This is a genomic window from Nonomuraea sp. 3-1Str, from assembly GCF_031570565.1.
GTDB lineage: Bacteria > Actinomycetota > Actinomycetes > Streptosporangiales > Streptosporangiaceae > Nonomuraea.
Window position 1 is genome coordinate 57318 of record NZ_JALHBK010000016.1, and the last position, 56618, is coordinate 113935.

Consider the following 56618-nt stretch of genomic DNA (forward strand, 5'->3'; position numbering starts at 1 on the left):
TCGGTGTTCATCTTCGCGCTCGTGGCGGTCATCTCGGCGGTGGCCTTCCGCCGGACCCGCAAGCAGGAGGAGGTCTACGCGTGAAGCTCGCGCTCAGGCACGGCTTCGTGCTGCTCGTGTGCGTGTTCGCCCTGGTGCCGATCATGTTCGTGGTGTCGGCGGCGATCAACCCGCTCGGCACGCTCGCCTCCACCGACCTGCTGCCGAACGGGGCGAGTCTCGGCAACTTCGCCGCCCTGTTCACCAACGACCGGTACCCGTTCGCCCGGTGGTTCCTCAACTCGGTGTTCATCGCGCTGGCCGCCTCGTTCGCCAGCCTGCTGCTGTCGATGATGGCCGCCTACGCCTTCAGCCGGATGCGCTTCAGCGGGCGCCGGGTCGGGCTGCTGTCGCTGCTGCTCATCCAGATGTTCCCGCAGTTCCTGGCCATCGTGACGATCTTCATGATCTTCACGCGGGTCACCGAGCTGTACCCGGCGTTCGGCTTCGACACGGTGTGGGGCCTCATGCTGCTCTACCTGGGCGGCGCGCTGGGCGCGAACACGTGGCTGATGAAGGGCTTCCTCGACACCGTGCCGAAGGAGCTCGACGAGGCGGCCACGGTCGACGGGGCCACGCACGCGCAGATCTTCTGGCGGGTCATCCTGCCGCTGGTCACCCCCATCCTCGCGGTGACGGGGCTGCTCGCGTTCATCGGGATCATGAGCGAGTTCATCATGGCCAGCGTGTTCCTGCGCGACCCGGCGAGCAAGACGCTCGCCGTCGGCATGTACGGCATGATCGCCGGCGACCAGCGCAACGCCAACTTCGGCATGTTCGCCGCCGGCACGCTGATCACCGCGATCCCGACCGTCGGCGTGTTCCTCTGGCTGCAGAAGTTCATCGTCTCGGGCCTCACCGCCGGAGCCGTGAAGGGGTAGGCGCATGCTGTGTCTCGCCGGGGAGCCGCACCACGACGGCTCCGCGCTCTACGTGTCGGACCTCACGCCGTCGCCGGGCTCCCCGGTGACGGTCTGGGTCCGTGCCCCCCGCTCCGCCGCCGTCACCGGCGTGCACGTCCGCACGGTGTACGACGGCGAGCCCCGCTACACCGAGGCGGCCGTCGACGAGCTGAGGACGTCCTCGGACGTCACCGGGTACGGGCGCCAGGACGTGTGGTGGCGCGCCGAGATCGCCGCCGTCAACCCGGTCACCCGCTACCGCTTCCTGCTGCACACCCCGGGCGGCCAGGCGTGGCTCACCGCCGGCGGGCTCGCCGCGCACGACGTGACCGACGCCGGCGACTTCCGGCTCGTCTCCCACGAGCCGCCGCCGCCCTGGATGGCCGACGCGATCGTCTACCAGATCTTCCCCGACCGCTTCGGCCGCTCCGGCGCGTCCCGGCCGCTGCCCGGGTGGGCGCTGCCACGCGACTGGGACCGCGACCCGGTCATCCCGGAGGGCCCCGGCACCTCCCAGCAGTTCTACGGCGGCGACCTCGACGGCGTCGTCCGGCACCTGGACCACGTCCGGGCCCTGGGCGCCGACACGGTCTACCTCACACCGATCTTCCCGGCCCGCTCCAACCACCGCTACGACGCCGCCGCCTTCGACCGGGTCGACCCGCTGCTCGGCGGCGACGAGGCGCTGGGCAGGCTCGCGGACGCGCTGCACGGGCACGGCATGCGGCTGCTCGGCGACATCACCACCAACCACTGCGGAGACGCGCACCCGTGGTTCACCGCCGCGGTGTCCGACGTGAACGCGCCCGAGCGCGAGATGTTCTACTTCGACCCCGACACCGGCGACTACGAGGCGTGGTTCGGGGTCAAGACGCTGCCCAAGCTCAACTGGGGCAGCGAGCTCGTCCGCTCCCGGGTGCCGGCCACGCTGAGGAGATGGCTGGGCCCGCTCGACGGATGGCGGGTGGACGTCGCCAACATGACCGGGCGCTTCGGGGCCGACGACCACACGCACGAGGTCGCGGCGCTGCTGCGCCGCGAGGCGGGGCCCGGGGCGGCGCTCATCGCCGAGCACTCCCACGACGCCTCCGCCGACCTCGACCGCGACGGCTGGCACGGCACCATGAACTACGGCGGCTTCACCCGCCCCGTCTGGACCTGGCTGCGCGACCCCGGCCTCGACCTCGCCCACTTCCTCGGCGTGCCCGGCGGCGTCCCCTCGCGCGCCGGCACGGCGGCCCTCGCCACGGTCCGGACGTTCGCCGCGCACATGTCGTGGCGCTCCCTCGTCCACTCCTGGCAGATCCTCGACTCGCACGACACGCCGCGGATCCGCACCGTCACCGGCTCCCGCGAGCGTCACCTGGTGGCCCTCGGCCTGCAGGCCACGCTGCCGGGCACGCCGATGGTGTTCGCGGGCAGCGAGTTCGGGCTGACCGGCGTCAACGGCGAGCACGCGCGCACCCCCATGCCGTGGAACCGGCCGGCCGACCAGGATCTCGCCACGCTCGCGGCGTACCGGGAGCTGCTCGGGCTGCGCCGCGCCGAGCCGGCGCTGCGGCGCGGCGGCCTTCGCTGGCTGCACGCCGACGCGGACCATCTGGTGTTCGCCCGCGAGACCGAGGCCGAGACCCTCCTGGTGAGCGCCCGCCGGGCGCCGGGCGAGCCGCTGCCCCTGCCGGGGCCGGCGACCCCCGTCTACAACACTTCGGACACGAACGCGATCCCGGGCGGCGGGCCGGCCCTGAGGATCTGGCGTCTGGCGCGGCGAGCAGATACGTTGGGCGCTCTCCCTGTGTGAGCGTTCAACTTCTAGGCGTGGTGAGCGTGAACCTGTCCTCGGTGACCGTCCTGGCGTCCCTGCTGCCCGGCCTGCCGGCCGCACCCGCCGTGCCGGTGCTCCCGCCCGCGGCCGCCGCCGTCGCGGCGGGGACGACGTACTACGTCGACTCCGGCAAGGGCGACGACTCCGCCGCCGGCACCAGCGCCACCGCCCCGTGGAAGTCCCTCGACAAGGTCAACGCGGCCGACCTGAAGCCCGGAGACGCGATCAGCGTCAAGCGGGGCAGCCGGTGGACCGGCACCCTCACCCTGTCCGCCGAGGGCACGGCCGCCCGGCCCATCGTCGTCCAGCCGTACGGCCAGGGCCCCCTCGCCACGATCAGCGGCCAGGAGGGCAACTGCGTGGTCGTCAGCGGCGACCACTGGCGCGTCAGCGGCCTGCGCGCCTCCCGGTGCCAGTGGGCCGGCTTCGAGGTCGGCGGCGACGGCAACCACCTGGTGGGGGTGCAGGCGGACCGCAACATCGCCGGCATCTGGATCACCCCGACCGGCTCCCGCAACGTCGTGCGCGACAGCACGCTCAAGGACAACGACAGGATGAGCGTCAACGACGACGCCCCCGACAACGACTCCGGGGCGTTCGGGATCCTCGTCAACGGCGACGACAACCTCGTCACCGGCAACACGATCACCGGCAGCAACGCGCCGAGCCACGACTACCGGATGGACGGCGCGGCCGTCGAGATCTTCGACGGCGACCGCAACCGCGTCACCTACAACCGCGCCCACGACAACGAGACGTTCACCGAGCTGGGCGCGACGAAGGGCAAGACCGCCACGGGCAACGTGTACGCCTTCAACGTCGTCACCTCCTCCCTGCCGCAGAGCTCCTTCCTCGTCACCCGCGGCCCCCGGCACGTGGTGGGGCCGGTGCTCGGCACGGTCGCGGTGCACAACTCGGTGTACCTGCCGGGCCCGCGCACCCTCGGCTGGTCCTGCCACGGCGGCTGCTCCCCGTCGATCCTGCGGCTGCGCAACAACGCGGTCCGGGTGGGCGGCCAGGCCGGCTTCGAGGACGGCAAGGGCGCCGACGAGGCGGGCAGCGTCTACGAGGGCCGCACGGCCCGCTTCCGGCGCGGCCCGGGGACCGTCATGGCCGACCCGCGCTTCGTCTCGCGCACCGACCTGCGGCTGCGCCCGGGCTCCCCGGCGCTCGGCCGCGGCCTGCCGCTGTCGGCCGCCTGGTTCGGCGGCACGGCCCTGACCACGGACATCACCGGCAAGCCCCTGTCCTCCCCACCGGCGGCAGGCGCCTACCAGCCCTGACCACCGGCCGCGGCGAGCGGGGAGCCTGAAGACCTCAGCGGTGGGGGAGGCCGCGGATGATCATGTCGATGGCCGTCTCGAAGGTCCGGGCCACCTCCTCCGGGTCGTCCCGGCCGATGTGCCCCTGCTGCTCCGTCAGGATGAGGCCCGTCACGAAGCCGTGGAGCACATCGGCCGTGCGCGTGCGCTCCTCCTCCGGCACCCCGGCCTCGGCCATGATCGGGAAGAGGACGTCCCACAACCCGCCCTCGTGCGTGGCGACCACCTCCGGGTGGGTGTGGATGTACGTCCACAGCGACGGGTACGTGGAGACCAGCCGCCGGTAGGCGTGGGCCAGCCGGCGCAGCCGCTCCTGCCAGGACTCCCCGGTCTGGACGGGCAGCTCCAGCCGCCCCGCCATGGTGCGGCAGATCTGGGCGATCAGCGCCGTCTTGTTCTCGACGTGGTGGTACAGCGACATGGGATTCACGTCGAGGGCGGCGGCGAGCTTGCGCATCGACAGCGCGTCCACGCCGCCCTCCTCCACCAGGCGCAGCGCCGTCGAGTAGATCTCCTCGGGACTCAGGGGGGCGCCCCTGCGCGCACTGACAGCCATACGGCGTATGCTAGCGATAGCCATACGGTGTATGGCTGCTTTGTGAGGCGACGACACAGGGAGAGTTTGATGAAGGAGATCCCCTCACCGTCCGGTCTGCCGTTCCTGGGCAACACGCTGCAGATCCCCGCGCACTCGCCGATGGCGCACTTCACCGAGCTGGCGGGCAGGTACGACGAGGGTCTCTTCCAGCTCGACATCGTCGGCCGGAGGGTGCTCTTCGTCTACGACCCCGACATGGCGGCCGAGCTGTGCGACGAGACCCGGTTCCGCAAGCGGATCGAGCCGCCCCTGTCGATCGTCCGCGACTTCTCCGGCGACGGCCTGTTCACCGCCGAGCTGGACGAGCCCGTGTGGGGGCAGGCCCACCGCATCCTCATGCCGGCCTTCAGCCAGCGCTCCATGAAGGCGTACTACCCGCAGATGCTGGAGATCGCCGAGCGGCTGGTCGGCTCGTGGGCCTCCCGCCAGGGCGAGGACCTGCCGGTGTCGGACGACATGACCCGGCTCACCCTCGACGTCATCTCCCTGACCGGCTTCGGCTACCGCTTCGAGTCGTTCCGCTCGCCCGAGCTGCACCCGTTCCTGAAGGCCATGGGCGGCGCGCTGACCGAGGCCATGATCCGCAACCGGCAGCTCCCCGTGGTCACCAAGCTCAAGCGCCGGAGCGAGGAGTCCTACCGCCAGGACATCGCCACCATGCGCGAGCTGGTCGAGGACGTCATCCGGCAGCGCAGGGCCCGACCGGCCGGCGGGGCCAAGGACCTGCTCGGGCTGATGCTGGAGGCGGCCGACCCGCTCACCGGCGAGCGCCTGTCCGACGCGAACATCCGCGACCAGGTGCTCACCTTCCTCATCGCCGGGCACGAGACGACGAGCGGCCTGCTGTCCTTCGCCCTGTACAACCTGCTGCGCCACCCCCACACCCTGGCCCAGGCGTACGACGAGGTGGACCGGCTGCTGCCCGGCGACGAGCCGCCCACGTACGAGACGATCATGAAGCTGGACGTGATCCCGCGCGTCCTCGACGAGACGCTGCGCACCTGGTCGCCGATCCCCGCCTTCGCCGTCACCGCGCTGGAGGACACCACCCTCGGCGGCTACCCCGTGCCCGCCGGCACCCCGGCCGCCCTCGTCCTGCCGGCCCTGCACCGCCACCCGAAGGCGTGGGAGCGGCCCGAGGAGTTCGACATCGACCGCTGGCTGCCCGAGCGCAGGAAGGACCACCACCCGGCCGCCTACAAGCCGTTCGGCAACGGCGAGCGCGCCTGCATCGGCCGCCAGTTCGCCCTCACCGAGGCACGGCTGACGCTGGCCATGCTGCTGCGCCGGTTCGCGCTCTCCGACCCCGCGGCGTACAAGATGAAGATCAAGCAGACGCTCACCCTCAAGCCGGAGGGGTTCACGCTCCAGGTGCGCGAGCGGCGCCCGCACGAGCGCTTCAGCGGCGCGGCTCCCGTGGCGCAGGCGGAGGAGCGGGACGAGGGGCAGGAGATCGCCGTGACCGGCGTGCCGCTCACCGTCGCCTACGGCTCCAACCTCGGCACCTGCTCCGACATCGCCGAGCGCCTGGCCGAGCGGGCCGGCCGGTCCGGCTTCGCCACCACGCTCACCGCCCTCGACGACCTCGAACCGCCCCGCGAGGGCCTGCTCGTCGTCGTCGCCTCCTCCTACAACGGCAAGGCCCCGGACAACGCCCAGCGCTTCGACGCCCGCACGACGCTGCCCGACCTGTCGGGGGTGCGGCTCGCGGTGCTCGGCTGCGGCAACACCCAGTGGCCCACGTACCAGGACTTCCCGCGCCGCGCCTACGACAAGCTCACCGCCGCCGGCGCCGTGCCGCTGGTCGAGCGGGGCGAGGCCGACGCCGACGGTGACTTCGACGGCGACGTGTCCGCCTGGACCGCGACGCTGTGGGCGGCCCTGGCCGAGGAGTACAGCGCGTCGGCCGCGGACGCCGGCCCCCGCTACGAGCTGGACGTGCTGACGGAGGCCGAGGTGCGGCCCGCCGTGGTGTCCGAGCGGGCCTTCCCGCTCACGGTCGTGTCCAACGAGGAGCTGACCCGCGACCCGGCCGGGCTCTGGGACTTCTCGGTGGAGGCGCCCCGGCCCGGCGTCCGCTCCCTCGTCGCGCAGTTGCCCGAGGGCGTCACCTACTCCGCCGGCGACCACCTGGCCGTCTTCGCCAAGAACGACCCCGAGCTGGTCGAATGGGCGCTGCGCTGCCTGCGCGTGCCGCGTGAGCAGGTCGTACGGCTGCGCGCCAGGGGCGGCACGCACCTGCCGGTGGACCGGCCGGTCACGGCGGGGCTGCTGCTGACCGAGTTCGCCGAGCTCCAGGAGGTCGCCACCCGCGCCGACCTGGAGGCGCTGGCGGCGCACACCTCCTGCCCATGGACGCGCGGGCAGCTCACCGCGCTGACCGCCGACTACGCCGACGAGATCCTCGCCAAGCGGCTGTCGCCGCTGGCGCTGCTGGAGCGGTTCCCGGCGATCGAGCTGCCGCTGGCGGCGTTCCTGGAGATGGCGGGGCCGATCAAGCCGCGGTACTACTCGGTGTCGTCCTCGCCGCTGGCCGAGCCGGGCCGGGTGCGGATCACCGTCGGGCTCGTCGAGGGGCCCGCCTGGTCCGGCAGCGGCCGCTATCAGGGCATGTGCTCGGCCTACCTGGCCGGGCTCGCCCCCGGTGAGACGTTCTACGGCTACGTCCGGGTGCCCGCGCCGCCGTTCCGGCTGCCGGACGACCCGGAGACGCCGGTGATCCTGGTCGGGCCGGGCACCGGGTTCGCGCCGCTGCGCGGCTTCCTGGAGGAGCGGGCGTTGAGCGGGGCGAGCGGGGCGGTCGAGGTGTTCACCGGGTGCCGCCACCCCGAGCACGACTGGCTGTACCGGGAGGAGCTGGCGGGCTGGGCCGCCGCGCCGCACGTCCGGGTGCACGAGGCGTTCTCGGCCGTGCCGGGGCATCCGCACAAATTCGTCCAGGACGCCGTGGCCGCCGAGGCCGACCGCGTGTGGGAGCTGCTGGAGGCCGGGGCGCACGTGTACGTCTGCGGCGACGGGCTGCGCATGGCGCCCGCCGTCCGGCGGGTCCTGGCCGGCATCCACCGGGAGCGGACGGGCGGTGACGGCGAGGCGTGGCTGGCGTCCCTGGAGGAGCAGGGCCGCTACCAGCAGGACGTCTTCGCCTGACGGCCTCGCCGGCTTGCCGGGCGGAGCCATCTCCGCCCGGCCGGTCGGCGGAAAGGTGCAGGCGGCTGGGGGCAAAGGCTGCCTGACCAACCTGCTCCGGACCAGGTGATTGGGATATAACCGCAGCATGCGTGACATATCCCTAAAACATCCGCGAAACCTTGGCGCGGCACTGTGGGAGCCCTGGAAAGGAGGGCACCGATGCTGCTGCGACTGAGGGTGTCGCTGCCGGACCGGCCGGGGGCGCTCGGCCAGGTGGCGCGGGCGCTCGGCGCCCTGGGCGCCGACATCCTGCAGGTGACCGTGCTCGAACGCGAGTCCGGGCGGGCCGTAGACGACTTCACCGTGTCCTGGCCGGGGGCCGCCACGACGGACGAGGTCCGCGACCGGCTGTCCGCTGTGCCGGGGATCCGGATCGAGGGCGTCTGGACGACCAGGGAGGTGCCGGGCTCCGCGCCCGACTACGACCTGCTCATGCACGTCGCGGCAGAGCCGGGGCGCGCCTTCGCGACGCTGGTGGACGCGCTGCCGGGGCTGTGCGGGGCCGAGTGGTCGCTGGCGATGTCCGGCGGCGAGGTGCGGCACGCCAGTTTGTCCGCCCCCGCCGCGTTCGACCTGGACGAGCCGCCCCTGCGCGCCGCCACGCGCGTCTCCGAGAAGCTGCGGCTCATGCTGCTGCCGGTCTCCGCCCACGACATGCACGTGGTGGTCGCCCGCTCCGAAGGCCCCGGCTTCCACCGCGCCGAGGTGGAGCGCGCCGCCCGCATCGTGGACGTGGTGTCCGCCCTGTCCCTGCGCTGAGGACGTCCCTGCGCCGAAGAAGCCCGTCCCCGGGGCGGCGTACCGTACGGTCCGGGGCGTTGACCCGGAAAACGGCGGATCATTAGCGTGAGCGGCGCAGCCGTGCGCGGATCGGCCGTCCGGCCGGGCCGCGCGGCTCTCACGGAGGAGCGGCAGATGGACTTCGAGCTGACCGACGAGCAGCGGGCCTTCCGGGAGACGCTCCGGGCGTTCGTCGACAAGGAGATCGTGCCGGTCGCGACCGAGTGGGAGCACTCCGGCCGCTATCCCACCGAGATCGTGGACACGATGCGCCGGATGGGGCTGTTCGGCCTGTCCGTGCCCGAGGAGTACGGCGGGCTGGGGGCCGACATGGTGTCGTTCGCGCTCGTCTTCGAGGAGATCGCGCGCGGCTGGATGGGCGTCGCCGGCATCCTCGGCTCGCACACGATCGCCTGCTGGATGATCGCCCGCCACGGCACCGACGAGCAGAAACGCCTCCACCTGCCCGACCTGGCCACCGGCGCCCGCCGCACCGGCATCGCGCTCACCGAGCCCGCCGCGGGCACCGACCTGCAGGGCATCCGGACGCGGGCCGTACGCGACGGCGACCACTACGTCGTCACCGGCACCAAGACGTGGATCACCAACGCCCGCCACGCCGACCCGCTGCCCGTGCTGGTCAAGACGTCCGTCACCGAGCCGGCGCACAAGGGCATGTCCGTGCTGCTCGTCGATCCGTCGGCCGACGGTTTCACGATCAGCCGCGACCTGCCCAAGCTGGGCTACAAGGGCACCGAGACGTGCGAGGTCGTGCTCGACGGCGTGCGCGTGCCGGCGTCGGCGCTGCTCGGCGGCGTCGAGGGGCGCGGCATGCAGCAGGTGCTCGGCGGGCTGGAGACGGGCCGGGTCAACATCGCCGCCCGCGCGGTCGGGGTCGCCCAGGCCGCCTACGACGCCGCGCTGTCCTACGCCCGCGAGCGCACCGCGTTCGGGCAGCCGATCGCCGACTTCCAGGCCATCCAGCTCAAGCTCGCCGACCTGGCCACCGAGATCCAGGCGGCCCGCCTGCTCACCTACTGGGCCGCCTCCCGGGCGGACGACGGCGGGCGCGTCGACATGGAGGCGGGCATGGCCAAGTACTTCGCCTCCGAGGTGGCGCTGAAGGCGTCGCTGGAGGCCATGCGGATCCACGGCGGCTACGGCTACTCCCAGGAGTTCGTGGTGGAGCGGCTCTACCGGGACGCGCCGCTCATGGCCATCGGTGAGGGCACGAACGACGTGCAGCGGCTGGTCATCGCCCGCGCCCTCGTCTCCGGCAAGGGCCGGATCGGCTGGTAGGGGGCGAGGGGATGTTCGCGCGGGCGGGCGGCGGGCATACTCGGCCGGACGCGACGTCATGCGGGTGAGGAGGGCCATGTCCGGACCACGGCACCCCGGCGAACCGCACGCCCATCCGGACGGGTCCGGTCACCCTGCCGGCGGGGAGCAGGCGCACGGGCACGGGCACGGGCACGGGCACGGGCACACCTCCGGCCATGCGGAAGCCCACGGGGACGGGCCCATATCCGGCTCCGATCACGGACATGGCCACGGGCACGGCCACGGGCATGGGTCCGCTGCCCGGCGGGGGAGGGCGCGGGGCGTGCTGTCGCGCCTGTGGCACGCCGCCGCCCCGCACAGCCACGACAGCGCCGACAAGACCGACGCCGCCCTGGAGGGCAGCAGCCGGGGGCTGCGGGTGCTGGCCGCCTCGTTCGCCGTGCTCATGGCCACCGCCGCCGTCCAGGCCGTCATCGTCGTCATGTCCGGCTCGGTCGCCCTGCTCGGCGACACCCTGCACAACGTGGCCGACGCGCTCACCGCCGTGCCGCTGGCCATCGCGTTCTCGCTCGGCCGCCGCGCCGCCAACCGCCGCTTCACCTACGGGTACGGCCGGGCCGAGGACCTCGCCGGCATCGCCATCGTCGTCGTCATCGCCCTCTCGGCCGCGGTGGCCGGGTACGAGGCGATCCGGCGGCTGGCCGGCCCGCAGGACCTGCGCGCGGTCGGATGGGTGGCCGCCGCGGGCGTGGTGGGCTTCCTCGGCAACGAGTGGGTCGCCCGCTACCGGATCAGGGTGGGCCGGGAGATCGGCTCCGCCGCGCTGGTGGCCGACGGCCTGCACGCCAGGACCGACGGGTTCACGTCGCTGGCGGTGCTGCTCGGCGCGGGCGGGTCGGCGCTGGGGTTCCCGATCGCCGACCCGCTCGTCGGCCTGCTCATCACCGCCGCCATTTGCTTCGTGCTGCGCGACGCCGCCCGGGAGATCTACCACCGGCTCATGGACGCCGTCGACCCCGCCCTCGTGGACCAGGCCGAGGCCGTGCTGAGGACCGTCGAGGGGGTGCGCGCGGTCGGCTCCGTCCGGCTGCGCTGGATCGGCCACGCCCTGCACGCCGAGGTGGACATCCTCGTGGACCACGACCTGACGCTGGTGCGGGCGCACGCGCTGGCCGTGGAGGCGGAGCACCGGCTCATCCACGATGTGCCGCGGCTGCGGGCCGCCACGGTCCACACCGACCCCCACGGGCCCGCGGACGTCGACCACCACGCCCCTCTCCATACGCATCGCATCACCTGATGCGGTGCGGGTAGGTTGGGGCGGGTGTCCTCCGCCGCCTCAGACCAGCCTGCCCCGTCCCTCGCGGCCCGCGAGGACGTCCGGGACCCCGCGGACGGGAACGCCGCGCACGGGGAGCACAGGCTCGCCTGGCTGGACGCGCTGCGCGGCGTGGGCGCGATGGCCGTGGTCGCCGAGCACATGCTCCCCTGGTTCCTGCCGTCGCTGCGCCCGTACTGGTTCAGCCTCGGCGTGTACGGCATCCTCGTGTTCTTCCTGGTCAGCGGCTACATCATCCCGGCCTCGCTGGAGCGGCACGGCGACCTGCGCCGCTTCTGGGTCAGCCGGGCCTTCCGGCTCTACCCGCTGTACCTGGCCGTCGCGGCCCTGGTGGTCGGGCTGGCCTGGTGGGTGCCGGTGCGCGCGGAGGTGCCGCGCGACGGGTCGGCGGTGGCGGCGCACGCGACCATGCTGCTGGACGTCGTCGGCGTGGGCGGCGTCGCCGACACCATGTGGACGCTCTCGTACGAGATGGTGTTCTACCTGCTCGTGACCGCGCTGTTCGTGATGCGGACGCACGAGCGCAGCGGGCTGCTGGCCGTGCTGTTCGCCGGGTTCTCGGTCGCGGTCGGGTTGGCGCTCGCGGGCCCGGTGGCGACGGGCAGCTGGGTCCCGTACGCCTCGGGCGCCGTCTTCGCCGCCGGGCTCGCGTGCGTCGTCTCGGGCCGGTTCCGTACGGCCGGCGCCTGTGTCCTCGGCCTGATGGCGGTGGCGCTGCCGGTGCTGAGCGGGCGGGTGCCGTGGCTGGGCGTCGCGGTGCTCGGCGTGATGTTCGCGGGCACCGCGATCTACCGCTGGGAGCGCGGCACCGGCCCCCTCTGGCCGGTGGCCGTCACGGGCGCGCTGGTGGCCCTCGCGCCGGTGGGGGCGATCGGGTCGGGATGGTGGTGGGTCCAGCCGGACGTGTGGATCACCACGATCGTGCTGGCCGCGGCCACGTTCGCGGGGGCGATGGCGCTGCGCGGGCGCCGCCTGCCGCGGGTGCTGACCTGGATGGGTCTGATCAGCTACTCGCTCTACCTGGTGCACCATCCGCTGCTGAAGTACTTCGTCCAGGTCACCGGGGATCTGCGGCGCGCGCCGTTGCCGGTGCAGCTCGTCATGGCGGCCGCAGCGCTGGCCCTGGTGATGCTGGTCAGCGCCCTGGCGTACCGGTTCGTGGAGCGGCCGATGCAGCGGCTCGGCCGTCGCGCGGCGCGCCCCGCCACCAACTGACACCCCCGCGAGCCCCGGTTCCTGCCGGGCGGCTCCGAGGCACGGCGCGCACCCGGGGCGCACACCACGTAGCGTGGTTGACGTGTGTCCGACCGTAGGCGAGGGGGCGGTGTGTCACCATCACCGGATCCATGGGTCACGATCTCGCCCCGGCCCGGTTTCACGATCCCGCCCCCGCCCCGGCCTTCGGCATGCCCCTGGGGAGAGGACTGGGCCTGGGCGGCGCATGAGTGCCGAGCGGCTTCTCCCGTGCCGCGACCGGCCACAGGTCCGGCGATACTGCATCGGTCAGCCGAACTGGCCGGTCCCTTCGGCTTCCCGACGGTGCGGTGGCTGCTCGCCGTCAATGCCGCGTTGTTGATCGCGCTGGTCATCGCCGGGCTGGTGGATGAGACGTCCGCTCGGCGTTCCGTCACCTGGCGCCGCCTCTTCAGTCTCACGCAGGGCTGGCTGGTTCCCCTGGCCGCCGCCTGCTGGGCCTGGCTCGCCACGGCCGTCGCGGCTCTCCACCTGGTGCGGGATCCGCATGCCGAAGCGGCCGGCTGGCTGCTGCTGGGAATCATGGTGCTGAGCCTGCTGCCGATGATCCTCGATCTGGACTTCGCGCAGGCCGTACGGCTGTGCCTGGTGGCGATGGTGCTCGCGGCCTACGGCGTCGGCATGATCGCTGTGGACCAACGCGGATCCCCCGAGGAGCTACCTCGCGGCCGGGAGGACCACCGGGTCGGACACATCGAAGGACCGGCCCATCCGATGCCTGCACATGCTCGATGAGGGCACGCCGACCCCGCTGATCCGCCGGGCGGCCTCGTCGGGCGCCTCTTCCGGACGGTGGAGGCGCGCCGGCAGGCCGGGCGGTTGTCGGCGCCCGCCCGTAGCATGAGCGTCTCAACCGAGACCACGTGTCCTCCCGTCACCACCACCGGCTGACCGCCGGAGATACGCGAGCGCCCTTGTGGCGAGGTGTCGACGGGCGAGAGAGAGGCGGCGGGGCCATGCCCGGGGTGCTGGTGCTGATGGGGTCGGGCGAGACGAGCCCGACCATGGTGGAGGTCCACCGGTCCGTGGCGCGGCGCCTCCCGGCGGGGGCACGGGCCGTGCTGCTCGACACGCCGTACGCGTTCCAGGAGAACCGCGCCGACATCAGCGCCCGCGCCCGCCGATACTTCGCCCGCAGCGTCGGCCTCGAGGTGCGGGTCGCCGACGGCGTCGCGGGCGCCGACTGGGTGTTCTCCGGGCCGGGCAGCCCCACGTACGCGCTGGACCGCTGGAGCGAGGGGCCCGTGGGCGGCGACCTGCGGGCCCGCATCCGGGCCCGGCAGGGAGCGACGGTTCTCGCCTCGGCGGCGGCCTGCACGGCCGGGGTGGCGACGGTCCCGGTGTACGAGATCTACAAGGTCGGGGCGGAGCCCCATTGGCGGCCGGGGCTCGACCTGCTGGAGCCGCTCGGGCTGCGGGTGGTCGTGATCCCGCACTTCGACAACGCCGAGGGCGGCACCCACGACACCCGCTACTGCTACCTGGGGGAGCGACGGCTGTCGCGCCTGGAGCGGGAGCTGCCGCCGGGCACCGCCGTCCTCGGTCTCGACGAGCACACCGCGGTGCTCGTGGACCTCGACGCCGGGGAGGTGGAGGTGGCGGGCCGCGGCGGCCTGACCGTCCGCAGGCCGGGCTCGCGGGCCGTGCTGCCGGCCGGCACCCGCGTGACCCTGGCCGAGCTGCGCCGCCTCACCGAGGGCGGAGGCGACCGCCGGGGCGACGGCAAGGGCCGGGGCGAGGGTGGCGGCGAGGGCGGCGGCGAGGGCGAGAACGGGGGCGGAGCCGGGGGTGCGGGCCGGACGGGCGCCGCGCCGCTCCCGCTCGCCGTCCCTAAGGTCGTCCAGGTGACGCTGGAGGAGGCGATCCGCGCGTGCGAGGGTCGCTTCCGGGACGCGGTGGCCGCGTCCGACCTGACGGCCGCGGCGCGGGCCGTGCTCGACCTGGAGGCCGACCTGGTCAAGTGGTCGGCCGACACCGAGGAGGACGAGGGAGGCGTCGGCCAGGCCCGCGACCTCATGCGGCTGCTCATCGCCCGGCTGGGGGAGTCGGCGTCGGAGGCCGGCGTGCGCCGGCTGGTGGAGCCGCTGCTGGCACTGCGCGACGAGCTGCGCCGGACCGGCCGCTACGCCGACGCCGACACGCTCAGGGAGGCGATGGGCCGGGGCGGCGTCCTGGTCGAGGACACCCCTGACGGTCCCCGCTGGACCACCCGCCCCGGCTCACCCGGCTCACCGCCCTGACCGCACGGCTGGCGTCGCCGCCCTGACCGGACGGCCCGCCTCACCGACCTCACCGTCCCGGCTCACTGTCGTTGACCCGATCGTCCCGGCTCACCGTCGTGGACGGGACCGTCCCAGTTCGCAGGAGCTCGCGGGTGGGGTCACCACTCGTCGCCGCCGCCTTCGTCGTCGCTCTCGAAGACCTCCTCGACGGCCTCGCTCACGAGGTAGCCGCCGACGAGGCCGGCCGCGCCCGCCGCCGCCACCGCGCCGAGACCCGCCCCGCCGCCGTGGTGCCCCCCATGGTGATCGCCGTGGTGGTGATCGCCGTAGTGACCACCGTGGTGCTCGCCGTGATGCCCGCCGCCGTGCCCGTAGCCGTGGCCGGCGTGCTGCGCCAGGCCGCCGAGCCAGCGGTCGATCTCGCTCGCCCAGTCCATGCCCAGCGCCTCGTCGTGCCCCACCCGGAAGCGCCCGACGGCGTCGCCCGAGCCGCCGAACCGGCCGCTGCGCTTGTCCGCCTCCAGGATCACCTCCAGCCCGTGGGCGTCGGCGACGAACGTCAGCTCCACCTCGCCGACCTGCCCGGCGTGCCGGGGCGGCGGGTAGAACTCGATCTCCTGGTAGAACGGCAGCTCCTGCCGCACCCCGTACAGCTGCCCGACCTCCACGTCCGCGGACCGGAACTGGAAGCCCAGCTCCAGGAGCGCCCGCAGCACCCGCAGCTGCGACGGCAGCGGCTCCACCGAGACCGGGTCGAGGTCGCCCTTGTCGACGGCCTTGGCGATGGCCAGCTCGGTGCGCACGCCCACGGCCATGCCGGTCAGGGGCTGCCCGTCGACCTCGTTGAGCGGCGTCTCCCACGGCAGCGTGATCTGGAACGGGATCGTCCGCCGCTCCTTCTCCGCCAGCCGGAACGGGCCGGACACCTGGACGCGGTGGAACTCCGCCAGCCCGCTCGCCTCACCCTCGCCGCCCTCGATCTCGACCCCGGCGACCAGGCCGAGCGTGACGTGCTCGATGTCGGCGTCGAAGTCGCCGCCGGCGAGCCGTACCTCGCCGCTCAGCGTCCCGCCCGGCCGGGCGAGCGGCGTCGCGAGGACGGTGTCCACCGAGGGCGCGCCCACGCCGAGAGCGCCGAGCATGCGTTTGAAGACCACGGGTTGCACTCCTGTCGATCAGACCGATGACTGATGTCCACCAGCAAACGATCACCGCCGGGCTGTGGTTCCGGAACGCGCGGCGCGAGATTATCAGGCCGCGCTCGTGTTCGCCGGGTGATTGCGCGACGACGATCCGTATCAGCCGGGGCGGGTCAGCCGGCGCGGGTCAGCCCCAGGAGCGCGGAGGCCGAGGAGGCCGCGGAGGCCGCGGAGGCCGCGGAGGCCGAGGGCAGGTAACGGGCCGCCGCCAGCAGCTCCTCCACCGCGTCCGCCCGCAGCGCCCGCCCGGCGTTCGAACGGAACTTGACCTCCAGCTCCTCCCGCGTCAGCGGCCGTTCCGGCCCGCCGCGTGAGGAGTCCACCCGGTGCTCCACCGTGGAGCCGTTCCGCAGCCGGACCCTCAGCACCGCCGCGAACGCGCGCGGGAACAGCTCCGAGGCCCGCTCGTCCGCCACGCACCGCACGCGCGCCGCGAGCGCGAGCGCGGCCGGGTCGAGGGCGGCGAAGTCGTCCAGGTCCAGCCCGAGCCCGCCGCCTCCGAGCAGCGCCGCGGCCACCGTGTACGGGCCGGAGAACTTCGCGTGGTACGCCGAGCGCGGCCGGGCCTTCTCCTCCGGCGGCTCGGCGATGGTGCGCAGCACCGGGGCCGCCACCCCCAGCTCGGCCGCCGCCACGTCCTCCGGTGACAGCCCGGCCGCCCGCAGCGCCAGCGCGCAGTCCACGGCCGGATGGGTGAAATGGTTGGCCGGGTACGGCTTGTACACGGTGCGCGGCAGCTCCCACCGCTCGCCGAGGCCCGACAGCAGCGCCTCCGCGTCGTACCGGCCGTCCAGCCACGCCTGGAAGAACCCGAACCGTCCCTCCAGCACGGTCGGCGGCCCTGTCACGCCTTCGAGCGCGAGCACCGCGGCCGACACGCCGGCGTGCGCCGCCCACCCGCAGTGGGCCCGCTTGACCGTGCCGCCCGTCCGGTTCGCCTCGATGAGCCCGGAGCCCATGCTGGCCGCCACCCCGGCCGCGTGCGCGACGCCCTCCGCCGGCAGCCCGAACAGCAGCCCGGCCGCCACGGCCGCCCCCAGCGTCCCGCAGATCGACGTGGCGTGCTGGCCCCGCTCGAAGAACAGCGAGGTGCGCGTCTCGGGCAGGTAGGAGGCCATGCCGAGGCGGGCGCACACCTCGATCCCCGCGGCCACGGCGCTCACCAGGGCGGAGCCGCTCGCCCCGGTCGCCTCGGCGGCGGCCAGCGCGGCCGGCACCACCGAGGCGCTGGGGTGCAGCACCGACGGCAGGTGCGTGTCGTCGTAGTCCAGCGAGTGCGCCAGCGTGCCGTTGACCAGCGCCGCCGACGGGGCGGGCAGGCGGTGGCCGTCGCCGATCACGGTCGCCTCCGCGGTGCCGCCCCACCGGAGCACCGCCCGCAGCACGGCCGGTCCGGCGTCGCCGGCCGGGTCGGCGTACGCGGCGAGGCAGTTGCCCAGCACGTCGAGCACCCGGCCCGTCACGTCGTCGCGCACCGTGTCCGGCACGCCCCGGTCCCGGCAGTCGGCCGCGAAGGCCGCCAGCCGCTCCACGTGGGTGGGCATCGTGTCCTCCATCGCGCTAGCCGAGGACGGCGAGCGGGCGGACCGGCGCGCCGGTGGCCCCCGCGATCGGCAACGGGTTCAGCACCAGCAGGAACTCGCGCGCCCCCGAGTCCAGCAGCTCGCCCAGCCGCATGGTCTCCACGATGTTGACGCCCGACTCCACCAGCATGATCCGGTGGACCGGCAGCGTGGCGTGCCCGCGGCCCGGCGGCACGTGCTCGAAGGCGATGGTCTCGCCGCCGACCACCCTCGGCCGGCGCGCGGCCAGCCAGCGCGCCGCCTCCACCCCTGGCCCGGGCGCGCCGTCCCGCGCGCCGGTGAAGTCCGTCCCCGACGGGCCGGCGCCGGGCCCGGAAGGCCCTGACGGGCCGGTGCCGGGTCCGGACGGCCAGAGCCGTGACCAGCCGGTGCCGATCAGGAGGGCGTCGCCCGCGCGGAGCTCCAGCCCCGCGGCGGCCCGTTCCAGGTCGCCGGCCGTGACCTCGTACCCGGCCGGCAGCGTCGGCACCCCGTGGACCGCGGCCACGTCCAGCAGCACGCACCGGCCCACGTACGGCTCGAACGCGTCGATGCCCAGCTCGCCGAACCCCTCGTGCGTCATGACCTCGGCGACGGGCCGCCCGCCGTGCAGCAGGCCGTCCTGGGAGACGTGCGCGAGCGCGTCCACGTGGGTGCCGACGTGGCCTCCCGTCACGATGATCTCGTTGGCGGCCGAGCCGCCTCCGGGCCGCACGATGTCGCCGTGCCTGCGCTCCAGCGTCATCCGGAACGGCGGATGGTTGGGGGACTGCGGCATGCCCTTGCGCATCGGCTGTGCCAGGTCCAGCACGCGTGCCCCGTCGAGGGCCTTCCAGAGCGACATCTCAGGCACTCCCCGGATCGGCGGGATGAAGGGGGAAGGGGTGACGGTCAGCGGCGGGGCGGGTCGATGCGGGCGCCGTCCAACGTGAAGATCATCAGGCGGGTGGGGTCCACGGCGACCTTGGCGGCGTCGCCGGCCCGCCACGCCGGGCGGCCGCCGACGCGGACGATGAGGTCGGCCCGCCGATGGACGCCGCTGCCGGGGTGCTGGCCGGTCTGCTCGTGCTCCTGCCGCTCCTCCTCCTGCCCGAACATCCGCTTGACGAACGTGCCGAGCCGCCCCGGGGCGTTCGGGCGGCCCTTGGCGCGGGCACGCGGGTCCGGCGGCTCCGGCACGGGCACCGCGGGCATGCCGCACTCGATGTAGGCGAGCCACTCGTGGCCGTGGTACTCCAGCGCCCGGACCCGCCCGAAGAACGACGGCCCGTCGTACGACTCGGGCACCGGCGCCAGCCCGTCGGGGCGCATGCCGACCAGCACCTGGCCGCCGGTGTGCTGGGAGATGGCGTAGGCCCTGGGATCGCTCCACGGGATGATCAGCCGGTGCGGCCCGAAGTCGAGCATGACGTACTCGTTCTGCGGGGTGCGGACCGTCGCGGAGAGCAGGTTGAGCTGCTGGGAGTTGAGGAACGCGGCCACGAACGCCGTCGCCGGGTCGTTGTAGATCTGCGAGGGGGTGCCGACGTCCTGCAGGACCCCGCGGTTCATGATGGCGATGCGGTCGGCCAGCGTCAGCGCCTCGATCTGGTCGTGCGTGACGTAGATGGTGGTGACGCCGAGCGACCTGACCAGCGCCGAGATCTCCATGCGCAGCTCGGTGCGCATGCCGGCGTCGAGGTTCGACAGGGGCTCGTCCATGAGGAACAGCTTGGGCTGGCGGACGATGGCCCGGCCCATCGCGACCCGCTGGCGCTGGCCGCCGGACAGGGTGCCGGGGCGGCGGTCGAGGGTCTCGTCGATGTGCAGCGCCTTGGACAGCTCGGTGACGCGCTGGCGGACGAGCGCCGGGTCGGACTTGGCGATCTCCAGCGGGAACGAGATGTTGCCGCGGACCGTGCGGTGGGGGTAGAGGGCGCCGTTCTGGAACACCATGGCGACGTCCCGCTCGCGGGGGGCGAGATGGTTGGCGAGCTGGCCGTCGAGCCACAGGTCGCCCTGGGTGATCTCCTCAAGACCCGCGATCATGCGTAACAGCGTGGACTTGCCGCAGCCGGAGGGGCCGAGAAGGACGAGGAACTCGCCGTTTTCGGCCTGCAGGCTCAATCGGTCGACCGCCAGGTGGTCACCCGGGTACACCTTGGTCACGTTGTCGAGTACGACCGAGCTCATGGGCCCACACCTTGCGCACGTGTCACCTGTGACGGGGCTGATGGAAGAGGTAGTACATCGCGCCTCAACCCCGATGTCCACCCTTCATCTGAAACATCTCTCACAAACGTGATTTCAGGCTGTGTTTCGCTCCAGAGAACCTGGAGCCCCTGGTCGTCCGCGTATGCGGGATCGCCCGAAATCCTGGAAGTGCTTGCGGAAATTTGCGGAAACGCTTTCAGGGTGGGGGTCGGACAGAGGTAAAGTGACGGCCATGAACGGTCACGCCCGCCTCGCCGACATCGCCGCCCAGGCCGGGGTGAGCGAGGCCACGGTCAGCCGGGTGCTCAACGGCAAGCCGGGCGTCTCGGCCGCCACCCGCCAGGCCGTGATGACCGCGCTCGACCTCATGGGCTACGAGCGCCCGCCGCGGCTGCGGCAGCGCAGCAACGGCCTGGTCGGCCTGGTCACCCCCGAGCTCGACAATCCGATCTTCCCCGCGTTCGCCCAGGCCGTGGAGAAGGCGCTCACCCAGCACGGCTACACGCCCGTGCTGTGCACGCAGCTGCCCGGCGGGGCGCCCGAGGACGAGTTCACCGAGTTGCTGGTGGACCGGGGCGTGAGCGGCATCGTGTTCGTGTCCGGCCTGCACGCCGACACCACCGCCCGCATGGACCGCTACACCCGGCTCACCGACCGCGGGCTGCCGATCGTGCTCGTCGACGGCTACAGCGAGCGCATCGAGGCCCCGTTCATCTCGCCCGACGACCGGCTGGCCGTGCGCCTGGCCGTGCAGCACCTCGTCGACCTCGGGCACGAGCGGATCGGGCTGGCCCTCGGGCCGCGCCGGTTCGTCCCCGTCATCCGGAAGATCGAGGGATTCCGTCAGGCCATGGCCCAGCTCCTCGGCGTCACCGGCGTCGACGACCTCATCGCCGACTCGCTGTTCTCTGTCGAGGGCGGCCAGGCCGCGGCCACCCAGCTGCTCGCCCGCGGCTGCACCGGCATCGTGTGCGCCAGCGACCTCATGGCGCTCGGCGCGATCCGCGCCTGCCGCGAGAAGGGGCTGGCCGTGCCGGGGGAGGTGTCGGTGGTCGGCTTCGACGACTCGCCGCTCATCGCGTTCACCGACCCGCCGCTCACGACCGTGCGCAAACCCATCGGCGCGATGGCCTCCGCCGCCGTGCAGACGCTGCTCGAAGAGGTGAACGGCGCGCCGGCCAAGCACGTCGAGCTGATCTTCCGCCCGGAGCTCGTCGTGCGCGGCTCCACCGGCTCCGGCCCCCGGGTCAGCCGGTGACGCCCCCGCGGGGGAAGACCCCGGGCAAGCCCCATGACGTGCTCGTGCTGGGCGGGTCGGGCGTCGACGCCACGGTCTACGTCCCCGAGCTGCCCCTGCCGTACGCCGACACCTACGGGGTGCCGCCCATCCAGGAGCGGATCGGCAACACCGGCGCCGGCGTGGCGCTCGGCTGCGCCGCCCTCGGCCTGTCGGTGGCGTTCGCCGACCTCGTCGGCGACGACTCGCAGGGGGCGCTCATCCGCGACGCGCTCGCCGGCGTCGACGCCTTCTGGGGCCGCGCCGCCGCCGGCACGCGCCGCAGCGTGCTGCTCGTCGGCCCCGACGGCCGCCGCACCTCGCTGCACGACCCGCGCGACACGCCGGGCGAGCGGCTGCCGCGCGAGCTCTACGCCGGCGTGCGCGCCCGCCACGCGCACGTCTCGATCACCGGCTACTGCCGCGACGTGTACGACGACCTCGACGGCATGCCCGTCTCCACCGACCTGCACGACTGGGACGGCGTCAACGACCACCACCGGGAGTTCGCCCACCGCTCCGACCTGGTGTTCATGTCGGCCGCCGCGCTGGACTCGCCGGAGCGCGTGATGCGCGACATCCTCCGCCTGGGCCGCGCCGAGCTGGTCGTCTGCACGCGCGGCGCGGACGGCTGCCTGGTGCTGCCGCGCGGCGGCGACCTGCGCGCCTTCCCCGCCACCCCGCTGCCCGGCCCGGTGGCCGACAGCAACGGCGCGGGCGACGCGTTCGTCTCCGGCTTCCTCTACGGCCGGCTGCGCGGAGCGGCGCTGGAGGAGTGCGTGCGGCTCGGCTCGCTGGCCGGGGCCCACGCCTGCACGGTGCCCGGCACCCATGAGGCGCCGATCACCGAGGCCGCGCTGCTCCGCGCGGCCTCGGCCGCCTGACAGGGCTACACGAGGGGGAGGCGGGCCACCCCCGTCATGGTCGGCGTGGGGATGAACGTCACCGGGTCCTCCGGATCGGTGCGCAGCGGGTCGAGCCGGTCGAGCAGGATGTTCAGGGCGACCCGTCCCTCCAGCCGGGCCAGGGGAGCGCCCAGGCAGAAGTGGATGCCGCGGCCGAAGGCGAGATGCGGGTTGGGGTCACGGCCGGGGTCGAACACGCCAGGGTCGGCGAACTGCCGGGGGTCCCTGTTGGCGGCCCCGAGCCACACCATGACGAGCTGGTCGGCCGGTATCGTCACGCCGCCCAGCTCGGTCTCGCGGGTGGTGGAGCGGCCGAGGGCGGCGAACGGGGGCAGCAGGCGCAGGGACTCCTCGATGACGGCCGGGACCGACGCGCGGTCGGCCCGTACCGTGGCCTGCTGCTCGGGGAAGGCGTCGAGGCAGAGCACGGTGTTGCCGAGCAGCATGGTCGTGGTGATGTGCCCGGCGAGCAGCAGGATGATCGCGAAGTTGACCACCTGGTCGTCGGGGAGGTGCTCGCCGTCCACCTCGGCCTCGACCAGCCTGGTCAGCAGGTCGGCGCGCGGCCGCCGGCGGCGCTCCTCGGCGTGGCCGGCGAGGTAGGCGGACATCTCCTTCCACGGCTTGAGCGTGGCCTGGACGTCCGCGGTCTGCTCCTCGACGGGCTCGGTGAGGGAGATCGTGGTGTCGCGCTGGAAGAGCGCGTCGGCCCACTGCTTGAACAGGGCGCGGTCGCCGCTGGGCACGCCCAGGAGCTCGGCGATGACGATGACGGGCAGAGGGTAGGCCAGGTCGGTCACGAGCTCCAGCCGTCCGCGCTCCCGCGCCGCGTCGAGCAGCTCATGGGTGAGGGCGGCGATCCTGGGTTCGAGGTCCGCGACGACCTTGCGGGTGAAGGCGCTGCTGACCAGCTTGCGCAGCTTGCCGTGCTCCGGGGGGTCGATCTGGGTGATGAAGCCGTTCATCGAGAACTCCTCGCTGTCCGGCATCAGCCCCTTGGGGAGCACGCGCATGGTGTCGGAGGAGAACGTCGTGGGGTCGGCGAGGATGTCGTGGGCCTCCGGGTAGCCGTAGACGTTCCACATGCCGGTGCGGGCGTCGTACTCCACCGGTTGGCCCGATCGCGGCCCGCGCAGCCAGAAGTGCTGCTCGGGGATGTCGTACCGTTCGACGATGTCGGTCATCGTCTCTCCCTCCGTATCAGGTCGGCTCTGCGCGGTACTCCTGCCAGCGCTGGAGCATCTCGTCCGCGTCACGCTCGGTGAAGGCGAAGAACTCCCGGGTCTCCGCCAGCCGGGCCCGCTGCTCGGGCCGGTCCTCGCCGACGAGCGACAGCCCGAGGTCCAGGGCCTCGACGCCGAGGTGCACCCCGGCTAGCTGGACCTTCAGGACGTGCGCCCATCCGCCGTGGGCCACCTGGTAGCGGTGCTCGCGCCCCGGTGCGGGGACGCGCTCGATCATCCCGCCCGCCTCCAGTTGCCTGGCGACCGTGCTGACGGCCGTCTTGCTCACCCCGAGCCGGGCGGCCAGCTCGGTCAGCGACTGGTGCGGCGGATCACAGATCATCAGCCACGCGTACAGCCGGCCCATGGTGCGGGTCCCGCCGATGCGCTCCATGACCAGCCCCATCCGGTCGATGAACTCGCCTTCCCGTGGATCCATCGTGGCACCGCCGGCAACATCGTCATATACGTACTTGACGAACTCTACGCGCGTCCTCGTTTCCGGACTCCGACCTTGTGACGGGCGCCGAACGGGACAGGCGCCCGTCACGCTCCGGCGCGCGCGGCGTCCGGGTGAGCCTCTTCTGGCTGACCCTGGCGAGCGCGCGCGAGGGCTTGGGTTTCCACGTCGTACGTTACGCACTCACAGGTGCCTACTTCCTATAAGAGAGTGCCGCTCCTACGGTGGTGTGCGGCGGGAGGTCCGCCACCTGAGTGAGAGGGAGAGATCGCATGCGTGCTGTCGTCATCCGCGCCTTCGGCGGCCCGGAGGTGCTGGAGATCGCCGACCTGCCGGCGCCGTCCGTGGGGGAGGGGCAGGTACGGATCAGGGTCGAGGCGGCGACCGTCAACCCCGTCGACGCGGCCACCCGGTCGGGCGCCCTCACCGAGGCGGGGCTGCTGCCCGAGCGCGACCTGATCGGCATCGGCTGGGACGTGGCCGGGACCGTCGAGGAGACCGGCCCGGGCGTCACCGGGCTCGCGCCGGGGGACCGCGTGGTGGGGCTGTCGGACCGGCTCGACGTGCCGCTCGGGACCCAGGCCGAGCAGGTCGTGCTCGACGCGGACGTCGTGAGCCGGGCGCCGTCCGGGGTGAGCGCGGTGGAGGCGGCGACGTTGCCGCTCAACGGGCTGACCGCCGTGCAGGCCCTCGACCGGCTCGGCCTGGCCCCCGGCGAGTCGCTGCTGGTGACGGGCGCGGCGGGGGCGGTGGGCGGGTTCGCCGTCCAGCTCGCCGCCGCGCGGGGCCTGCGGGTCGTCGCCGTCGCCGGGGCCGCGGACGAGCCCCTGGTACGGGAGCTGGGCGCGGAGCTGTTCGTGCCCCGCACCGCCCGGCTCGGCGAGGCCGTACGGGCTCTGGTGCCCGGCGGCGTCCACGGCGCCCTGGACGCGGCCGTGACCGGGGCGGCGGCGCTCGACGCGGTCCGTTCCCGCGGCTCCTTCGCCGCGGTGGTCGCGGGCGGCGCCCCGGTGCCGCTCCGGGGGACGCGCGTGTTCACCCACTGGATCACGGCGGACGGGGCGCGGCTGGCGGACCTGGTCGAGCTGGTGGAGCAGGGGACGCTCACGCTCAGGGTCGCGGAGACCCTGCCGCTGGAGCAGGCGGCCGAGGCTCACCGCCGCCTGGCCAAGGGCGGCCTGCGCGGCCGCCTCGTCCTCGTCCCCTGATCCTGGCCTGGTCCGGGGCGCGCTCGGGCGGTCAGCCGCCCAGGGTGAGGCGGACGCCGTGGCTCAGGCCGGAGTCGTGCAGCTCCAGCGCGGCCGGGCCGGCGCCCTTGGGCAGCTCGAACACCAGCGCCCCGCTGAACGACTGGCCCGGCCCGATGCGCACCGGAGTGATCTCCGTGCCCGCCTTGTCGAGCAGCCGGGTGCCGCCGTGGGGGACGTCGTCCTCGTCGCACAGCTTCTGCTGCCCCGGGTACAGGACGCGGGCCTCCTGGCCGATGTTGTCCACCTTCACCGAGACCGTACAGGTGCGCAGCTTGGCGGACTTGGCGGTTTTGGGGCACTTGGTGCCGGTCACCGCGAACCGCAGCCTGCCGTCCTGCGCCGGCCCGTCCACGCTGCCCACGGCGGGGTCCCGCGTCATCCAGGCGATCAACGCGACCAGCACCACGAGCAGCACCAGGGCGATCACCACGGCGGTCAGGCAGCCGGTGAACGTGCCACGCCGGGGCCTGCCGGGCGGGGGCATCGTGGAGGGCGGCAGCGGGCCCGGCCCGGTGAGCCCGGACGGAGGCCCCTGACCGGGCGGCGGCCCCTGCACGGTACGCCCGCGCGCTCCGGGCCCGTGCGACGACGGGCCGTGCGGTCCACCCGGTCCGCCAGGTCCATGCGATGACGGGCCGCGTGTTCCGGGCCCGTGTGGTCCGGGTCCGTGTGACGGCGGGTTCTGCGGCCCGGGTCCGTGTGACGGCGGGTTCTGCGGTCCCGGTCCGTGTGACGGCGCCTGGGCGGCCGGTCCTGGTCGGCCGGGGAGCGGCCCCTGGCCGGTGTGGTGGTGCGGCGGCTGCTGGAGAGACCCGGACGGCATGGGCGGCTGCCCCGGCGGGGGAAGCGGCACCTGACCGGTCTGGTGGGCCTGCGGCGGCAGCGGCACCTGGCCCGTCTGGTGGGCCTGCGGGGGCCGGCCGGCCGTGGACGAGGACGGCCCCGGCTGGGCGGGCGGCGCGGCCGGGGGCGCCTGCGGGCCGGGCGACGGAACGGGCGGGCGTCCGGGGGCGCTGCGGGGGGACTGCGACAGCGGCGGGAGATCCGCCGGGTCCCACGTGGTGGTGAGGTGGCGCGTGGCCGCGAGCTGCGCCGCCGGCTCGTCCGCCGCCCCCACCAACTCCAGCAGCAACTGGCGCGCCGGGGGCCGGCGCGCCGGGTCGGGGTGGATGGCCGCGGCCACCAGCCGGTCGAGCGGCGCGGGCAGCCCCCGGAGGTCGGGCGGCGCGGTGCGGGCGCGGGCGGCCATCACGTACGCGTCGCCCTCGCCGAACGGGTGCCCGCCGAGTCCCGCGTACGCGATGAGCGACCCCCACGCGAACACGTCGCCCGCCGGGCTGGTCTTCCCCTCGAACACCTGCTCCGGAGCGATCCAGCCGGGCGTGCCCATGACCATCCCGGCGTTGGTGTGGCGGGAGGACAGGTGCGCCGAGCGGGCCAGCCCGAAGTCGATCACCCGGGGCCCGGCGAGCGTCAGCATGACGTTGGCCGGTTTGAGGTCGCGGTGGACGAGGCCCGCCGCGTGGATGGCGGTCAGCGCCGCGGCGACGCCCACGGCGGCCGAGTGGAGCACGGACGGCGACAACGCCCCGTGCTCGATGAGGTGGTCCTCCAGGGAGATGCCGTCGATGTACTCGGTGACGAGGTACAGGACCCCGCCGTCCTCGCCGTGGTCGAGCACCCGGGCGGTGCAGAACGAGGCGACCTTGCGCGCGTTGGACACCTCTTCGTGGAAACGCGCCCGGTAGACCGGGTCGGCGGTGTAGTCGCGGCGGATCGCCTTGAGCGCCACCCGCGCGCCGTCGGCGGCCCTGGCCAGGTAGACGGTGCCCATCCCGCCCGACCCCAGCCGGCTGATCAGCTCGTAGGGGCCGATCGCCGGGGGGTCCTCGGGTGTCAGCGGAGTGCCCGCGGAGCGATCCTGCAGCCCCAACGTCGCTGTCCTCTCGCCGTCGTCATCCCGCCGCCTCGACCGGCCGGGCCATCGCCCGGCATGCCCTTTTCCACCCCAGACTCTAACGGAGGAAGACGCCCTCCGGTGGCGGCGTGACGGCCTCGCCCGCCATCGCCTTCCCCGCCCGCACAGGGCATGGGGGCGGGGAAGGGCGCGGAGCGCGGCTCTTCCCGGGGCGGCCGGCTCCCGGGACGGTCAGCGGAGGGCGGCGGCCTCGGCGGCGAGCGCCTCGACGCGGGCCCAGTCGCCCGTCGCCAGCGCGTCGGCCGGGGTGAGCCAGGTGCCGCCGACGCAGCCGACGTTCGGCAGCGCGAGGTAGTCGGCCGCCGTCTCCGGCCGGATCCCGCCCGTCGGGCAGAACCGCACGTCCGGCAGCGGCCCCGCCAGCGACTTCAGGTACGGCCGGCCGCCCGCGGCCTCGGCGGGGAAGAACTTCAGCTCCTTCAGGCCCCGCTCGGCCAGCGCCATGACCTCCGACGCCGTGGCCGCCCCCGCCAGGAACGGAGCGCCGCCCGCCAGCATCGCGTCCACCAGCGACGGCGTGGCCCCGGGCGAGACCAGGAACGACGCGCCCGCCTTCAGCGAAGCCTCGACGTCGGCGGCCGTCCGCACCGTGCCCGCGCCCACCACGGCGCCGGGCACCTCGGCGGCGATCCGGCCGATCGCCTCCAGCGCCACCTTCGTGCGCAGCGTCACCTCGATGACCGGCAGGCCGCCGGAGACCAGCGCCCGCGCCAGCGGCACGGCGGTCTCCACGTCGTCGATCACCACGACGGGGATCACGGGGGCGAGGTCGAGCAGGCTCGTCATCTGCAACTCTTCTCCTTGCCGGCCACCGGGGCCGTCGTCCATCTCGTCGGCCTCGAAGGCCGTTGCACGTTGTCCGGCCGGGGCGAGCCGTGCGCCCAGGCTACTGAGTCGCCGGGAGGCGGGTCCGCGCGGCCACCGCCGTCCCTCAGCCCGGCAGCGGCGCCGGCTCCGCCGGGGCGACCGGCAGCGCGGTCGTCATGGCGGGCAGGTCCTCCGCCCATTCCGAGGAGCCACGGGCGGCGCGCGAGGCGAGGCGGTCCAGCCAGGCCGCGGCCCCGGTCAGCGCCGGTTGCGGGGCGACGATGAGGGACGTCGCGATGGCCGACAGGTAGTCCGCCATATCCGGGTTCGTGGCGAAGCGCGTGCGGAACGGACCCGTACGGACCCGCTCCGCGATCCGCGGCAGCACTCCGCCGCCGAGGTACACCCCGCCCCGCGCGCCCAGCGTCAGCGCGACGTTGGCCGCGAACGTCCCGAGCAGACCGCAGAACACCTCGACCGTCTCCGCGCACAACGCGTCGTCCGCCCGCGCCACGATCCCCGACGCCGTGTCCTCGGCCGCGGCCACGCCGCGGACGTCGGCCAGCGCCCGGTGCAGCCGCACCAGCCCGGGACCCGACAGGACGTGCTCGGCCACCACCTGGCCGCCGGGGCCGCCCGGCACGTGCCGGCGCGTGAGCGCCCGCAGCACCTCCAGTTCACGCTCGTCCTGTACGGGCAGCGTCACGTGGCCGCCCTCGCCCGGGACGGGGACCCAGCCGCCGTCCACCGGCACGAGCCCGGCCACGCCGAGCCCGGTGCCGGGACCGAGCACCGCCTTCATCCCGTACGCCGGGGCGTTCACCCCGGACGCCGGGGCGGGGCCGCCCAGCGGCACCAGGTCGTCGCCCTCCAGGTGCGGCAGCGACACGGCCAGCGCCTCGAAGTCGTTGAGCAGCGCCACCTCCGGCACGCCGAGGTCGCGGGCCGAGCCGGACCAGGGCAGGTTCGTCAGCGCGTAGCGGTCGCCGTCCACGGGACCGGCCAGGGCGAGGCAGGCCGCGCCCGGCCGCGCGCCGTCCGCGTGGTCGGCGAGGTAGGCGGCCACGGCCTCGGGCAGGCCCCGGTGCTCGGCCCCCGCGAGCACGGCGACGTGCGAGGGCCGCGCTCCGGGCGAGGTCACCAGGCCGAACCGGGCGTTGGTGCCGCCGATGTCGGCGACCAGCCATGGGAAGGCGAACCCGCTCACCGCCCGGCCCTCCGAACCCGTCCGAGGCGGCCGGCCCTGCCGAACCGTCCGAACCCGTTCACCTGCGGGCTCCGGTGCCCACCTGGGCCGGGTCGGCGAGGCCGGTCTCCAGGTGGGAGGCGCCCGCCTCCGCCGGGAAGCCCAGCCCGGGGCCGTGGTGCGGCGACTCGGCGCCGCTGATGCCGAAGATCCCGGCGCCCTGCTCGGCGTGCCCCGCCATGCGGCGGAACGTCGCGAACAGCTCGCGGCCCGTGCCGACCCACTCCGCGTCGCTGAGCGGCCGGCCGCCCGGCGTGCGCCGGGCCAGCTCCTCGGCCGGGACCCGCAGCTCCAGCGTCCCGGCCGCCGAGTCCAGCCTGATCACGTCGCCGTCGCGGACGAGCGCGATCGGGCCGCCGTCGGCCGCCTCCGGCGACAGGTGGATGGCCGCGGGCACCTTGCCGGACGCGCCGGACATGCGCCCGTCGGTGACGATCGCGACCCGCTGCCCGCGGTCGAGCAGCACGGCCATCGGCGGCGTGAGCTTGTGCAGCTCCGGCATGCCGTTGGCGCTCGGCCCCTGGTAGCGGAGGACGGCGACGAAGTCCTGCCCGTCCAGCTCGCCCGCCTCGAACGCGCGCAGCAGGTCGAGCTGGTCGTCGAACACCTTGGCCGGGGCCTCGATCACCAGGTGCTCCGGCTTGACGGCCGACACCTTGCTCACCGCCCGGCCGAGGTTGCCCTCGAGCATGTGGATGCCGCCGTCGGCGGAGAACGGCTCGGAGACGGGACGCAGCACGTCCAGGTCCTTGCTGCCGCCGGTGACCTCGGACCAGACGAGCGCGCCGTCCTCCAGCGCCGGGGCGGAGCGGTAGTGGCTCAGCCCCCGCCCGGCGACCGTCAGGACGTCCTCGTGCAGCAGGCCCGCGTCGAGCAGGTCGCCGATGAGCACCTGCATGCCGCCGGCGTCGCGGAAGTGGTTCACGTCCGCCTGGCCGTTCGGGTAGATGCGGGTGAGCGACGGCACGACCTCCGACAGGCGGGCCAGGTCGTCCCAGGTGAGCACGATGCCCGCGGCGGCGGCCATGGCCACCAGGTGCAGGGTGTGGTTGGTGGAGCCGCCGGTGGCCAGCAGCGCGACGCAGGCGTTCACGATGGCCTTCTCGTCGACCAGCTCGCCGAGCGGCGTGTACTCGGAGCCGTGCGCGGTGATCTCCACGGCACGGCGGCCGGCCGCCTCGGTCAGCGCGTGCCGCAGCTCGGTGTGCGGGTTGACGAACGTCGAACCCGGCAGGTGCAGGCCCATGACCTCCATCAGCGCCTGGTTGGAGTTGGCGGTGCCGTAGAAGGTGCAGGTGCCGGGGGAGTGGTAGGACTTCGCCTCGGCGTCGAGCAGCTCGACGCGGCCCACCTTGCCCTCGGCGAACAGCTGCCGGGTGCGGGCCTTCACCTTGTTCGGCAGCCCGGAGGTCATGGGGCCGGCCGGCACGAAGATCGCGGGCAGGTGCCCGAAGTGCAGCGCGCCGATGAACAGGCCCGGCACGATCTTGTCGCAGACGCCCAGCAGCAGCGTCGCGTCGAACATGTCGTGCGACAGCGCGATCGCGGTCGCCATGGCGATCACGTCCCGGCTGTAGAGCGACAGCTCCATGCCGGCCCGGCCCTGCGTGATGCCGTCGCACATGGCCGGCACGCCGCCCGCCCCCTGCGCCACGCCGCCGGCCCGCCGCACCGCCGCCTTCAGCTCCGGCGGGTACGTCTCGTACGGCTGGTGAGCCGACAGCATGTCGTTGTAGCTGGTCACGATGGCCACGCCGGGCTTGGCGGCGCCCATGAGGGCCGGCTTGTCCTCGGCGGGCGCGGCGGCGAAGCCGTGCGCCAGGTTCGCGCACCCCAGGTGCGCGCGGGCCGGGCCCTTGGCGCGGGCGGCCTCGCCGGCGCGCCGGATCCGATCCAGGTAGACGCTGCGGCTCGCGCGGCTGCGCTCGGTGATCTTGTCCGTGATCTCCTGGATGACGGGGTTCATGGACACTCCTTCGTCGGCCGTGCGGTTACTGCCGGTGCTGTCGGGGTCTGGGCAGGCGGTGTGAGAGGCAAGGGGGCGGCGCCGGTCACGACTCGTCCTCGTGCCAGGCCCGGCCGCTGCGGGCGAGCATCTCGTGGGCCCCCGCGGGGCCGGTCGAGCCCGCCGCGTACGGCTCGGGCAGCTCGCCCGACGCCTCCCACGCGGCGAGGATCGGGTCGATCCACCGCCAGGCGGCCTCCACCTCGTCGCGCCGCATGAACAGCGTCGGGTTGCCGGCCAGCACGTCCATGAGCAGCCGCTCGTACGCCTCGGGCACCCGCGCGGTGAACGTCTCGCCGAAGCTGAGGCTCAGCGGCACCGGCTTGAGCGTCACCTCGCCCGCGCCCGGCTCCTTGGCCATGATGTGCAGCTGGATGCCCTCCTGCGGCTGGAGCCGCAGGACGAGGCGGTTGGGCGTGCCGCCGGGGAAGATCGAGTGCGGGACGTCCTTGAACTGGACGACGATCTCCGACACACGGCGCGGCAGCCGCTTGCCGGTGCGCAGGTAGAACGGCACCCCGGCCCAGCGCCAGTTGCGGATCTCGGCGCGGATCGCGGTGAACGTCTCGACCCGGCGCGACTCCTCGGTGGGCGGGGTGGAGGCGGGCTCGTCCAGGTAGCCGGGCATGTCGCCGCTCTCGACGTACTGGCCGCGCACGGTGAACCGCTCGACCCCGCCGCCGGTGATGGGCCGCAGCGCCTGCAGCACCTTGACCTTCTCGTCGCGGATCGCCTCGCGGTCGTTGCGCGCGGGCGGCTCCATCGCGGTCAGGCAGAGGAGCTGGAGCAGGTGGTTCTGCACCATGTCGCGCAGGGCGCCCGCGTGGTCGTAGTAGCCGCGGCGGCCGGGCGTGCCGACGGTCTCGGCGGCGGTGATCTGGACGTGGTCGATCCACAGCGAGTTCCAGATCGGCTCCAGGAACGCGTTGGCGAAGCGGAGCACGAGCAGGTTCTGCACGGTCTCCTTGCCCAGGTAGTGGTCGATCCGGAAGATCTGCCGCTCGTCGAAGATGGCGCCGACCTCGTCGTTGATGCGCTGCGCGCTGACCAGGTCGTGGCCGAGGGGCTTCTCCAGCACCACGCGGGAGCGGGGCGTCACCAGGCCGGCGGCGGCCAGCTCGCGGCAGAACACGCCGAACGTCCTGGGCGGGCTGGCCAGGTAGAACACCCGGTCGCGGTCCTCGTGCCCGGCCAGCAGGGCGGCCAGCGCGCCCCACCCCGACCGGTCGGAGCCCCCGTCGACGGCCTGGCCGCCGCCCACGTCGATCGACACGTGGTGCAGGCGGCCCAGGAAGCGCCGCCACACCTCGGCGTCGCCGCCGGGGATCCGGTCGCGTACCTCGGCGTCCACCTTGCCGCGGAAGTCCGCGTCGGTCAGCCCGCCGCGGGACATCGCGATGATGCGCGTTCCGGGCGCGAGCCGGCCCTCCCGGTCGCCGTGGTACAGCGCGGGAAGCAGCTTGCGCATGGACAGGTCGCCGGTGCCGCCGAAGACCACGAGGTCGGCGGTGTGCGCGGTCTCGGGCGCGCCGGACGCTGATGTGCCGGAGGCGGATGTGCCGGAAGACGAGCTCATGGGGGACACGACGAGGAACTCCGTTGATCTACCAAGAAGGACAGAACGGACACTAGCCAGAGTTTGGTTCGTAGACAAGCAGAGTTTTGGCATGTGAGATGAAAAAGTTGCGACTTTTCATTACGTAACCTCCTGTGATTCACTTAGCCGATGCCTCGACGTACCGCCGCTACCCTCGCCACGAGTGGCGAGGTGCTGCGCCTCATCCGCTCGGGTGAGGCGGTGACGCGGGCCGATCTCGGCCGGGTGACCGGCCTGTCGCGCCCCGCGGTGCAGTTGCGCGTCGCCGAGCTGATCGAGCGCGGTCTCGTGGTGGAGCGGGCCGACGCGCCCTCCACCGGGGGGCGGCCCCCCGTGCGGCTGGAGTTCAACGCCGCGGGCGGGGTGGTGCTGGTGGCCGCGCTGGGCGCCAGCCGCACCCGCGTCGCCGTGTGCGACCTCGCGGGCCGCGAGCTGGCCGGCCGGGACTTCGCCATCGACGTCGAGCAGGGCCCCGACGTGGTGCTTCCGCTGCTCCTCGACACCTGGGAGGACCTGCTCGGCGACCGGCCGCGCGAGGACGTCAAGGGAGTCGGCATGGGCGTGCCGGCCACGGTCGAGTTCGCGCGTGGCCGCACCGAGAGCGCGCGGGTGATGGCGTCGTGGACCGGCGTGCTCATCCCGCCCATCGTCCGCGAGCGGTTCCCGGTGCCCGTGCTCGTCGACAACGACGTGAACGTGCTGGCCATCGGCGAGCACCGCGGCGTCTACCCCGACCTCGACGACCTGATGTTCGTCAAGGTGTCCACGCGGATCGGCGCCGGCGTCATCGCGGGCGGCGGGATCCTGCGCGGCGCGCTCGGCGCGGCCGGCGAGATCGGGCACATCCCCGTCCGCGACGGCGGCGGCGTCCTGTGCCGCTGCGGCAACGTCGACTGCGTCGACTCGGTGGCGAGCGGAACGGCGCTGCTGCGCGAGCTGCGGACGGCCGGCAAGGACGTCAAGACGATCGCCGACGTGACCGCGCTCGTGCGGGCCGGGGACGCCGAGACGATGGCCATGGTCCGCGAGGCCGGGCGGCGCATCGGCGAGGTCCTGGCCGGCGCGGTGAACATCCTCAACCCGTCCGTGGTCGTGCTGGGCGGCGACGTGGCGGAGGCGTTCGGGCCGCTCGTGTCGAGCATCCGGGAGGTCGTCTACCGGCGCTCCACGGCCCTGGCCACGCGGCGCCTGCGCATCGAGCCGAGCCGCATGGGCTGGGGAGCCGGCATCAGCGGCTGCGCGGTGATGGTGCTGGAGAGCGTCCTGTCACCGGACGCCGTCGACGAGAGCCTCGACCTGCGCCCCTCCTGAGCTTCGCCACCCGGGAACGGCGGCGGAGCTCAGTCCGCGGCGTCGCCGTCGCCCAGGTCGTTGCCGTTGCCGTTGCCACTGCTGACGCCGTGGCCCGGGTGCCTGCTGTGGCCCGGCGGGGTGCGGCCGGCGGGGTGGGCGGGGGCGTTCGGGACGACGTCCGTGGGCGTGGGCGTGACCGGGCCCGCCGGGACGGGGCTGGCGGCTCCCGGCCGCCGGGAGCGGGCGGGGGTCACCGACGCCTCACCCGGCCGCACGGGCGGCGCGGTCGTGGCGCCGCGCCGCGGAGCCGGCGTGGCCTCCACCGTGCGGGGCGAGCGGGTGGCCGTGGGCCGGGCCGTCGCGGTGGGAAGCGGCGACGGCACGACCGCCGGCGTGGGCGCGTGGTGGCCGGGGCGCGTCACCGGGGCGCTGGCCGTCGTGACCCGCGTGGCCCCGGCCCTGGCGGGCTCCGCACGCCGCTCGTCGCCGCCCGGCAGGCTGACCGGGGACAGCGAGGCGCCGCCGAGCTCTCCCAGACCGAGGATCGCCGCCGCGCTCAGCATCACCACGCCGGTCAGCACACCGGCGGTCATCAGGACACGTCTGCGCGGCTCGGTCTCGGTCACAGCCGCAGATGATAGTGAGTGCCGGGCGGAGGTCGGACCGCCCCGCGACAATCGTGATCAAGATGGTGATCGCCGCGGGCGGCTCAGCACGTGCACATCAGCCCGCGCAGCGCGGCCTCCAGGCCCTGGCAGGTGCCCACCCGGGCCGGCCACGGGAAGCGGACGAGGTCGTCGTCCACGCGGACCGTCGCGCCGTGGCTGTCGAGCTCCCACAGCCACACCTCGCCGCACCCGGCGCCCGCCCCGGGAGCGCCCGCCCCGGGAGCGCCCGTCCCGACGGGGCCCGAGCGGCCGGAGCAGCCGGGACGCCCGTCGTGACCGCGGCCCTCGCCCATGAGGGCGGGCTCGCCCAGCAGAGCGGCCACGCCGTCGGCGAGCTGCGCCCGGTGCGCCTCGTTGACGTGGGCGAGGACACGCTCGGCCGTCTCCGTCAGCGGGTCGGGCCCGGCGTCGAGGTACTCGTCGGCGTCCAGCACGCCCGACTCCTGCCCGGTCAGGTACACGACCTGCGCCACGTCGAGCCGCAGCAGCCGCGGCGCGGACGGCTCGCCGTACCGCTCCAGCGCCGCGAACAGCCCCTCGTCCGCGCTGCGCGCCGCGACCGTGACGGCCGCCGCCCGCGCCTCCTCCACCGGTACGGCCTGCGCCCACCCCTGGACCTCCAGCAGCCCGCGCGGGTGCTCGGCCTCACCCAGGCGGCGCGTCGCGGTGAGGCTCCCCGCCACCACCGCGTCGTCGCGCAGCCCGTGCAGCGGCTCGCCGGTGCGCACCAGCAGCACCGGGCGGCCCCGCTCGTCCACCCCGCCGGTCGCGGGGGACGGGACGCCGTCGACGGTCACCCGGACCACGGCGGAGGTCGCGGCGAGCGTGCGGACGCGTTCGGCGATGGGCGGCATGGCGGCTCCTTGAGATCAACGTGAATACTAGGTTAGCCTTACCTAAGTAAGGATTACCTAATCACATGAGGTGAACGTGCGCTACACCGGTCCCAAGGTGCGGCTGTCCCGCCGCGCGGGCGTGCCGCTGACCAGGAAGGCCATCCGCTACTTCGAGCAGCGGCCGTACCCGCCCGGCGAGCACGGCCGCAAGACCAACCGCCGCACCACCGGCGACTACGGCCTGCGCCTGCTGGAGAAGCAGAAGCTGCGCTGGTACTACGACGTGTCCGAGCGGCAGCTGCGCCGCTACTGGGACCTGGCCGTGCGCAAGCCCGGCGCGTCCGGCGCGGAGCTCGTCACGCTGCTGGAGACCCGCCTGGCCTCCCTCGTGCTGCGCGCCGGCCGGGCGCCGTCGATCTCCGCCGCCCGCCAGTACGTCACACACGGCCACATCGCCGTGGACGGCCGCAAGGTGGACATCCCCAGCTACCTGGTCAAGCCCGGCCAGGTCGTCTCGGTCCGGGAGCGGTCGCGGCGCATGCAGCCGTTCGTGGCCGCCGCCGAGGGCGTCCACGCCGACGAGCGGATCGCGCCGTACCTGTCCGTGGAGCACGCCGACCTGCGCTTCACACTGACGGCCCGGCCGGAACGCGAGCAGATCGCGGTTCCGGTGGACGAGCAGCTCGTCGTGGAGTTCTACTCCCGCTGACCCGCCCGGCCGTGCCTCCCGCCGTGTCTCCGGCCGTGTCTCCGGCCGGGGGTCATCGGCCGGGGCCGTCGAGGACGCCGTCGCGGCGCAGGGCGGCGACCTCGCGGCGCAGCGCCGCCAGCTCGTCCAGGATGACGCGGGTGGAGGCCGCCGACTCGTCGCCGAGCCCCTGCAGCTCGGCGCGCTCGGCCGCCGACTCCTCGTCCATCGCGCTCACCACCACCGCCATGAACAGGTTGAGGACGATGAACGTGGAGATCAGGATGAAGGCGGTGAAGAAGATCCAGGCCGTCGGGTGAAGGGTCATCACGTCCCGCGCGATGTTCCCCCAGTCGTCGCCCGTCATGGTCTGGAACAGCGTGAACAGCGAGGAGGGCAGGCTGCCGAAGCGTTCCGGGGCCGCCTGGCCGTACAGCTTGGTGGCCATGACGCCCGCCACGTACAGCACCAGGCCCAGCAGCACCACGATGGAGCTCATCCCCGGCATGGCGCGCAGCAGGGCCGAGACGACGCGGCGCAGGCTGGGCACCACCGACAGCAGGCGCAGGGCGCGCAGGATCCGCAGCGACCGCAGCACGGACAGGCCGCCGGTCGCGGGCACCAGCGCGATCGCGACGATCAGCGCGTCGAAGACGTTCCAGGGGTCGCGCAGGAAGCGCGACCGCTCGGCGTAGATCTTGGCGATCAGCTCGGCGACGAAGACGTAGAGGGCGGCGTGGTCGATGGCGGTGAGCGTGGCGCCGTGCCGCGCGGCGACCGCGGGCACGGTCTCCAGGCCGAGGGTGGCGGCGTTGATCAGGATGACGACGACGATGAGCTGCTGGAAACGACGGCTCGTGACGACGGCGCGGACACGTTCACGCACGGGTGGGGGCTCCTTGACGGTTTCGGGTGCCCCACCATGATGGCGTAGAAGATCACCTGGGCGTGAGCCGGAAAACCCTCAGCTCCCTGCCCGACTTCTCCACGTACCGGTCGTAGAGGGGCCACTGCTCGACCAGCCCCCGCCAGGCCGCCTCGCGCTCCTCGCCGGTCAGCAGCCTGGCCGTGACGGGGATCTGCCGGCCCTTGTACGTGACCGCGGCCTCGGGCTGCTTCATGAGGTTGCCGGTCCAGGCCGGATGGTTCTCGCGGCCGAAGTTGCTGCCGACGACGAGGAAGCCGCCGTCCGGCTCGGGACGGCAGGCGAGCGGCGACCGGCGGAGCTGCCCCGTCTTGGCGCCGGTGGTGGTGAGCACCAGCGACGGCACCACGCGGTCGCTGCTGATCACCTTGCCCCGGGTCAGCCGGTAGAGGGCGCGGTCCAGCTGGGGGACGAACCGGGGGCCGACCTTCAGGAACCAGTCGGTCGAGGCCATCCACTGGGCGAAGGGCTTGAGGACCTGCATCATGCCGCGAGTGTAGCAAGCGCTAGGTCAAATATCGCTCCGCGTGCAGCGTCCGCCCGTCGGGCGGCCTTCGTGGTATAAAAAACCGCTGTCAGGCGACGACGAGGGGCGAGCGCAGATGTCCTACCCGAACTACGGCCCGTCCCCCTATGGACCGCCGCCCCAGACCCACCCCAACGGCACGACGATCCTCGTGCTGGGCATCCTCAGCCTGGTCGTGTGCGGCCTGCTCGGCCCGTTCGCCTGGGTGATGGGCAACAAGGCGCTGCGCGAGATCGACGGCAGCGGCTACTACTTCGAGAACCGCGGCATGGTGCAGGCCGGCCGCATCTGCGGCATCGTCAGCACTTGCCTGTGGCTAGCGCTGATCGCCTTCTACGTGGTCATCTTCCTCGTCGCCGGCGGCCTCGCCGTCTTCAGCCGCGTCGGCTCCTAGCGAGCGCCGGCCGTAGTCGCCGATCCCCGACTCCAGCAGGTCGAACCCCGCCCGCGCGCGCTCACGCAGGTCGGCGAGGATCTCCTCGCGCGGCTCGCCCGCCGTGCTGCGGAGGGTGTAGTGCCGCCCCAGCAGGCGGGTCAGCCCGAGGATGTGCTGCGCCACCAGCTTGGGCGTCAGGTCGTCGTCGTCCGCGCCGGTCTCCTCGGCGATGGCCGCGGCCAGGTCCTCCTCGATCTCGGACTCCAGCTCGCGCGCCCGTGCCGCCAGTGACGCGCTCTCGCCGACCAGCCGCCCCCACACCTCGGCGCCCTCGTTGAAGCCGTAGCGCCAGTCGCCCTCGTCCAGAGCCTGGAAGAAGTCGCGCCGGAAGGCCGCCACCACGCTCTCGCCGGGCGCCCGCTCGCGCACCACCCGCGTGCGGAGGTCCCGCAGGTCGTCCCGCCGGTCGAGGAACAGGTCCTCCTTCGTGCCGAAGTAGTTGAAGACCGTGTTGACCGACACGTCCGCCGCGCGGGCCACCTCGGCCACCGTGACGTTGTCGAACCCGCGGGACATGAACAGCCACATCGCCACGTCCGCGATGCGCCGGCGGGTCTCCCGCTTCTTGCGCTCGCGCAGTCCTTCCTCCATGCGCTCATGGTACCCAACTTGCAGTCACTCCAAAATTGCGTCTACTCTAAATTTGGAGGCGATGAAATTGATCAACACGAAAGGTCTGCGCAAGACCTTCAAGGGCGGCGCCGAGGCCGTCAGAGGCGTGGACATCACCGTGGCGGCCGGCGAGATCGTCGGCTTCCTCGGCCCCAACGGCGCGGGCAAGACCACGACCATGCGCATGCTGACCACGCTCCTGCCGCCCACCTCGGGCACCGCCACCGTGGCGGGCCACGACCTGCTCGCCGACCCGGCGGGCGTGCGGCGGCGCATCGGGTACGTCTCGCAGGGCGGCGGCGTCAACCTCGCGGCGCCGCAGGCCGGCGAGCTGCTGCTGCAGGCCATGCTGTACGGCCTGAGCCGCGAGGAGGCGGGCGAGCGCGTCGCCGGGGTGCTGGACCGGCTGGAGCTCACCGGCATGGAGCACCTGCCCGGAGGGGCCCTGTCGGGCGGTCAGCGCCGCCGCTTCGACCTGGCCTTCGGGCTGCTGCACCGGCCGCCGCTGCTCTTCCTCGACGAGCCCACCACGGGCCTCGACCCGCAGAGCCGGGCCCACCTGTGGGACCACATCCGCGCGCTGCGCGCCGACCACGGCATGACGGTGTTCCTCACCACGCACTACCTGGACGAGGCCGACGCGCTCTGCGACCGCCTGCTGATCATCGACGGCGGCCGGATCGTCGCCGAGGGCAGCCCCGCCGAGCTGAAGGCCGGCGGCCGCACGCTCGACGACGTGTTCCTCGACATCACCGGCCGGTCGCTGCGCGAGGAGGTGCCGGCGTGATCGGGTCCGCGGCCCGGGACACGTGGCTGCTGTTCCGCCACAACCTCGCCATCACCCTCAAGCAGAAGATCGGCATCGTCATCGGCGCGATCCAGCCGCTGCTGTTCCTCGTCCTGTTCGGGCCGCTCTTCGCCACGATCGGCACCTGGGAGACGCTCGTGCCGGGCCTGATCATCCAGCTCGGGCTCATGAGCACCGGCATGGCCGGGTTCGGCGTCGTCTTCGAGCGGCGCTTCGGGGTGCTGGAGCGGCTGCGCGTCACCCCGGTCAGCCGCCTGGCGCTGCTGCTGGGCCGGGTGCTCAACAACGTCGTCACGCTCATCGTGCAGACCGTGCTGCTCGTCGCCGTGGGCTACGCGTTCGGGCTGCGCGCTCCGGCGGCGGGCCTGCTGGCGGGGCTCGCGCTGGTGGTCGTGCTGGGCGCGAGCCTCGCCTCGCTGTCGTACGCGGTGGCGCTCACCATCGACGAGAACCTGTTCGCCCCGGTGATGAGCACGGTCGTGGTGCCGCTGGTGCTGCTGTCGGGGTCGTTCCTGCCGATGTCGATGGCGCCGGTCTGGCTGGACGTGCTGTCCCGCCTCAGCCCGTTCCGGTACGTGCTGGAGGCGCTGCGCGACCTGTTCGCCGGCCGCTACGTCACGGGCACGGTGGGGCTGGGCGTGGCGGTGACGGCGGCGCTGGCCGTGGCCGGCGTCACCATCGGCACCCGCGTGTTCGGCCGCGAGAACGCCTGAACACGCGGGAGCCCGGGGATCAGGCGGCGGACCTGCGGCGCAGTGCCGCGATGATGCCCTCCGGGTCGATGGTGCCGTACCCGTAGTCGAAGTCGAAGCCCACCTCGCTGCGGTCGTCGGCGGTGCGCCGCAGCAGCGCCCGCAGCTGCGACGGCGACAGCCGCGTGGACGGCCAGCGGGTGCGCAGCGCGGCGACGAGCCCGGCGGCGACCGGCGTGGCCGCCGAGGTGCCCGAGTCGGGCTCGGTGTCGCCGAACGCCCGCGAGCCGGAGAAGTGCGTGTAGGCGCACACGTCCGGCTTGCGGGCGGTCAGCCGCCCCGGCCCCTGCGAGGAGTAGCCCACGCGCTCGCCGGTGATGTCCACGCCGCCGATCGACAGCGCCTTGGCGTGCGAGTTGGCGCCGACGATCGGCCGGTCGGAATAGGCGCACCGGCCGTCGCGGCACTGGCGCCCGCAGTTGCCCGCCGCGAACAGCACGTCGGCCCCCGCCTGGTCGAGCGCGGTCACCATGAGGTTGAACGGGTGGGCCGGGTTGTCGGAGTAGTTGCCCGGATGGCCGACCGGGAAGTCCCACTCGGGGGAGAACGACCCCCAGGAGTTGGTGACCACCAGCGCCCGCGTCTCGGCGGGCTGCGCCTCCAGCACCCCGCGCAGGTGCGCGAACGCGGCCACCGCGTCCGACAGCAGCCCGTCGAGCGCCGACCCGCCGGGCCGCCTGGACAGCAGCACCGGCACGTCCACGAGCGTGGCCCGGGGCGCGCCGATGAGCGTGTCGAACGCGCACATCGTGCCGTGGTCGACCTCGAACTGGCCCGGCCGCCCGTCGACGCCCGGGGGCACCCAGCTGCGCGCCGCGTCGAGGAGGACGTCCCTGCCGAGCTGCCGCGTGGTGTGGGCGAGGTTGATCCCGGTGTCGAGGACGGCCAGCGCCACGCCGGACCCGTCCAGCCCCTCGGCGCGCAGCGCGTCGGCGCCGAGCAGCCGCTCGACGTCGTGCCAGGTGCCGACGGGCGGGTCGCCGCCGCAGGTCAGCGTGGTGTGGATGACCGGGTCGGCGAACACACCGGTGACGTCGGGGCGCAGCGAGGTCAGCATCGCCACGCGGGCGGTCAGCTCGTCGTCCGCGATGACGCCGCGCACCAGCACCGAGGCGTCCTCGGCGGCGAGCGAGAAGCCGAGCGGCTGGTTGAGCGAGAGCGGGTCGCCGCCGGGCGGCGGCACCGGGCGCGCCAGCGGCACCGGCGTGTACGCGGGGTCGAGGACGACGCCGGGCAGCCCGTCGGCGACGTCGGCCACGGTGGCGCTCCGACCGGGGTCGACGACGGCCTCGACCACGTCGGGGGAGGGGCGGAGCTGGATGAGGACGCGCATGGGGTCACCACCGGGGATCGGAACGGGCGGACGCCCCCACGTTCCTGCATCCGCGGGGCCGCGTCCAGCGGTTCGCCCTGGGCTGACCTGCACAAACATCATCAAGAGGGCGAACCGGTCGCGACGGGCTTCCCCGCGGCCGATCCGTTCACTACGGTGAGGCGGCATGACCCCCCTGGCCCCCCACGCACCGACCGGCGACCACTGGCTGGCGGTGCGGCCGAGGCTCGTCCTCGCCAGCGCGTTCATGCTCTTCCTGGAGCTCGCCCTGATCCGCTGGACCGGGTCGAACATCGTCCACCTGAGCTACTTCACGAACTTCGTGCTGCTCGGCTCGTTCCTCGGCATCGGGCTCGGCTTCCTGCGCGTGGGCAGGTCCAAGGGGCAGCCGTACTACTCGCCCGTGGTGCTGTTCGGCCTGGTCGTCGTGGTCCTGGCCTTCCCCGTCACCGTGGACCGCGACACCGAGGGCGTCCTGTACTGGACGAGCCTGGCCACGACCGGGCCGCCCGCCTGGCTCATCCTGCCGGTGATCTTCTGCGCGGCGGCGCTCGTCCTCATGGGCCCCGCCGAGCTGGTCGGCCGCTGCTTCCCCGAGCTGCCGCGCCTGGAGGCCTACCGCTACGACCTGATCGGCAGCCTGACCGGCATCGCCGCCTTCACCGCGCTGTCCTTCCTCAGCGCGCCGCCCGTCTTCTGGGGCGCGGTCGCCGCCGTCGCCTACGGGCTGCTGCTCACGCCGCGCCCCCTCCTGTCCTACCTCGCGTTCGTCGCCGTGCCCGCCCTCGCCGTCGTCGGGCTCCTGCTGGCCGAGACGCTCACCGCCGGCGCCCTGTGGTCGCCGTACTACAAGGTCACCTTCCGGCAGTTCGAGCAGCTCGGCGTGCCGGTGACCGACATCTCCGTCAACGGCATCCCGCACCAGCAGGCCGTGCCCGCCGCCGCCCGGCTCCAGTGGGAGCGCCAGTACGGCCTGCCGTACGAGCGCGCCGCCACGCCGCCCCGCGACGTGCTCATCGTCGGCGCCGGCAGCGGCACGGACGTCGCCATCGCCCTGTCCAAGGGCGTGTCCCGGGTCGACGCCGTCGAGATCGACCCCAAGCTGCGCGAGCTGGGCGGCTCCACGCACCCCGACCACCCCTACGACGACCCGCGCGTGACCACGCACGTCACCGACGGCCGCGCCTTCCTGGAGCGCACCTCCGCCAAGTACGACCTGATCCTGTTCGCGCTGCCCGACTCGCTCACGCTCGTGTCGGGGGCCAGCTCGCTGCGCCTGGAGAGCTACCTGTTCACCGAGGAGGCCATGCGGGCTGCCCGCGCCCACCTCAAGCCGGGCGGCGCCTTCTCCATGTACAACTACTACCGCGAGAGCTGGCTGGTCGACCGGCTGGCCTCCACGGTGAAGGCGGCCTTCGGCCACGACCCGTGCGTGGACGTGGTCAGCACCGCCGGGCAGCAGGCCGTCATCACCGCCGGCGTCACCCCGGCCGCGCAGCGGTGCGCCGCCCCGTGGGCCGGGGCCACGGCCGGCACCCCGCCGCCCGCCGGCGACGACCGGCCGTTCCTCTACCTCAAGGACCGGACGATCCCGCCCATCTACCTCATCACCCTCGGCCTGGTCCTCGCCGCCAGCCTGCTCGCCGTCCGCGTCGTGGCCGGCCCGTACCGGCGGATGCGCCCGTACGCCGACCTGTTCCTGCTGGGCGTGGCGTTCATGCTGCTGGAGACCAAGAGCGTGACCGGGTTCGCGCTGCTGTTCGGCACCACGTGGGTGGTCAACGCCATCGTGTTCGCCGGGGTGCTCGTGGCGGTGCTCGCCGCCGTCGAGGTGACGCGCCGCTTCCGCACCCCGCCGCTGCCCGTCATGTACGGCGTGCTGCTCGCGGGGCTCCTCCTGGCGTGGCTGGTGCCCAACGCGTGGCTGCTGTCCCTGCCGCTGCCGCTGCGGGCCGTCGCGGCGGTCACGGTGGCGTTCCTGCCGATCTTCGCGGCCAACGTGGTCTTCGCCAAGCGGTTCGCGGACACGGCCGACGCGACGACGTCGTTCGGGGCCAACCTGCTGGGCGCGATGGTGGGCGGCTGCCTGGAGTACCTCGCGCTGGTGATCGGCTACAAGGGGCTGATCATCGTGGCCGCCGTGCTCTACCTGGCGGCTTTCGCGCTCCTGCCCCGCCGGGGCGCGGTCTCGGCCTGACGAGCCGCTCCTCGGGTGCGCGCCCGCCGGGCCCTCAGAGGTCCCGGCGGTCTCCCCGCGCCTGCCCGGTCTCCCCGCGGCGGGCGCGGGGAGACCGGGCAGGCGTCACAGGCCGCAGAGCTCCTCGAGCGTCTTGGCCGTCTTCTGGGACCCGTTGCGGGTCGGCGTCTGCGTCGGCCTCGCTGCCGTCGTCGCGGGACCCGTCGAGGTGGGGGCGCCGGCCGAGGGCGTGCCGGGCGAGGCGCTGACGTTCGCCGCCTGGGCGCGCCGGGCCGGCTTGACGGAGTCGGCGACCGCCTTGATCGCGGCGCGGCGGATCTTCACCCAGTCCGCGGCGCCCGGCCAGAAGTCCGGCGGGACGAACTGCATGCTGGTGATCTTGGCGCTCTTCACCTTGAACGCCAGCGCGACCAGCGGCTGCACCAGCTTCTGGGGGATGTTGGTCTGCGCCAGGCGCTTCGCCGCTCCGGCGATCTTGGAGAAGTTGATCAGGATCTTGTCCGGGGTGGCCTGCTTGGTGAAGGCGCCGATGACGCAGCGCTGGCGGCTCATGCGGGAGAAGTCGTCACTGTCCACCCGGGAGCGGCCGTACCACAGGGCCTCCTCGCCCGTGAGCTTCCGGAATCCGGCCTTGATCGTGCCGGCGGTGCCGAAGTGGCCGCCCCACTTGACGTCCTGCTCGACCCGGATCTTCAGGCCGCCGATGGCGTCCACCAGGTCCGCGAAGCCGAACATGTTCATCAGGGCGTAGTAGTTGATCTCGAGATTGAGCGTGTAGCCGATGGCGTCCATCAACGCCCGGGGACCCTTGTTGTGGCCGCCCATGATCTCCGGGTGGTCGTTGGCGTACTGCCAGACCTCGTTGAGCAGGCCGCCGTTCGGCAGCTCGGCCATGTAGCCGTTCGGGAACTGCTTGTGCAGCGGCGACGACGGCGGGAAGCGCACGTGCTGGAGGTTGCGCGGCAGGCTGAACAGCACCGTGTTGCCCGTCCGGATGTCGACGCTGGCCACCGTCATGCTGTCGGTGCGCACGCCCGTCCGGTTGCCCGCCGCGTCGCCGCCGATCAGCAGGAAGTTGACCCGGTTCTTGCCGTTCCAGGGGTCCGCCTCCTTGATGGGCGCCACGTCCGGGTCGCTCGGGACGCTGGGGAAGATGGTCTGGATGGCGTCCCTGGTCTCCAGCACGGTGTTCGCGGTGAGCGCGAACGGCGCCATCACCGACACGCACAGCACGCCGACCACGATGCCGGAGACGATCTGACCCTGCTGGTTCAGCCGGTTGGGGCTCAGCGCCACGTACGAGGTCACCACCACGGCGAACCAGCACAGCGCGCCCAGCGCCGCCAGCGCGGTCACCGCGATCAGCGCGTCGTCCCCGACGAGGTTGGCGACGTTCTCCTGGGTGCGCGTCAGGACGTAGGCGAGGGCGGCGAGCAGCAGGACCGCGTACGCGCCGATCAGCACCAGCCCGGTACGGCGGTGCCCGGCGCGCAGGTGCGCGACGCCGGGCACGATCACGGACAGGGCCGTCCAGCCGAGGACGGAGCCGACGGTCAGCGGCTTGGCGAAGCGCGGCGCGCCGCCGCCCGGCCGTCCCGGTCCCCGGCCGCCCTTCCCGCCGGGCGGGCGGCCCTTGCCTGCCGGCCGGGTCTCACCGGCTCGGCGGCCTTGGCCGGTCTCATCCGCCCGATGCCCTTCGCCGGCCTCATCGGCCTGGCGGCCCTCCCGGGTCTCGTCGGCCCGGTGGCCCTCCCCGGTCTTGCCGGTTCGGCGGACCTCCCGGGTCTTGTCGGCCTGGCGGCCCTCCCCGGTGCCATTGCTCCGGACGCCCTCGCCGGTGTTCCCGGCCTGGCGTCCCTTGCCGGTGGTGTCCCCGGCCCGGAGGCCCTCGCCGGTGTCCTCTGCGCGGCGGCCCTCGCCGGGCGCGACCGGCTCCGCGGCGGGGCGGGGCGGGTCGCTCCGAGGGCCGCCCACGGGCGCCGCAGGGGATTCGGCGCCCTCCGACGCGGAGGGGCCCGACCCGGAGCCGGACGCCGCGCGAGGACGGCGCGGACGTCGTTTCCCGCCCCCCGTCCCGGCGTCTACCCCATCGCGCTTGCTCACACCGGCTCCTTCACGCCTGCCAGGCAAAACTCGCTTTTGCCCCCCGTTGGGCACAAGATTGCCAGGATTCTAGTCCCCATATACGGACAACCGAGACATGTGCTCAAGCTGAGATGAACGCCGAATGACGTCAGGACGTCGTGGAGGACGGAGCCATCCACGTGTTGCACTGGTACACCTGACTGCGCTCCCAGCCCTGCCGGAACCACCGGTTGTTGTTGGGCGGCGAGCCGTGGTCGCGCGGGTAACCCGGGTAGTCGCCCACCTGGCCGTAGAACCAGAACAGGCGGCCGCGGTTCGAGGTGTTCACCGGGTACGAGGTCGCGACGGAGCGCATCCACATGCCCGCGAAACAGGTCGCCTGCAGCTCCAGCTTCCGGCTGAGCGCCAGCTTGCCGCTCCTGCCGCTCGTCTCCAGCGTGCGCTCCCACCAGGAGTCCATGAGGCCCGTCAGGTTCTGCACGTGATGGCCGTACTCGTGGGCCATCATGCTGACGATCCCGCCGTTCCACGCGAGGAGCTGGGCGTAACCGCGGGACGTGCCGTTGCCCCGCGCCATCGCCGAGGTCGAGGCGTAGATGGTGTTGTTGCGCGGGCAGTAGTACGGGACCATGCCGCCCGGTGCCGGGTAGTCGCCGCACGCCCCTCGGCCGCGCTTGGCGGCGATGGCGTAACCCGGCGGGCTGAACGCGATGCCCTGCTTCTCCAGGATCGGCCGCCACGCCTTGTCCATGCACGCGCCGGTCTTCAGGATGAGTGCCTTGAGCTGGGCGTGGTCGAACACGTTCGCGTTGCCGGCCCGGCAGTTCAGCCTCGGGAGCGAGCCGGCGCGGTAGACCGTGTTCGTCTTCAGGCTCCGGTCCAGCTTGACCTGGGCCGGCGGGGTGACCGTGTCGTCGGGGGCCGGCGTCTCCTCGGGCTGCTGCGTGTCGCGGGTCTCCGAGGGGCGGGCCCGGGTCGTGGTGGGGAACGGGTCCGCGGTGCCGCGCGAGGTGGGTCGCTCGTAGGTGGGGATGGCGACGGGCGTGGTCGTCTGGGTCCCGGAGGTCCTGAACGCCACGGTGCCGATGACGAGCAGCACGAACAGCGCCGCCATCGACGCGAACACCAGGCCCACGATCCCTGCCGCGCTCATGCCCCGCTTCTTCCGGGGCTGCTGCGGCCACCCGTACGGGCCCGGGGGTGGGGGTGGGGGTGGCTGGGGCGGGCCGGGTTGGTAAGGGGGTTGGTGGGGGCCCGGCCGGGGCGGCCACGCCGAGCCGCCCGGAGGCGGTGGCGGGATCTGCCGGGGCGGGCCCTGCGGGGGCGAGGGCACCTGCGGGGGCGCGTACGGCGTGCCGTACGGGGAGCCAGGCTGTCCCTGCTGCCCAGGATGCCGGCCCGGGGCCGGGTACCCGGGGTACGGCTGGCCGGGAGACGGCGGGCCGTACGGCGAGTTCCCAGGTGCCGGGGACGGGGCCGGCCGGCCGTACGGCGTCCCGCCTTGAGGGGGCGAGGATGGCGGTCCGTATGGCGTTCCGCTCTGAGGGGGCGCGGACGGTGGCCCGTAAGGAGAACCGCTCGGGGGCGGCGCCGACGGCCATCCGTGAGGAGAGCCGTCCGGGGAAGGGGCATGGTCCTCGCCGGACGGGCGGTAGCCGGGAGGCGGCCAGGGGAGTGACGGTGGCCGCTGGGGGTGGCCGGGCTCCTGGGGCGTGGGGGGATGCTGCCCGTTGCCTGTCACGCTGTCTCCCCGACTGGTCGCTTGTCCGTAATGCGTGACTTGAGAAGTCACTGGCCGAAGCTTTGCCAAATTTGGGGCAGAAGCATACTGATTTATCACCCGTCACGGATGTGACAGCGCTCGGTCACGGTCCGAAATCATTCGAGGTGATCTCCGCTATGTTCCCCACCGCGCGGCGGGCGGTGTCCTAGCTTCTTTGGCATGAACCTCCAGCAGCTCCGCTATGTGGTCGCGACTGCGGAGCACCGCACCATGACCGACGCGGCCAGGTCGCTCTATATCGCACAGCCTGCGCTTTCGCGTGCGATAAGGGATCTGGAACGCGAGCTCGGCCTGACGCTCTTCGCCCGGTCCGGACGCGGTGTCGTCGTCACCGCCCAGGGCCGCCGGGTGGTGAAACTGGCGAGGGAGGCGCTCGACGCCGTCCACGAGATCGAAGGACTCGCCAGCCACGCCGGCTCCACCGACACGGAGCTGCGCATCGCCTCCACCCCCACCCTCGAACCCGGCCTCGCCGGACGCCTCCTGCCCGCCTACGCCGCCGAGCATCCCGGTGTCCGCGTGCAGATCGTCCGCTGCGAGGGGCGCGAGGCCGTGGTCAACGCCATCCGGGAGCAACGCGCCGACCTTGGGCTCACCGACCTGCCCGTGCCGGCCGACCTGATCACCCATCCCCTGGAACGTCAGGAGATCGTGCTGATCTCACCCCCCGGCATGGAGCTGCCGAACCCGGTGCCGATGGGCCGGCTCGACGGCATGCGCCTGGCGTTACCCGCCCGTGGCAGCCTGCGGCGCAGGGAGCTGGACGCGATGTTCGGCAAGTACTCCGTCAACCCGGTGGTGGTCCTGGAGACCGACGAGCGCAACGGCTGGCTCAATGCCGTGCGCAGCGGGAAGGCGTCGCTCCTGTGGTACCGGGGGATGGCCGAGCAGGCCAGCCGCGCCGGGCTGGTGGTGCGCTCGCTCGAACCTGCCGTCCGCCGCGTCATCGCCGTCGTCCACGCTCGCCGCCGCCTGCCGCTGATCGCCCAGGACTTCCTGTCCGCCGCCGAGAAGGGCCCCGCCGCCTGACGGCGCCGCCGTCGGCCGCCTCACCCCTCACTCCCCGCCCCTCACTCCCGCACTCCATGCACGGGCCCCGCCCCTGCCGCCGGCACCGAGCCCTCCTCCGGTGCCACCCCCTCCCGGCCGCGCACCGATCCCGGTGCCACCCCCTCCCCGGCCGCGCACCGATCCAGGTGCGTCGCCTCCCCGGCCTCGCACCGCTTCGGGTGTGTCGCCTCCTGGAACGGCCTGCCTCGATCCACCCGGCCCTTCCGGCACCACTCGCCGGCCACGACCGCACCGGCGCACTCGCACCACCGCCGCCTCCGGCGCCGCACCATCGCCCTCCACGGCACCGCACCACCCGCCGGCCCGTTACGGCCATCCCGCGGACGCCGCCTTGCCGCAACCCGTCGGACCGCATGTCCCGTATGTCCTGGAAGCCGAAAAGCCCGCCTCCCTCGGCATCGGGTCCTCCGGGGCGGGTCCTGGAACGGTCCGGCGGGGGCTGCCGCACAGTGGAAGCCCCGTGACGAGGCCGCGCGCAGGCCCGCCCGGCGGCCCTGGAGTGCGGCCCTGGAGTGCGGCCCTGGAGTGGGGGCGGGAGGGTGGGCGGGAGGTGGGTGGGTGCGCGGTACGCTCGCCCCTGATGAGCACTTTGCGGCTGCGCCACCGGACGTTCGGGCCGGGGGAGTACGCGGTGATGGCCGTGGTCAACCGAACTCCCGACTCGTTCTACGACAAGGGCCGCACCTACGGCTTCGGCGCGGCCGTCGAGGCGGTCGACCGGGCCGTCGAGGGCGGCGCGGACATCGTGGACATCGGCGGCGTCAAGGCGGGCCCCGGTGACGAGGTGGACCCCGGCGAGGAGATCCGCCGTGTCGCCGGGCTGGTCGAGGCCGTCCGCGAGCGGCACCCCGAGCTGATCATCAGCGTCGACACCTGGCGGGCCGAGGTGGGCGAGGTGGTCGCCGGCGCCGGAGCGGACCTGCTGAACGACACCTGGGGCGGCCCCGACCCGGGCCTGGCCGAGGTGGCCGCGCGGCACGGCATCGGGCTGGTGTGCGCCCACGCGGGCCCCGCGGCGCCCCGTACCCGGCCGCACCGGGTCGCCTACGCCGACGTGGTGGCCGACGTCGTCTCCCACACGGTGGGCCTGGCGCGCCGGGCCGTGGCCGCCGGGGTGCCGCGCGAGTCGATCCTCATCGACCCGGCCCACGACTTCGGCAAGAACACGTACCACTCGCTGGAGGTCAGCCGCCGGCTGGGGGAGATGACCGCGACCGGGTGGCCGGTGCTGGTGGCGGTGTCGAACAAGGACTTCGTCGGCGAGACGCTCGGCGGCCTGCCCGTCGAGGAGCGGCACGCCGGCACGATCGCCACCCTGGCGGTGTCGGCGCTGCTCGGGGCGCGGGTGTTCCGGGTCCACGACGCCGCGTCCGCCCGTACGGCGCTGGCCGAGATCGCCCGGCTCGTGTGATCGGACGGCCGGGCGCCGTCGGACGACTGATCGGCCGGCCGGGCGCCGTCGTACGGCTGATCGGACGGCCGGGGCAGCCGTACGGCTGATCAGACGGCCGGGGGCAGCCGTACGACGGCCCGCAGCCCCGGCCCGGCGTCCTCCAGATGGACCGTGCCGCCGTGGGCGCGCACCGTCTCCCGCACGATCGCCAGCCCCAGCCCGGCGCCGCCCTCGTCCCGGCTGCGCCCCGAGTCGAGCCGTGTGAACCGGTTGAACACCCGCTCCCGGTCCGCCTCCGGGATGCCCGGCCCGTCGTCGGTCACCGTCAGCACCCCGTCGCGGGTCAGAGCCACCTCCACCTTGGAGGCGGTGTGCCGGACGGCGTTGTCCACCAGGTTCGTCAGCACGCGGCTCAGGTCGAGGGCGTCGCCCCGCACCACCACCGGGTCGCACACGACCAGCCGCGCCTCGCCGTACCTGTCGACGATCTGCCGCACCACCTCGTCGAGGTCGACCGGCTCCCTCCGGGCCGGCACGCCGCCGCGCTCGTCCAGCCGGGCCAGCGCGAGCAGGTCCTCGGCCAGCCGCGACAGCCGCATCGCGTCCTCCAGGACGCCCTCGGCCGTCTCCGGCCAGTCCTGACCCTCGGGGTGGCCGAGCGCCACCTCCAGTTGCAGCCGGATGCTGGCCAGGGGGCTGCGCAGCTCGTGCGCGGCGTCCGAGACGAGGGCCCGCTGGCGCTGCTCGGCCTCCTCCAGCCGGGCCAGCATGCCGTTCAGCGTGACGGCCAGGAAGTGGACCTCGTCCCGCGACTCGGGCACGGGCAGCCGGCGCGAGCGTGCCGTGTGCGTGATGTCGGCCGCGCCCCGGCGCAGCGCGGCGATCGGCCGCAGCGTCCGCCCGATGATCATCCAGCTCGCCAGGGCCAGCACCACGACCAGCAGCGGCGTGCCGACGAGCAGCACCCGCCCCGCCGTGCCGACGCTCGTCTGGATCTCGCCCACGGGCCTGGCCGCGAGCACGGTACGCCCGTGGTCCGCGCTGACCGCCATCACCCGCAGCGGCCCCGGGATCGCGTACGGCCGGCCGTCCAGGAAGATCGCGGAGCCGTCGCGCAGCAGCCGCGCCCGCTGCCGGGCGTCGGCCAGGGGCACCAGCCGGTCGGTGCCGTACGTGGCGTGCGTGATGCGGCCGGAGGCGTCGACGACCTGCACGATCGTGCCGTCGTTGGTGGTGATCGGGTTGGTCAGGGTGCCGGCGTCGGCGTGGACGCGCACGGTCTGCGCCTGCTGCCGCGTCGTCTCGTCGATGGTGTCGACCAGCGCCCGGTCCAGCACGCTGACCAGCACCGACGCCGACAGCGCCAGTGCCGCCGCGAGCACCGCGACGGCCACCACGGTCAACCGGAACCGCAGCCCCTGCCGCCGCCACCACGCGTACGGCGTGTCAGGCACCGTCGCCGGCCAGCCGGTAGCCCGCGCCGCGCACGGTCTGCAGGGAGTTGCGGCCGAACGGCCCGTCGAGCTTGCGCCGCAGGTAGCCCACGTACACCTCCACCACGTTGGGGTCGGTGTCGAAGGTGTCCCAGACGTGCTCCAGGATCTCCGCCTTCGACACCACCTCGTCGCGCCGGCGCATCAGGTACTCCAGCAGCGCGAACTCGCGGGGGGTCAGCTCCACCGGCGTCTCGCCGCGCTGGACCTTGCGCCGCGCCGGGTCGAGCGACAGGTCGCCGGCGGTCAGCACGGCCGGGCGCCGCCCGGAGTCGCGTCGCAGCAGCGCGCGCAGCCGCGCCACCAGCACCACGTACGAGAACGGCTTGGTCAGGTAGTCGTCGGCGCCCAGGTCGAGCCCGTCGGCCATGTCGTACTCGCCGTCCTTGGCCGACAGCATGAGGATGGGCACCCAGTTGTCCTCGGCGCGCAGCCGCTTGCACACGTTGTAGCCCGACAGGCGCGGCAGCATGATGTCCAGCACCACCACGTCGTAGTCGCCGTGCCGGGCCAGGTGCAGCCCGTCCTCGCCGTCGTGGGCGAGGTCGACGGCGAACCCCTCGGCCTGCAGCCCGCGCTGCAGCGCCGCCGCCATCCGCCGCTCGTCCTCGACGACCAGTACTCTCATGCGCCCCATCCTCCCGTGCCCGCCCTGAGACGGAGCTGAGAAGCCTGAGAGCCGTCTCAGCCCGTCTCAGGCTCCTCAAAGGATGCATGACGCAAGCTGCTGACATCGACATGAGCGTCGAGCTGAACATCCGCATACGGTTGAGGAGTGACATGCGTAGAGGCACGTTCGTGAGGTGGGCGGTCCCGGTCGCGGCGGCTGCCGTCATCGGAGGGGCGCTCGGCGCCGGTCCCGTCATCGCCGCCGTCAGCGGTGGGCCGGCGCTGCCGGAGCGGTCGGCGCAGCAGCTGCTCGCCGACGCGGTGGCCGCGTCCAAGGACAAGAACGGCCCGCCGGCCATGTCGGGCACCGTCCAGCAGACCGCGTCGCTCGGCCTGCCCGCCCTGCCGCAGAGCGGCGGCGAATCGCCGTTGACGCTGCTGTCGGGCTCGCACGAGATCAAGGTCTGGTACGGCTCCAGGAACCGGCTCCGCGTGGCCATGCCGACGCAGATGAACGAGACCGACCTGATCGTCAACGACGACCAGACGTGGTACTGGGACAGCGCCGCCAACACGGCCACCCGCCTCAAGGTCAAGGCGGGCGCCAGGGACACGCCCGAGGCGCACCGCCCGGCCACCTCCACGCCCGCGGCGATGACCCCGCAGGCGGTGGCCGAGCACCTGCTGGCCACGGCGGGCGAGTACAGCACCATCAGCGTGGCCAACACCGACAAGGTGGCCGGCCGCCCCGTCTACCAGCTCGTCGTCGCCCCCAAGGACGAGGGCTCGCTGGTGAAGGAGGTGCGGCTCTCGCTCGACGGCGAGACGTACGTGCCGCTGCAGGTGCAGGTGTTCGCCAAGGGCTCGTCCGAGCCGGCGTTCCAGCTCGGCTTCACCCAGGTGACGTTCAGCGAGCCGGCGGAGGAGAACTTCACCTTCACCCCGCCCGCCGGGGCCAAGGTGAAGGAGACCACCATCGGCGACGAGCCGCCCGCCGGTCAGGAGAAGGCCGTGGAGAAGGCCGAGGAGGCGAGGAAGGCCGCCGGCGACCGGCTGAAGGTCGTCGGCGACGGCTGGACCAGCGTCGCGGTGCTGAAGATGTCCGAGGCCGACCTCAAGGGCCTGCAGTCCGGGCAGCCTCGGCAGGACGGCCAGGACGGCAAGGCCGACGGCGCGCAGGCCGGCGCGATCACCGAAAGCCTGCTCAAGGCGGCCACCCCGGTGAGCGGCACGTGGGGCTCCGGCAAGCTGATCAGGACGAAGCTCGTCACCGCCCTGATCACCGACGACGGCCGGGTCCTCATCGGCGCGGTCACCCCGGAGGAGATCACCAAGGCGGCGGGCATCAGGTGACGACCGTCACGCTCGAAGCGGGGGCGCCCTTCGGGGCGGCCCCGCCCTCCGCCGGCCCCGCGATCATCACGCGGGAGCTCACCAAGCGCTTTCGCGGCGGTCAGGTAGCGGTGGACGCGCTCGACCTGACCGTGCCGCGCGGCTCGGTCTTCGGGTTCCTCGGGCCGAACGGCTCGGGCAAGACCACCACCATCCGCATGCTGCTCGGCCTCGTCGCGCCCACCTCCGGTGAGCACGAGCTGCTCGGGCTGCCGCTGGGCGAGGCGCTGCCCCGGGTCGGGGCGCTGGTCGAGGGGCCCGCGTTCTACCCGTACCTGTCGGGCGAGGCCAACCTGCGCCGTTTCGACGCCGCCGACCCCACCGCGCCGCCCGCGACCGCGCGCCGGCGCGTCGCCGAGGCGCTCGACCGGGTCGGCCTGACGGCCGCCGCGGGCAAGCGCTACCGCATGTACTCGCTCGGCATGCGCCAGCGGCTGGCCATCGCCGCGGCGCTGCTCGGGCCGCGTGAGCTGCTCGTCCTGGACGAGCCGACGAACGGGCTCGACCCGCAGGGCACCCGGGAGGTGCGCTCGCTGGTCAAGGAGATCGCGGCCGGCGGCACCACGGTGTTCGTCTCGTCGCACCTGCTGGCCGAGGTGGAGCAGATGTGCACCCACGCGGCGGTCATGCGGGCCGGCCGGCTCGTCGCCCAGGGGTCGATGGCCTCGCTCAGCGGCGGCCAGGCCACCCGGGTCCAGGTGCGGACGCCGGACCCGGCCGCCGCGCAGCGCGTCCTGCGCTCGCTGGGCCTCGCCGACGTGCGGGCCGACGCGCGGGCCGAGGCCACGGCGGAGGGCTCCGCGGTGAGCGCCGAGCTGGGCGGGCACGCGCCGGAGCGGGTCAACGCCGCCCTCGTGGGGGAGGACGTGGCCGTCCGGGGGTTCGCGGTCGTACGGCCGAGCCTGGAGGACGTGTTCGTCAGACTGACGGGAGAAGGATTCGATGTCGACGGCTGAGACGCGCCCCCGGCGCACCCCGGGCCTCGTCCCGGTCTCCGAGACGCTCCGCACCGCCGACCGCGACAGCACCGAGTTCGCTGCTGCCGTGACCGAAGGGCCGGCCGTGGCGGAGGCGAGCACCGGAGCGGGCGCCGCAGGGGGAGGCGCCCGGGGCGACGGCGGGCCGCTCCCGCGCCGCGCCGGGGCGTTCTGGCGGCTGCTCGGCTCCGAGCTGGGGCTGACCTTCCGCCGGCCGCGCAACCTCGTGATGCTCGCCGTGCTGGCCAGCGTCCCGATCATTCTCGGCGTCGCGCTGCGCCTGGTCGCCGACGGTATGGGCGACGACGGCCGGGGCGGCGGGATGGGCGGTCTCATCGAGTCGGTCGCGGGCAACAGCCTCATGCTGGCCTTCGCGTCGCTGTCGTTCCTCGTCGTGCTGCTGATGCCGGTCGCCGTGAGCGTGGTGGCGGGCGACGCGATCGCCGGCGAGGCGGGCGCGGGCACCCTGCGCTACCTGCTGGCCGCCCCGGCGGGGCGCACCCGGCTGCTGGCGGTCAAGTACCTGAACGCGGTCGTGTTCTCCTTCGCCGTCGCCGCCGTCGTGGCCGTGTCGGCCCTGCTGACGGGGCTGGCGTTGTTCCCGGTGGGGCCGGTGACGCTGCTGTCGGGCACCACCGTGTCCGTGGCCGACGGGCTGCTGCGCATCCTGGTCAGCGTCGGGTACGTCGGCGCGGGCATGGCCGCGCTGGCGGCCGTGGCGCTGGCGCTGTCGACGTTCACCGAGGTGTCGATCGGGGCCATCGCGGGCACCGTGGTCATCGTCATCGTGTCGCAGGTGCTGCGCGCCGTGCCGCAACTGGAGGCGGTCAGCCAGTACCTCCTGCCGACCTGGTGGCCGCGCTTCGACGGGGCGCTGCGCGACCCGATCGACGTGGGGGCGATGCGGGACGGGCTGGTCGCGTTCGGCGCGTACATCGTGCTGTTCGGCTCCGTGGCGTGGGCGCGCTTCACCGGCAAGGACATCACGTCCTGAGCCGGACGCGGGGCCTGTCCCGGGGGAGTCTGTCGCCGTCGGGCCCGCGGCCGGGGGAGTGGCGGGGGCCGGAGAGCCTGCCCCCGCGTGGCTCTCCGGCCCCCTGACCCGGTGTTTCCGCAGCTTGCGCGCGTACCGGGTGCAAGGTGTGGATGCCCGATAACCATCTGTGTATGGGTGAACGCACCCCGATGTGGGGCACCTCACAGAGGCCGGGAGGTGTTTCCGGGGCCGTCCCCCGGATAGGGGACCCGTGAAAGCGGACGAGACCCGAAGGAGGCACCGACATGGGGACCGACGACAAGATCTCCAACAAGGCGGAGGAACTGAAGGGCCGGGCCAAGGAGAACATCGGCGACGTCACCGGCGACGAGCAGCTCCAGGCCGAAGGCCGCGCCGACCAGACCGAGGGCGCGCTCAAGCAGGCCGGCGAGAAGGTGAAGGACGCCGGGAAGAAGGTGAAGGACGCCTTCACCAAGGACACGTGACCGCACCGGTGACCGCGCCCGCGCCGCGGCGCGGACCCCGGGTGGGGCCCGCGCCGCGGGGGCCGGTCACGGCATCAGCCGGATGAACTCCTCCAGCGAGAACCGTCCGTCGCCGTCCGCGTCGCCGGTGTCGCGCAGCGCGGGCATCGCCTCGGCCGGCAGCGCCGGGAAGTGGGCCCGGAACTCCGCCTCGGTGATGTAACCGTCGCCGTCGCCGTCGAGCGCCGCGAACTCCCTCTTCAGCCGCGTCAGCCGCTCATCCGTCACGTCTCATCACCTTTCCGTCGGGGCCAGTCGGGGGCACGTCCACCCGACAACCTAGCGACCCCGCCGTGCCGGCTCGCGGGCCGCCCTGCCCGTCAGGAGGGGCGGCGGCGCAGGGCGAGGACCGCGACCACGATCCCGACGACGCCCACCAGGAGCCCCGCCCCGCCCAGCAGCCGGGCCGTGCCGTCGGAGGCGGACGACGCCGCCACCGGCTGGGCCGCCACAGAGGGGGCCGAGGCGGGGGCGGCCGCCGGGCTCGCCGTCGGGTCCGCCTTGGCGGCGGCCGGGGTGAGCTTCAGCAGCGGCGCCGGGTGCTCCGCCTCCGTGCCGTCCGTCTTGGGGGCGTCGGACCAGTTCACGACCTCGCCGCCCGAGTACGTCTGCTTGGTCGGGAACATGAGCTGGTCGACGCCCTCGGGCAGCTTGCCCATGGACACCTCGAACTCCTGGAACTCGCCCTTGGAGATCTTGCCGCCGGACCAGACGACCTTGGAGACGGCCTCGGTCAGGTCGCCGTACTCGGTCTTGACCGGGGCGGGC

The 56618-nt window shown here is 73.6% G+C and carries 50 protein-coding genes (2 of these 50 cut by a window edge); 26 read left to right on the forward strand and 24 right to left on the reverse strand.

The features are described 5' to 3' along the window. The 4 genes in view from MTP10_RS24650 to MTP10_RS24665 are tightly spaced (at most 17 nt apart) and all read left to right on the forward strand, a layout consistent with a single transcriptional unit that may run on beyond the window. Positions 1-84, forward strand: the final stretch of a protein-coding gene (locus MTP10_RS24650) for an ABC transporter permease subunit (protein WP_310711997.1). Its footprint begins 1485 nt before the window's first position; only the last 84 of its 1569 coding nucleotides appear in the window; its start codon lies off the left edge, out of view; it ends in the stop codon at positions 82-84. Continuing rightward, positions 81-920 (forward strand): sugar ABC transporter permease, encoded by an 840-nt coding sequence (locus tag MTP10_RS24655; protein WP_310711998.1) that lies wholly within the window; start codon positions 81-83, stop codon positions 918-920. Before MTP10_RS24650 ends, MTP10_RS24655 begins: the two co-directional genes overlap by 4 nt. 4 nt (positions 921-924) lie before the next feature. Beyond that, positions 925-2742 carry a glycoside hydrolase family 13 protein gene (locus MTP10_RS24660; RefSeq protein WP_310711999.1) on the forward strand — a complete coding sequence of 606 codons (1818 nt, stop codon included), beginning with the start codon at positions 925-927 and terminating at the stop codon, positions 2740-2742. Positions 2743-2759: 17 nt separating this feature from the next. Continuing rightward, entirely contained in the window at positions 2760-4049 is a 1290-nt protein-coding gene (locus MTP10_RS24665) for a right-handed parallel beta-helix repeat-containing protein (RefSeq protein WP_310712000.1), read from the forward strand. A gap of 34 nt (positions 4050-4083) precedes the next feature. Here the strand turns inward: MTP10_RS24665 and MTP10_RS24670 are convergent, their stop codons facing one another. After that, positions 4084-4644 (reverse strand): TetR/AcrR family transcriptional regulator C-terminal domain-containing protein, encoded by a 561-nt coding sequence (locus tag MTP10_RS24670; protein WP_310712002.1) that lies wholly within the window; start codon positions 4642-4644, stop codon positions 4084-4086. A gap of 69 nt (positions 4645-4713) precedes the next feature. On the opposite strand from MTP10_RS24670, the gene MTP10_RS24675 reads away from it, so the two are divergent. The 7 genes from MTP10_RS24675 (at position 4714) to MTP10_RS24705 (ending at position 14769) form a co-directional block, all read left to right on the forward strand. Further along, complete coding sequence (locus MTP10_RS24675; protein WP_310712003.1) at positions 4714-7833, forward strand: cytochrome P450; 3120 nt, start codon at positions 4714-4716, stop codon at positions 7831-7833. Between the two features lie 201 nt (positions 7834-8034). Next, positions 8035-8634 (forward strand): ACT domain-containing protein, encoded by a 600-nt coding sequence (locus MTP10_RS24680; protein WP_310712004.1) that lies wholly within the window; start codon positions 8035-8037, stop codon positions 8632-8634. Between the two features lie 156 nt (positions 8635-8790). Continuing rightward, complete coding sequence (locus MTP10_RS24685; protein WP_310712130.1) at positions 8791-9954, forward strand: acyl-CoA dehydrogenase family protein; 1164 nt, start codon at positions 8791-8793, stop codon at positions 9952-9954. Between the two features lie 304 nt (positions 9955-10258). Then, on the forward strand, positions 10259-11236 hold the full coding sequence (locus MTP10_RS24690; protein WP_310712005.1) for a cation diffusion facilitator family transporter: 978 nt from the start codon (positions 10259-10261) through the stop codon (positions 11234-11236). A 24-nt stretch (positions 11237-11260) separates the two neighbouring features. Continuing rightward, the gene (locus MTP10_RS24695; protein WP_310712006.1) at positions 11261-12490 is read left to right on the forward strand and encodes an acyltransferase; all 1230 of its coding nucleotides are present in this window, start codon (positions 11261-11263) and stop codon (positions 12488-12490) included. Positions 12491-12814: 324 nt separating this feature from the next. Then, entirely contained in the window at positions 12815-13264 is a 450-nt protein-coding gene (locus MTP10_RS24700; RefSeq protein ID WP_310712007.1) for a hypothetical protein, read from the forward strand. 221 nt (positions 13265-13485) lie between these two features. Continuing rightward, positions 13486-14769, forward strand: a complete 1284-nt coding sequence (locus MTP10_RS24705; protein WP_310712008.1) for a hypothetical protein — start codon at positions 13486-13488, stop codon at positions 14767-14769. Positions 14770-14909: 140 nt separating this feature from the next. On the opposite strand, the gene MTP10_RS24710 is transcribed toward MTP10_RS24705, so the two are convergent. The 4 genes from MTP10_RS24710 to MTP10_RS24725 form a co-directional block, all read right to left on the reverse strand. Beyond that, positions 14910-15908, reverse strand: a complete 999-nt coding sequence (locus MTP10_RS24710) for a sporulation protein (protein ID WP_310712009.1) — start codon at positions 15906-15908, stop codon at positions 14910-14912. Positions 15909-16063: 155 nt separating this feature from the next. Further along, positions 16064-17494 carry an MmgE/PrpD family protein gene (locus tag MTP10_RS24715; RefSeq protein ID WP_310712010.1) on the reverse strand — a complete coding sequence of 477 codons (1431 nt, stop codon included), beginning with the start codon at positions 17492-17494 and terminating at the stop codon, positions 16064-16066. Between the two features lie 16 nt (positions 17495-17510). Beyond that, positions 17511-18356, reverse strand: coding sequence for a cyclase family protein (locus MTP10_RS24720; RefSeq protein ID WP_310712011.1), 846 nt, complete (start codon positions 18354-18356; stop codon positions 17511-17513). Positions 18357-18403: 47 nt separating this feature from the next. Further along, complete coding sequence (locus MTP10_RS24725; protein WP_310712012.1) at positions 18404-19684, reverse strand: ATP-binding cassette domain-containing protein; 1281 nt, start codon at positions 19682-19684, stop codon at positions 18404-18406. Between the two features lie 253 nt (positions 19685-19937). On the opposite strand from MTP10_RS24725, the gene MTP10_RS24730 reads away from it, so the two are divergent. Next, a complete protein-coding gene (locus MTP10_RS24730; RefSeq protein ID WP_310712013.1) occupies positions 19938-20963 on the forward strand; it encodes a LacI family DNA-binding transcriptional regulator in 1026 nt (341 codons plus the stop codon). After that, a complete protein-coding gene (locus MTP10_RS24735) occupies positions 20960-21865 on the forward strand; it encodes a PfkB family carbohydrate kinase (RefSeq protein ID WP_310712015.1) in 906 nt (301 codons plus the stop codon). Before MTP10_RS24730 ends, MTP10_RS24735 begins: the two co-directional genes overlap by 4 nt. Positions 21866-21870: 5 nt before the next feature. Here MTP10_RS24735 and MTP10_RS24740 read toward each other — a convergent pair whose 3' ends face one another. Both MTP10_RS24740 and MTP10_RS24745 read right to left on the reverse strand, forming a co-directional pair. Next, positions 21871-23070, reverse strand: a complete 1200-nt coding sequence (locus tag MTP10_RS24740) for a cytochrome P450 (protein WP_310712016.1) — start codon at positions 23068-23070, stop codon at positions 21871-21873. A 16-nt stretch (positions 23071-23086) separates the two neighbouring features. Beyond that, positions 23087-23548: a MarR family transcriptional regulator gene (locus MTP10_RS24745; RefSeq protein ID WP_310712017.1), complete on the reverse strand. Its 462-nt coding sequence runs from the start codon at positions 23546-23548 to the stop codon at positions 23087-23089. 293 nt (positions 23549-23841) lie between these two features. Here MTP10_RS24745 and MTP10_RS24750 point away from each other — a divergent pair, with 293 nt between their 5' ends. After that, complete coding sequence (locus MTP10_RS24750; protein WP_310712018.1) at positions 23842-24777, forward strand: NADP-dependent oxidoreductase; 936 nt, start codon at positions 23842-23844, stop codon at positions 24775-24777. Between the two features lie 31 nt (positions 24778-24808). On the opposite strand, the gene MTP10_RS24755 is transcribed toward MTP10_RS24750, so the two are convergent. From MTP10_RS24755 to zwf, 5 genes are all read right to left on the reverse strand, one after another. Next, entirely contained in the window at positions 24809-26752 is a 1944-nt protein-coding gene (locus MTP10_RS24755) for a protein kinase domain-containing protein (RefSeq protein ID WP_310712020.1), read from the reverse strand. 216 nt (positions 26753-26968) lie between these two features. After that, positions 26969-27583 carry a bifunctional 4-hydroxy-2-oxoglutarate aldolase/2-dehydro-3-deoxy-phosphogluconate aldolase gene (gene eda / locus MTP10_RS24760; RefSeq protein ID WP_310712021.1) on the reverse strand — a complete coding sequence of 205 codons (615 nt, stop codon included), beginning with the start codon at positions 27581-27583 and terminating at the stop codon, positions 26969-26971. Positions 27584-27728: 145 nt separating this feature from the next. Then, positions 27729-28811 carry a glucokinase gene (locus tag MTP10_RS24765; protein ID WP_310712022.1) on the reverse strand — a complete coding sequence of 361 codons (1083 nt, stop codon included), beginning with the start codon at positions 28809-28811 and terminating at the stop codon, positions 27729-27731. A 58-nt stretch (positions 28812-28869) separates the two neighbouring features. Next, a complete protein-coding gene (gene edd, locus MTP10_RS24770) occupies positions 28870-30816 on the reverse strand; it encodes a phosphogluconate dehydratase (protein WP_310712023.1) in 1947 nt (648 codons plus the stop codon). A gap of 85 nt (positions 30817-30901) precedes the next feature. Then, positions 30902-32323 carry a glucose-6-phosphate dehydrogenase gene (zwf, locus tag MTP10_RS24775; protein WP_397334506.1) on the reverse strand — a complete coding sequence of 474 codons (1422 nt, stop codon included), beginning with the start codon at positions 32321-32323 and terminating at the stop codon, positions 30902-30904. 258 nt (positions 32324-32581) lie between these two features. Between zwf and MTP10_RS24780 the strand changes: the two genes are divergently transcribed. After that, a complete protein-coding gene (locus tag MTP10_RS24780; RefSeq protein WP_310712025.1) occupies positions 32582-33763 on the forward strand; it encodes an ROK family transcriptional regulator in 1182 nt (393 codons plus the stop codon). A 29-nt stretch (positions 33764-33792) separates the two neighbouring features. On the opposite strand, the gene MTP10_RS24785 is transcribed toward MTP10_RS24780, so the two are convergent. Both MTP10_RS24785 and MTP10_RS24790 read right to left on the reverse strand, forming a co-directional pair. After that, positions 33793-34371: a hypothetical protein gene (locus tag MTP10_RS24785; protein WP_310712026.1), complete on the reverse strand. Its 579-nt coding sequence runs from the start codon at positions 34369-34371 to the stop codon at positions 33793-33795. Positions 34372-34454: 83 nt separating this feature from the next. Further along, positions 34455-35267, reverse strand: coding sequence for a DUF2470 domain-containing protein (locus MTP10_RS24790; RefSeq protein WP_310712028.1), 813 nt, complete (start codon positions 35265-35267; stop codon positions 34455-34457). 76 nt (positions 35268-35343) lie between these two features. Between MTP10_RS24790 and rpsD the strand changes: the two genes are divergently transcribed. Continuing rightward, complete coding sequence (rpsD, locus tag MTP10_RS24795; protein WP_310712131.1) at positions 35344-35958, forward strand: 30S ribosomal protein S4; 615 nt, start codon at positions 35344-35346, stop codon at positions 35956-35958. A 52-nt stretch (positions 35959-36010) separates the two neighbouring features. On the opposite strand, the gene MTP10_RS24800 is transcribed toward rpsD, so the two are convergent. Together MTP10_RS24800 and MTP10_RS24805 are read right to left on the reverse strand one after the other, a co-directional pair. After that, positions 36011-36823, reverse strand: coding sequence for an ion transporter (locus MTP10_RS24800; RefSeq protein ID WP_310712029.1), 813 nt, complete (start codon positions 36821-36823; stop codon positions 36011-36013). Between the two features lie 52 nt (positions 36824-36875). Beyond that, positions 36876-37349, reverse strand: coding sequence for a nitroreductase family deazaflavin-dependent oxidoreductase (locus MTP10_RS24805; RefSeq protein ID WP_310712030.1), 474 nt, complete (start codon positions 37347-37349; stop codon positions 36876-36878). 115 nt (positions 37350-37464) lie between these two features. Here MTP10_RS24805 and MTP10_RS24810 point away from each other — a divergent pair, with 115 nt between their 5' ends. After that, on the forward strand, positions 37465-37782 hold the full coding sequence (locus tag MTP10_RS24810) for a DUF4190 domain-containing protein (protein ID WP_310712031.1): 318 nt from the start codon (positions 37465-37467) through the stop codon (positions 37780-37782). Here MTP10_RS24810 and MTP10_RS24815 read toward each other — a convergent pair. Then, positions 37705-38415, reverse strand: a complete 711-nt coding sequence (locus MTP10_RS24815; protein ID WP_310712032.1) for a helix-turn-helix domain-containing protein — start codon at positions 38413-38415, stop codon at positions 37705-37707. The genes MTP10_RS24810 and MTP10_RS24815 overlap by 78 nt on opposite strands. 61 nt (positions 38416-38476) lie before the next feature. Between MTP10_RS24815 and MTP10_RS24820 the strand changes: the two genes are divergently transcribed. Together MTP10_RS24820 and MTP10_RS24825 are read left to right on the forward strand one after the other, a co-directional pair. Further along, positions 38477-39223 (forward strand): ATP-binding cassette domain-containing protein, encoded by a 747-nt coding sequence (locus tag MTP10_RS24820; protein WP_310712033.1) that lies wholly within the window; start codon positions 38477-38479, stop codon positions 39221-39223. Beyond that, a complete protein-coding gene (locus MTP10_RS24825; RefSeq protein ID WP_310712034.1) occupies positions 39220-39957 on the forward strand; it encodes an ABC transporter permease in 738 nt (245 codons plus the stop codon). Before MTP10_RS24820 ends, MTP10_RS24825 begins: the two co-directional genes overlap by 4 nt. 19 nt (positions 39958-39976) lie before the next feature. Here MTP10_RS24825 and MTP10_RS24830 read toward each other — a convergent pair whose 3' ends face one another. Beyond that, on the reverse strand, positions 39977-41329 hold the full coding sequence (locus tag MTP10_RS24830) for a S8 family serine peptidase (protein ID WP_310712035.1): 1353 nt from the start codon (positions 41327-41329) through the stop codon (positions 39977-39979). Between the two features lie 166 nt (positions 41330-41495). Between MTP10_RS24830 and MTP10_RS24835 the strand changes: the two genes are divergently transcribed. Next, positions 41496-43526 carry a spermidine synthase gene (locus MTP10_RS24835; protein WP_310712036.1) on the forward strand — a complete coding sequence of 677 codons (2031 nt, stop codon included), beginning with the start codon at positions 41496-41498 and terminating at the stop codon, positions 43524-43526. Positions 43527-43631: 105 nt separating this feature from the next. On the opposite strand, the gene MTP10_RS24840 is transcribed toward MTP10_RS24835, so the two are convergent. Together MTP10_RS24840 and MTP10_RS24845 are read right to left on the reverse strand one after the other, a co-directional pair. Then, complete coding sequence (locus MTP10_RS24840; RefSeq protein WP_310712037.1) at positions 43632-45500, reverse strand: LCP family protein; 1869 nt, start codon at positions 45498-45500, stop codon at positions 43632-43634. Between the two features lie 259 nt (positions 45501-45759). Beyond that, positions 45760-46764 carry a neutral zinc metallopeptidase gene (locus MTP10_RS24845; protein WP_310712038.1) on the reverse strand — a complete coding sequence of 335 codons (1005 nt, stop codon included), beginning with the start codon at positions 46762-46764 and terminating at the stop codon, positions 45760-45762. A gap of 789 nt (positions 46765-47553) precedes the next feature. Between MTP10_RS24845 and MTP10_RS24850 the strand changes: the two genes are divergently transcribed. Together MTP10_RS24850 and folP are read left to right on the forward strand one after the other, a co-directional pair. Beyond that, positions 47554-48423 (forward strand): LysR family transcriptional regulator, encoded by an 870-nt coding sequence (locus MTP10_RS24850; protein WP_310712039.1) that lies wholly within the window; start codon positions 47554-47556, stop codon positions 48421-48423. A gap of 622 nt (positions 48424-49045) precedes the next feature. After that, positions 49046-49876 carry a dihydropteroate synthase gene (gene folP, locus MTP10_RS24855; protein WP_310712041.1) on the forward strand — a complete coding sequence of 277 codons (831 nt, stop codon included), beginning with the start codon at positions 49046-49048 and terminating at the stop codon, positions 49874-49876. 89 nt (positions 49877-49965) lie between these two features. Here folP and MTP10_RS24860 read toward each other — a convergent pair whose 3' ends face one another. Further along, entirely contained in the window at positions 49966-51312 is a 1347-nt protein-coding gene (locus MTP10_RS24860; protein WP_310712042.1) for an ATP-binding protein, read from the reverse strand. Next, positions 51305-51979: a response regulator transcription factor gene (locus MTP10_RS24865; protein WP_310712043.1), complete on the reverse strand. Its 675-nt coding sequence runs from the start codon at positions 51977-51979 to the stop codon at positions 51305-51307. The genes MTP10_RS24860 and MTP10_RS24865 overlap by 8 nt, the downstream gene beginning before the upstream one ends. Before the next feature lie 152 nt (positions 51980-52131). Between MTP10_RS24865 and MTP10_RS24870 the strand changes: the two genes are divergently transcribed. The 4 genes from MTP10_RS24870 to MTP10_RS24885 all read left to right on the forward strand — a co-directional run bounded on the left by MTP10_RS24870 (position 52132) and on the right by MTP10_RS24885 (position 55811). Beyond that, on the forward strand, positions 52132-53313 hold the full coding sequence (locus MTP10_RS24870; RefSeq protein WP_310712044.1) for a sigma-E factor regulatory protein RseB domain-containing protein: 1182 nt from the start codon (positions 52132-52134) through the stop codon (positions 53311-53313). Beyond that, positions 53310-54308 carry an ABC transporter ATP-binding protein gene (locus MTP10_RS24875; RefSeq protein ID WP_310712045.1) on the forward strand — a complete coding sequence of 333 codons (999 nt, stop codon included), beginning with the start codon at positions 53310-53312 and terminating at the stop codon, positions 54306-54308. The genes MTP10_RS24870 and MTP10_RS24875 overlap by 4 nt, the downstream gene beginning before the upstream one ends. Continuing rightward, positions 54295-55323, forward strand: coding sequence for an ABC transporter permease (locus MTP10_RS24880; RefSeq protein WP_310712046.1), 1029 nt, complete (start codon positions 54295-54297; stop codon positions 55321-55323). Before MTP10_RS24875 ends, MTP10_RS24880 begins: the two co-directional genes overlap by 14 nt. Before the next feature lie 287 nt (positions 55324-55610). Further along, positions 55611-55811, forward strand: a complete 201-nt coding sequence (locus MTP10_RS24885; protein WP_310712047.1) for a CsbD family protein — start codon at positions 55611-55613, stop codon at positions 55809-55811. Between the two features lie 66 nt (positions 55812-55877). On the opposite strand, the gene MTP10_RS24890 is transcribed toward MTP10_RS24885, so the two are convergent. Continuing rightward, entirely contained in the window at positions 55878-56078 is a 201-nt protein-coding gene (locus MTP10_RS24890; protein WP_310712049.1) for an EF-hand domain-containing protein, read from the reverse strand. 92 nt (positions 56079-56170) lie between these two features. Further along, positions 56171-56618, reverse strand: the 3' portion of a protein-coding gene (locus MTP10_RS24895) for a YcnI family protein (protein WP_310712050.1). It continues 302 nt past the right edge of the window; the window shows 448 of its 750 coding nt (coding positions 303-750); its start codon lies beyond the right edge, outside the window; the stop codon is at positions 56171-56173.

Bases quoted from the DNA above. Each gene is read 5' to 3' on its own strand.
- MTP10_RS24725 (WP_310712012.1), bottom strand. From the start codon at position 19,684: ATGAGCTCGGTCGTACTCGACAACGTGACCAAGGTGTACCCGGGTGAC.
- MTP10_RS24830 (WP_310712035.1), bottom strand. From the start codon at position 41,329: ATGCGCGTCCTCATCCAGCTCCGCCCCTCCCCCGACGTGGTCGAGGCC.
- MTP10_RS24780 (WP_310712025.1), top strand. From the start codon at position 32,582: ATGCCTCGACGTACCGCCGCTACCCTCGCCACGAGTGGCGAGGTGCTG.
- MTP10_RS24675 (WP_310712003.1), top strand. From the start codon at position 4,714: ATGAAGGAGATCCCCTCACCGTCCGGTCTGCCGTTCCTGGGCAACACG.
- MTP10_RS24660 (WP_310711999.1), top strand. From the start codon at position 925: ATGCTGTGTCTCGCCGGGGAGCCGCACCACGACGGCTCCGCGCTCTAC.
- MTP10_RS24715 (WP_310712010.1), bottom strand. From the start codon at position 17,494: ATGCCCACCCACGTGGAGCGGCTGGCGGCCTTCGCGGCCGACTGCCGG.
- eda (WP_310712021.1), bottom strand. From the start codon at position 27,583: ATGACGAGCCTGCTCGACCTCGCCCCCGTGATCCCCGTCGTGGTGATC.
- MTP10_RS24810 (WP_310712031.1), top strand. From the start codon at position 37,465: ATGTCCTACCCGAACTACGGCCCGTCCCCCTATGGACCGCCGCCCCAG.
- MTP10_RS24815 (WP_310712032.1), bottom strand. From the start codon at position 38,415: ATGGAGGAAGGACTGCGCGAGCGCAAGAAGCGGGAGACCCGCCGGCGC.
- MTP10_RS24750 (WP_310712018.1), top strand. From the start codon at position 23,842: ATGCGTGCTGTCGTCATCCGCGCCTTCGGCGGCCCGGAGGTGCTGGAG.
- MTP10_RS24880 (WP_310712046.1), top strand. From the start codon at position 54,295: ATGTCGACGGCTGAGACGCGCCCCCGGCGCACCCCGGGCCTCGTCCCG.
- edd (WP_310712023.1), bottom strand. From the start codon at position 30,816: ATGAACCCCGTCATCCAGGAGATCACGGACAAGATCACCGAGCGCAGC.
- MTP10_RS24790 (WP_310712028.1), bottom strand. From the start codon at position 35,267: ATGCCGCCCATCGCCGAACGCGTCCGCACGCTCGCCGCGACCTCCGCC.
- MTP10_RS24850 (WP_310712039.1), top strand. From the start codon at position 47,554: ATGAACCTCCAGCAGCTCCGCTATGTGGTCGCGACTGCGGAGCACCGC.
- MTP10_RS24870 (WP_310712044.1), top strand. From the start codon at position 52,132: ATGCGTAGAGGCACGTTCGTGAGGTGGGCGGTCCCGGTCGCGGCGGCT.
- MTP10_RS24745 (WP_310712017.1), bottom strand. From the start codon at position 23,548: ATGGATCCACGGGAAGGCGAGTTCATCGACCGGATGGGGCTGGTCATG.
- MTP10_RS24740 (WP_310712016.1), bottom strand. From the start codon at position 23,070: ATGACCGACATCGTCGAACGGTACGACATCCCCGAGCAGCACTTCTGG.
- zwf (WP_397334506.1), bottom strand. From the start codon at position 32,323: ATGCGCAAGCTGCTTCCCGCGCTGTACCACGGCGACCGGGAGGGCCGG.
- MTP10_RS24845 (WP_310712038.1), bottom strand. From the start codon at position 46,764: ATGAGCGCGGCAGGGATCGTGGGCCTGGTGTTCGCGTCGATGGCGGCG.
- MTP10_RS24670 (WP_310712002.1), bottom strand. From the start codon at position 4,644: ATGGCTGTCAGTGCGCGCAGGGGCGCCCCCCTGAGTCCCGAGGAGATC.
- MTP10_RS24820 (WP_310712033.1), top strand. From the start codon at position 38,477: ATGAAATTGATCAACACGAAAGGTCTGCGCAAGACCTTCAAGGGCGGC.
- MTP10_RS24835 (WP_310712036.1), top strand. From the start codon at position 41,496: ATGACCCCCCTGGCCCCCCACGCACCGACCGGCGACCACTGGCTGGCG.
- MTP10_RS24805 (WP_310712030.1), bottom strand. From the start codon at position 37,349: ATGATGCAGGTCCTCAAGCCCTTCGCCCAGTGGATGGCCTCGACCGAC.
- MTP10_RS24885 (WP_310712047.1), top strand. From the start codon at position 55,611: ATGGGGACCGACGACAAGATCTCCAACAAGGCGGAGGAACTGAAGGGC.
- MTP10_RS24705 (WP_310712008.1), top strand. From the start codon at position 13,486: ATGCCCGGGGTGCTGGTGCTGATGGGGTCGGGCGAGACGAGCCCGACC.
- MTP10_RS24685 (WP_310712130.1), top strand. From the start codon at position 8,791: ATGGACTTCGAGCTGACCGACGAGCAGCGGGCCTTCCGGGAGACGCTC.
- MTP10_RS24720 (WP_310712011.1), bottom strand. From the start codon at position 18,356: ATGTCGCTCTGGAAGGCCCTCGACGGGGCACGCGTGCTGGACCTGGCA.
- folP (WP_310712041.1), top strand. From the start codon at position 49,046: ATGAGCACTTTGCGGCTGCGCCACCGGACGTTCGGGCCGGGGGAGTAC.
- MTP10_RS24680 (WP_310712004.1), top strand. From the start codon at position 8,035: ATGCTGCTGCGACTGAGGGTGTCGCTGCCGGACCGGCCGGGGGCGCTC.
- MTP10_RS24865 (WP_310712043.1), bottom strand. From the start codon at position 51,979: ATGAGAGTACTGGTCGTCGAGGACGAGCGGCGGATGGCGGCGGCGCTG.
- MTP10_RS24730 (WP_310712013.1), top strand. From the start codon at position 19,938: ATGAACGGTCACGCCCGCCTCGCCGACATCGCCGCCCAGGCCGGGGTG.